This window comes from Dictyoglomus sp. (genome assembly GCF_049968615.1).
Classification (GTDB): domain Bacteria; phylum Dictyoglomota; class Dictyoglomia; order Dictyoglomales; family Dictyoglomaceae; genus Dictyoglomus; species Dictyoglomus turgidum.
Genome location: NZ_JBMFQK010000002.1, coordinates 173,015 through 226,582, shown reverse-complemented (window position 1 = coordinate 226,582; position 53,568 = coordinate 173,015). Strand labels below are relative to the sequence as shown.

Genomic DNA, 53,568 nt, shown 5'->3' with positions numbered 1-53,568 from the left:
CAATTAGATGAAGCGATAGCAGGGGATAACATAGGGATACTATTAAGAGGGATAGACAAAGACGAAGTAGAGAGGGGGCAAGTAGTAGCGGCGCCGGGTACTATAAAGCCCCACACACATTTCAAAGCGCAGGTATATGTATTGAAGAAGGAAGAAGGAGGGAGGCATACGCCCTTTTTCAGTGGATACAAGCCGCAATTTTACTTTAGGACGACAGATGTAACAGGGGAGATAAAATTGCCAGAGGGTGTACAGATGGTGATGCCAGGGGACAACATAGAGATGGAGATAAAATTAATCAAGCCAGTAGCATTAGAGGAAGGTTTAAGGTTTGCTATAAGAGAAGGTGGAAGAACAGTTGGTGCAGGTGTCATAACTAAAATTATTGAATAATGGGGGCGATTAAGGGATATGAGTAGTTATCTGGAAAAACAAAAGATAAGAATAAAATTAAAGGCATTTGATCATAGAGTTCTTGATCTTTCTACTAAAAAGATTATTGATACAGTAAGAGGGACTGGGGCTAAGATCTCTGGTCCCATCCCTCTTCCTACTAAAGTAACGAGATATTGGGTACTTCGTTCTCCTCATGTTAATAAGAATTCAGGAGAACATTTTGAGATAAGAATACACAAAAGACTAATAGATATTATTGAACCAACAGCAAAGACAGTGGAAGCTTTAATGAATTTAGAGCTTCCAGCTGGTGTTGAAGTTGAAATTAAAACATAGAGAGGGGAAACGCTATGGCAGCTCCTACGACAAAGGCAATATTAGGAAGAAAAATTGGAATGACTCAAATATTTACTGAAAATGGTGAGATGGTCCCTGTTACTGTTATTAGAGGGGGACCTTGTCTTGTGCTTAATGTGAGAACAAAGGAAAAAGATGGGTATGATGCTATCCAATTAGGTTTTGAACGTTGTAAGGAGTCAAAGCTCAATAAACCTCAGCTTGGTATATTTAAAAAATTAGGACTTCCACCTTTTAGAATTATAAAAGAAGTAAGAGTAAAGAATCCTCTCGATTATACAAAGGGGCAGGAAATAAGAGTTGATATCTTTCAAGAAGGTGAGTTTGTAGATATTACTGGCAAAAGTAAAGGTCATGGTTTTACTGGGCACATAAAGAGATGGAATTTCTCGAGAGGAAGAATGTCACATGGTTCTAAGTTCCATAGAAGAAGAGCTTCAATTGGTGCTGGTGGTGTCCAACATGTGATGAAGGGTCAAAAGATGGCTGGTAGGTGGGGTAATGAGACCATAACCGTTCAAAATTTAAAAATTGTCAAGGTAGATAAAGAAAAGGATCTCATCCTAGTAAAAGGTGCTGTTCCTGGTCCTACTGGGAATTTGTTGATTATTAGAAAGGCTGTTAAGAAATTAAATGCCTAGGAAGGGGATAAGGATATGATACAAGTACCTGTATATAACCAAAAAGCAGAGAAAGTTGGAGAGATAGAATTAAAGGAAGAACTTTTTGGCGTGGAAAGAAGGCCTGATCTTTTTTATACCTGTGTTGTTATGCATCTTGCTAATGGAAGACAAGGGACTCATTCTACTAAAAGAAGAGGTGAGGTAAATAGAAGTGGTAGAAAAGTTTGGCCTCAAAAAGGTACAGGGCATGCAAGACAAGGAGATAGAAAAGCTACTCATTGGGTTGGTGGTGGAAGACCTTTTGGTCCAAAGCCAAGGGATTATTCTTATAAGATTCCTAAAAAGATGAGAAGACTTGCTATAAGATCTGCTTTATCTACTAAACTTAAAGAGAATAATTTAATTATTTTGGATAAAATTGAATTACCTCAACCTAAAACTAAGGAGTTAGTGAATATTTTAAATAATTTTGGTTTAGCTGATTCAAAGGTACTTATAGGCGTTCCAACTAAGGATGAGAACTTAAAAAAAGCGGCAATGAATCTTGAAAGAGTTAAGACAATGATAGCGTCAGTTTTAAATGTATATGATTTGCTAAAATATGATTATCTTATACTTACTGTTGATGCGATACCAGTCTTAGAGGAGGCATTTTTGAAATGAGAGATCCTTATACTATAATTTTAAAACCTATATTAACAGAAAAGAGCCTTAATCTTGCCAAACAAAACAAATATGTGTTTGAGGTTGATAGAAATGCAAATAAAATAGAAATAGGAAAAGCTGTAGAAGAAATATTTAAAGTAAAGGTAAAAAGTGTAGCAGTTATTAATGAAAAACCTAAAAAGAGAAGATTAGGAATCTCTCAAGGATTCACTTCTACTAAAAAGAAAGCTATAGTTACCTTGGAGCCGGGTCATAAAATAGAGCTTATCAGTGGAGTATAGGAGGTAGAAAGATATGGGTCTTAAAAAGTTTAAACCAATTACGCCCGGATTAAGACATTTAATATTGCCTGATTTCTCTGAAATAACAAAAGAAGAACCAGAGAAATCGTTATTAAGGCCACTTAAGAAAAGTGGTGGTAGGAATAATTTTGGACATGTAACCACTAGATTTAGAGGTGGTGGGCATAAAAGACTTTATAGAATTATTGATTTTAGAAGAGATAAAGATAATATTCCTGCTAAAGTTGCAAGTATAGAGTATGATCCTAATCGTACTGCAAGAATCGCTTTACTACATTATGCTGATGGCGAGAAGAGATATATTATTGCTCCAGAGGGGTTAAAGGTTGGAGATATTGTCATGTCTGGAGAAAATGTGGATATTAAAGTTGGGAATAATTTGCCCTTAAAGAATATACCTGATGGTACGCTAATCCATAATTTAGAGCTTTATCCTGGAAGGGGTGGGCAATTGGTAAGGGCTGCGGGAACAGCAGCTCAGATTCTCGGTAAGGAAGGCAAGTGGGCTTATGTGAGGCTTCCTTCGGGTGAAATAAGGTTATTTGACTTAAATTGTAGAGCTACTATTGGTCAAGTGAGTAACGTGGATCACCAAAATGTTTCCTTAGGAAAAGCAGGAAGGAGTAGATGGTTGGGTAGGAGACCTCATGTTAGAGGTTCTGCAATGAATGCTGTGGATCATCCTCACGGTGGCGGTGAGGGTAAGGCTCCTATAGGGCATCCAAGTCCTCTAACTCCATGGGGCAAACCTACCCTTGGATATAAGACAAGAAAGAAGAGAAAACCCTCAGACAGATTTATAATTCAAAGAGCAAATGATAAAAAAGAGAAGTAAAAGGGGAGGAGCACATGGGTCGTTCACTTAAGAAAGGTCCTTATGTAGATCCTAAGCTACTTAAAAAGATTAGAGAGCTAAATGAAAAAGGAGAAAAGAAGATAATTAAAACCTGGTCAAGAAGATCAGTTATAGTACCAGAAATGGTAGGACATACTATTGCTGTATATAATGGTAGAAAGCATATACCTGTTTATATTACAGAGAATATGATAGGACATAGGCTCGGTGAATTTGCACCAACCAGGACATTTACAGGACACAGAATACCAACAGCTCGTATTACGGCTATTAAATAGGGAGGTTAGATTTTTATGATTGAAGTAAAAGCAGAAAGTAAATATTTAAGAGTCTCTCCCTATAAAGCAAGGAGAGTTATTGATCTTGTAAGAGGGAAAATGGTAGAAGAAGCAGAAGCAATATTAGAAAATCTTCCTCATAAATCTGCTCGTTTAATATTGAAATGTCTTAGATCTGCAAAGGCTAATGCAGAACATAATTATGGTTTAAGAGCTGATAGACTCTATATATCTAAAGCCTTTGTAAATGAGGGTCCTAGGTGGAAAAGATTAAATCCTAGGGCAAGAGGAAGAGCTGATATTATACAAATTAGAAATAGCCATATAGTCATTTATGTAAAGGAGAAGGAGGAAGAATAAAATGGGCCAGAAAACACATCCTTATGGATTTAGGTTGGGTATAACTAAGGATTGGAAAAGTCACTGGTATGCTGAAAGGTCTGATTATTCCTCCCTACTACATGAGGACTGGGCTATAAGGAATTACATTAAGAAAAACTACTACCAAGCTGGAATTTCATTGATAGAAATTGAAAGAAAAGCAGCTAATAGAGTGGATATTACTATACATACTGCAAGACCTGGAATGTTGATCGGACGTGGAGGAAGCGAGATAGAAAATATAAGAAAGAATTTGGTTAAATTAACAAACAAGAGTGTATTTGTTAATGTTCAAGAGGTCAAGAATCCAGAGTTAGATGCTCAACTTGTTGCGGAAAATATCGCTACTCAAATTGAAAAGAGAATTAATTATAAGAGGGCTATGAAACAGGCAATAAATAGGGCATTAAGAGCTGGAGCCAAAGGCGTAAAGGTTATGTGCAGCGGTAGATTGAATGGTGCTGAAATTGCACGCTCTGAATGGTTTAGGGAAGGGAGAATACCTTTACAAACCTTGACTGCGGATATTGATTATGGTTTTGCAGAAGCCTTTACTATATCGGGTGTAATAGGGGTTAAAGTTTGGATATATAAAGGCGATGTTCCAGAGTTACATAAAGAACCTATTCAAGAGCTTCCTGAAAAGGCTGTACCAAAGAAGATAGAGGATGAAGATCTTTACGAGAAAGATGAGGTGAACTACGATGTTGATGCCTAAAAGAGTAAAATATAGAAAGCAACATCGTGGGAGAATGAAAGGAAAAGCCTCACGGGGAAATCGTGTGGTTTTTGGGGATTATGGTATTCAAGCTTTGGCTCCTGCTTGGATTACCAGTGAACAAATAGAGGCTGTAAGAAGAACTTTAACAAGACATGCAGGGAAAAATGGTAGAGTTTGGATTAGGATTTTTCCTGATAAATCGGTAACTGCAAGACCAGCTGAAAGTAGAATGGGCGGAGGAAAAGGAGATGTAAAAGGATGGGTAGCAGTGGTAAAACCAGGAACCATACTATTTGAGATTGGAGGAGTATCTAAAGAGGTTGCTATGGAAGCCATTAGAATTGCTGGTAGTAAACTTCCTATTAAAACTAGGCTTGTAACAAGAGAAATAGGTGGTGAGTGATATGGCAAGAAGAACTTCTGAGCTAAGAGAAAAAACTGATTCAGAACTTCTGGAAGAACTTAAAAATTTAAGAGCGGAGCTTTTTAATTTGAGGCTTCAGCAGACAACAGGAGGACTTACTAATCCCCATAGAATAAAAGCAGTTAGAAAGGATATTGCTCGTATCCTTACTATTCTTCGTGAGAGAGAGTTAAAAAAATCTTAAATTTAAGGAGAGATGTTCATGAGAAGTAATAGGAAAGAGATGATAGGAAAAGTAGTAAGTGCAAAAATGCAAAAAACTATTGTGGTTTTGGTAGAGCAAACCTATACTCATCCTTTATATAAAAAGACTGTAACGAGAAGAAAAAAATATAAGGCTCATGATGAACATCAAGAAGCTAGAGAAGGAGATATTGTTCTTATCAGAGAGACAAGACCTCTCTCTAAGGAGAAGAGGTGGAGATTAGTCAGAATCATAAAGAGGGGAGAAATAGCTCCAACTATTTCTGAAGAAGAAAACTTGGAAAATAATGAAACTACAGTTGGGGTAGGTGATATAAATGATAATGCCTCAAACTAGGTTAGTTGTTGCAGATAATACTGGTGCAAAAGAAATAATGTGTTTTAGAATACTTGGGAAAAAGAAAGTTGCCCAAGTAGGGGATATTATTGTTGCTAGTGTTAAGGAAGCAGTTCCACGTTCTAACATAAAAAAAGGTGATGTGGTTTATGCTGTGGTTATAAGAACGAAGAGAACTATTAAGAGGAAGGATGGTTCTTGTGTGAGATTTGATGATAATGCTGCAGTGATTATAGATAAAGAAGGAAATCCAAGAGGGACAAGAGTCTTTGGTCCTGTTGCAAGGGAGCTCAGAGACAAGAACTTTATGAAGATTATTTCTTTAGCAACAGAAGTTATATAGAGGTGAAGTAATATGGATATCAAAAAGGGAGATCTAGTATTAGTTATTTCTGGTAAAGATAAAGGGAAAAGAGGAAGGGTTATTTCTGTTCTTCCTTCAGAAGAGAAGGTTGTAGTAGAAGGAGTGAACATTGTTAAAAAACATACAAGACCTACAGCAAAAATGAGACAAGGTGGAATTATAGAAAAACCAGCTCCTCTATATAGATGTAAAGTAATGTTAATATGTCCACATTGTAATCAACCTACAAGAGTTAAACACACTTTTCTTGAAGATGGAAGAAAAGTAAGGGTCTGTTCTAAATGTAAGGAAATCATTGATCGGGTCTAATTGAAGGAGGAAGATTAGTATGGAGGTTTTAAGAGAGAAATATATTAAAGAAGTAGTCCCTGCAATGATGAGGAAGTTTGGATATAAAAATCCAATGGCTGTACCTAAGATAGAGAAAATTGTAGTTAATATTGGCGTGAGCGAGGCTGTCCAAAATCCTGGAGCAATAGAGGCTGCGGCAAGAGATTTAGCAATAATTACAGGGCAGAAACCTATTGTAAGAAAAGCACGTAAATCTATCGCTAATTTCCATTTAAGAAAGGGAATGCCTATTGGATTAAAAGTTACTTTAAGAGGAGAAAGAATGTACGCCTTTTTATATAAGTTAATAAATCTTGCTCTTCCCAGGGTAAGGGATTTCTCTGGAGTTTCTCCTAATTCCTTTGATGGGAGAGGAAACTATTCTTTAGGTTTAAAAGAACAGTTGGTTTTTCCAGAGATTGAATATGATAAGATTGATAGGATTAGAGGTATGGATATTACTATAGTTACTACTGCTAAAACTGACGAAGAAGCTAAGGAGCTTTTAGCTCTTTTAGGAATGCCCTTTAAAAAATAAAATAATGAAAAGCGAGGGAGGTTATTGTGGCAAAGAAATCTCAAATAGTAAAGTGGCTCAAGCCTAAGAAATATAAAGTAAGAGAGTATAATAGATGTAGAATTTGTGGAAGACCAAGAGGTTATATTAGAAAATTTGGGTTGTGCCGTTTATGTTTTAGGGAGTTGGCTCTAAAAGGTGAAATACCAGGTGTAAGGAAAGCAAGTTGGTAAGGAGGGTTGCTATGACTGTAACAGATCCTATTGCTGATATGCTGGTTAGAATAAAGAATGCTAATATGCGAAGGCATCCTACTGTAGATGTTCCTTACTCTAAAATGAAGGAAAAGATCATAGAAATTCTTTTAAGAGAAGGGTATATTGCTAAATATGAGGTTATTGGAGAAATACCTCAAAAATACATAAGAGTTTATCTAAAATATAAAGGTAAAACTCCTGTAATTCAAGATGTTAAAAGAGTAAGTAAACCGGGAAGAAGATATTATGTGAATAAAGAAGAAATTCCAAGGGTGTTAGGTGGACTTGGAATTGCTATTTTATCTACCTCTAAAGGTATAATGACGGATAAAGAGGCAAGGCTTTTAGGTATTGGCGGAGAACTTATTTGTATGGTATGGTAGAAGGAGGAATAAATTATGTCTAGGATAGGAAGAAAGCCAGTTCCGATACCACAAAATGTACAAGTTGAAATAAAAGACGGAAATTGTGTGTCAGTAAAGGGACCCTTAGGACAGATTGAAAAAACTTTTAGTCCTTTACTGACTATTAAAAAAGTTGATAACCAAATAGTTGTAGAAAGGCCTAACGATGAGAAATTTGTGAAAGCTTTGCATGGTCTAACAAGAGCATTAATTAATAACATGGTATTAGGTGTGACTCAAGGATTTGAAAAAAGATTGGAATTACAAGGAACAGGGTATAGGGCAAGAGTTCAAGGTAATAAACTTGTTTTGGAAGTAGGTTTTTCTCATCCTGTAGAGTTAGAAATTCCTACAGGGTTAACAGTGTCGGTTCAAGATAATACTAAAATTAGTGTTAAGGGAATTGACAAGGAACTTGTAGGACAGTTTGCAGCTATTGTTAGGAGTGTAAGGCCTGCAGAACCTTATAAAGGCAAAGGAATAAGATATGAAGGCGAGAAGATAAGGCAAAAAGCTGGTAAAGCAGGTAAAAAATAGGAGGTTTGACAGGGTATGATTATAAAAAGATCTAGGAAAGAGCTTAGAAGAATAAGACATTTAAGAATCAGAAAAAAAATAACAGGTACTCCAGAAAGGCCCAGGTTAGCAGTTTATAAAAGTTTAAGATATATATATGCTCAGATTATTGATGATACAAAAGGGCATACTTTAGTTGCAGCTTCGTCTTTAGAAAAGGAATTGAGGAGTCAGTTGAAATCTACTAAAAATATAGAAGCAGCAAAATTGGTAGGTGAGGTTATAGCTAAGAGAGCTTTAGAAAAAGGCATTAAAAGGGTTGTATTTGATAGAGGTGGATTTTTATATCATGGGAAGGTAAAAGCTCTTGCCGATAGTGCAAGGGCTGCAGGACTTGAATTCTAAAAAAGGAGGGAAAACCTTGAAAGAGTTAGAACCGGTATTAAAAGAAAGGGTTATTGAGATAAGAAGGGTAGCAAAAGTAGTTGCTGGAGGTAAGAACTTAAGATTTAGGGCTCTAGTAGTGGTAGGAGACGAACAAGGAACAGTTGGGGTTGGAATAGCAAAAGCTGCGGAGGTTCCTGATGCTATTAGAAAAGCTATAAGAAAAGCAAAAAAGAATGCTGTTAAGGTTTCTATAAGTAAGGGTACTATTCCTCATGAGGTTGTAGGCAAATTAGGTGCTTCTAAAATACTACTTAAGCCTGCAGCTCCTGGTACAGGTGTGATAGCAGGAGGAGCAGCAAGGGCTGTATTAGAACTTGCTGGAATCAAAAATGTTTTAGCAAAGGCTCTCGGTTCTACTACTGCTGTAAATCTTGCTCAGGCAACTTTTGAGGCTCTTAAAAAGTTGAGATCTCTCCCTGAAGTAGCTGAGATGAGAGATAAGAGAATTAATGAAATAATCGGCTTAAAGACTGAGAGTAAGGGAAATGAGGAGGGAGAAAATTGAAACTGTTTGAATTAAAACCTAAATTAGGTTCCAGAAAGAAGCCTAAGAGAGTTGGCTGTGGTTATGCAGCCTCTGGAAAGTATGCTGGAAGAGGAATGAGTGGACAAAATGCGAGAACAGGAGATGGTGTAAGACCTGGTTTTGAGGGTGGCCAAACTCCTCTTACAAGACGTCTTCCAAAGATGGAAGGTATCCCAAGAGCTCCCAGAAGAAAATATACTGTAGTGAAATTGTCTACTTTAGAGAAAAAATTTGAGGCAAATGAAGTAGTTGATCCTAATATTCTTTTAGAAAGAAAAATTATAAAAGAAATAGGATTTGGGGTAAAAATTCTTGGAGATGGTGAATTGACAAAACCTCTTGTTGTAAAAGCACATGCTTTTTCTGAAAAAGCCCGTGAGAAGATTGAAAGTGTGGGCGGAAAAGCTGAGGTGATTGAATAGTGTTTGATACTTTGGTTAGAGCTTTTAGAATACCTGATTTAAGAAAAAAAATATTATTTACTCTTTTTATTTTTGCCGTTTATCGATTGGGAGCTCATATTCCGGTTCCAGGAGTAGATAGAGTAGCATTGGCTAACCTCTTTAGGAGCCAAGGAGCTTTGGGCTTTTTGGATCTATTTACAGGGGGAGCCCTTTCTCGTTTTTCAATTTTTTCCATGGGAATTATTCCATTTATTAATGCTTCCATTATGATGGAGCTTTTAACTGCGGTGTTTCCCTCCTTAGCTGAATTAAAAAAGGAAGAAGATGGGAGAAAGAAATTAACAAGATATGCAAGAAATTTATCAGTTCTTCTTGCTGCTATAGAAGCTTTTGGCTTAACTATATTTATGCATAATTTCAAAGTAATCCCTAGCTTGAGCCCACTTTACGTCATAAGTAGCGTAATAACTCTTACTGCTGGAAGTACTTTTATTATGTGGCTTGGAGAGCAAATATCCCAATATGGTATAGGAAATGGAGTTTCACTTTTAATATTGACATCCATAGTTGCCCGTTTTCCTACAGATCTTGCTAGGACCTTTGCGCTGCTCAGTAGGGGTGAAATTGGAATACTTAACGTAATAGCATTCTTTGCTTTATTAATCCTTATAATAATTGGAGTTGTCTGGGAGGAAAGCGCAGAGAGGAGAATTCCAGTTCAGTATTCTCGTAGAATAGTAGGGAGAAGAGTTTATGGAGGGCAGAGCACTTATCTTCCTTTAAAGCTGAATCAAGCTGGAGTTATACCAATAATCTTTGCAATAACCATCTTAATGGTACCTCAAACTTTTATCCCTGTAGCTAAGGTTAGTTGGCTGAAAGCAATTCTTGGTATCTTTTCTCCTAATTCTGTTTTATATCCCATAATATATTTTCTGTTAGTTTTGGGGTTTACTTATTTTTATTCCTCTATAGTTTTTGACCCTGCAGATCTTGCAGAGAATTTTAAAAAGTATGGAGGATTTATTCCTGGAGTTAGGCCCGGAAAGCCTACTGAAGAATATCTTGCAAAGACTTTAAATCGTTTAAACTTTTTTGGTGGTGTCTTTCTTGGTATTATTGCATTGCTTCCTACTTTTATTGAAAGGCTAACTGGAGTAACGGAGTTTCAGCTTGGTGGAACAAGTATATTGATTATGGTCGGAGTAATCCTTGAGACTATAAAAACCTTAGAAGCTCAAATGATAATGAAAAGTTATGAGGGGTTTTTAAGATGATGAAAGCAATAATTTTCTTAGGACCTCCAGGTGCGGGTAAAGGTACTCATGCTAAAGAAGTAAGTCAGATTTTGAACATTCCTCATATCTCTACAGGTGATATTTTTAGAGAACATGTTAAAAATCAAACTGATTTGGGAATTAAAGTAAAAAGCTATTTAGATGCTGGAAAGTTAGTTCCTGATGAGGTGGTTTGGGAAGTAGTAAAAGATAGAATAGATAAAGAGGATTGTAAAAATGGTTTTATTTTAGATGGATTTCCAAGAACGATTCTGCAGGCAGAGATGTTAGAAAAGTATTTAAAGGAGAAAAATGCAGACATAAAAGTAATTTATCTTGATGCTCCTGATGAGTTAGTAATTAGAAGGCTTTCTGCAAGAAGAGTCTGTAAAAATTGTGGAGCAATATACAATTTAATATCCATGCCTCCTAAGAAAGATGGTATTTGTGATATATGTGGGGGAGAATTATATCAACGAAGCGATGATAAACCCGAAGTTATAAAACAAAGATTAGAAACTTATTATAAAGAAACGCAACCCTTAATTGATTATTACAAGAATAAGGATATTATGTATACTATTAATGCCGAAAAAGAGAGAGAAGAAGTACTAAAAGAAATTCTAAAGGTGATTAACGAATGAATATTTTGCTTAAGAATAAGGAAGATATTGAAATAATGAAAGCAGGAGGAAAGATATTAGCAAAAATATTAAAAGATATGGAAAAGGAATTAAAAGAAGGAATGACTACATATGACTTAGCAAGGATTGCAGAAAAACTGATGAAGAATTATGATGTTAAACCTGCCTTTAAAGGATATAGAGGTTATCCTGAAGTTATTTGTGTTTCTATAAATGAAGAGGTAGTTCATGGCATACCAAGTAAAAATAAATATATAAAATCGGGAGACATTGTTAGCATAGACATAGGTATAGAATATGAGGGGTTTTTTTTAGACGCAGCTAAGACTTATCCTATAGGCGAAGTATCTCCTTTAGGATTGAGATTGATTCAAGTTACGGAAGAAGCACTATGGAGAGGTATTACAAAGGCACAAGTAGGTAATAGGCTTTCTGATATTTCCTGGGCAATTCAGGAGTATGTAGAGAAGAACGGGTTTAATGTGATTAGAGATTTTGTTGGACATGGTATAGGTAGAAGTTTACATGAGCCTCCTAATGTATTAAACTATGGTCCTCCTGGAATGGGGCCTATATTAAAAGAGGGACTTGTTATTGCTATTGAGCCTATGGTAGTGACAGGAAGTTATGAGGTAAAAATCCTTGAAAACGGATGGACTGCAGTTACTAAAGATGGTGGATTGGCAGCTCATTTTGAGCATACTGTAGCAATAACTCCAAGTGGACCTCTTGTATTAACAATGGAGTAGAAGATTGGAGGGCCATATGGATAAAAAGGATAGAGAGGTAATTGAGGTGACTGGTACGGTAAAAGAGGCCTTGCCAAATGCAACTTTTAAAGTACAATTAGATAATGGTTTAGAGATTTTGGCTTATATATCTGGTAAGATGAGAATGAATTTTATAAGGGTAATGCCTGGTGATAGAGTAAAAGTAGAATTATCCATATATGACCTTTCTAAGGGCAGAATCATATACAGATATACTAATAAGGAGGGTAATAAGGATGAAGGTTAGATCCTCAGTAAAAAAGATATGTGAAAAATGTAAAATAGTAAGAAGAGGCGGTAGAGTCTTTGTAATATGTGAGAATCCAAGACATAAGCAGAAACAAGGATAGGAGGTGTTTAGTAAATGGCACGTATTGCAGGAGTAGACTTACCAAGTAATAAAAAAGTGGAGATTGCTTTAACATACATATACGGTATTGGACGTACCACAAGTAAGAAGATTCTTCAAGCTACTGGGGTGGATCCAAACAAGAGAGTTAAGGATCTTACTGAAGAAGAAATAAGTAAATTGAGGGAAGAAATTGAGAATAACTATAAAGTGGAAGGAGATCTAAGGCAAGAAGTGGCAGCAAATATTAGAAGGCTTATTGAAATAGGTTGTTATAGAGGTATAAGGCATAAGAGAGGACTTCCAGTTAGGGGACAGAGAACTCGTTGTAATGCCCGTACTAGGAAGGGCCCAAGGAAGACTGTGGGGGCTAAGAGAAAGGAAAAATAAAAATTAAGGTTTAGGAGGGAAATAGGATAAATGGCTAAAAAGAAGAGAACAAGAGGTCCTAAGAAGGAAAAAAGAATAGTTCCTGTTGGAGTTGCACATATCAATTCTACTTTCAATAATACTATAGTAACCATTACTGATCCTGAGGGAAATGTGTTAACATGGGGAAGTGGTGGGACAGCAGGTTTTAAAGGTACAAAGAAGGGTACTCCTTTTGCTGCTCAACTTGCTGCGGAAATGGCAGCGAAAAAAGCTATTTCAGAGTATGGAATGAAGAAAGTTGATGTTTTAGTAAAAGGGCCGGGACCTGGAAGAGAAACAGCTATTAGAGCTTTACAAGCTGCTGGATTGGAGATTTCTCTTATTAAAGATGTTACACCTATTCCTCATAATGGGTGTCGCCCACCACGTAGAAGAAGAGTGTAGTTTGAAAAGGAGGAGAGACGATGGCAAGATATACAGGACCAGATTGTCGTTTATGTAGAAGAGAAGGTATGAAGTTATTTTTAAAAGGGACAAAATGTTTTTCCGAAAAGTGTCCCTTTGAAAGAAGACCATTTTCACCTGGTCAACATGGTAGAGCTCAAAGAAAATTAACTGAGTACGGATTAAGGTTAAGAGAAAAACAAAGAGCAAAAAGAATATACGGAGTATTAGAAAGACAATTTAGGCGATACTTTGAGATAGCCTCTAAAGGTAGAGGTGTTACGGGAGAAAGGTTATTGCAACTTTTGGAAACAAGACTTGATAATGTAGTGTACAGGCTGGGTTGGGCTTTATCTCGAGCTCAAGCAAGGCAGATTGTGTCTCATGGTAAAATTGCTGTGAATGGTAAAAGAGTTAACATACCCTCTTATAATTTAAAGCCAGGAGATGTGGTAGAGCTCCTTGATAAAGATTTAATTCCTGTACAAGAAGCCATATCAGTTTTTGGAAATAAGAGTGTTCCAGCCTGGTTAGAATTGGATAGGGAAAACCTTAGAGGAAAAGTTTTGAGATTACCAAAGAGAGAAGAAATAGATACTCCTGTCCAAGAACAGCTTATTGTAGAGTTCTACTCCAGATAATTTTTGGTGGCCTTTGGGCAGGGTAAGGAGGTAGATAATTTGTTAGAGGAAAATGTAAGGGTTATTATTGAAAAGAGATCAGATGAATATGGGCGTTTTGTAATAGAGCCCTTAGAGAGAGGATATGGGTGGACCATAGGAAACTCTCTAAGGAGAATACTACTTTCTTCTATTGAAGGAGCAGCTGTGGTTTCGGTTAAGATTGAGGGAGTAAGACATGAGCTTGAGGTATTACCAGGCTTAAAAGAAGAGATTTTAGAAATTTTAATGAATCTAAAAAAGCTTGTAGTTAAAATAGAAGATAACAATTCTCATATTTTGGAACTTGATGTGAGAGGGCCTAAAGTAGTAACAGCAGGTGACTTTATAGTTCCAGCAAATGTTAAAATACTTAATCCAGATCTTGTAATTGCAACTTTGGTGGATGATATTCCATTTCATATGGAAGTAGAGGTAAGAAAAGGTAAAGGATATGTCAGTGCAGAGGAGAATAAAGATCAAAGTTATCCCATTGGAGTATTAGTATTAGATTCCATATTTTCTCCTGTAAAAAAGGTAAGTTATACTGTAGAGAAAACAAGGGTTGGTCGAAGAACAGACTTGGATAGATTAATAATAGAGATATGGACTAATAAGTCTGTAACCCCTGAAGAGGCTTTTAGAGAAGCTTCAAGAATATTAATGGAGTATTTTAAACTTTTAAGTGAAAGGGAGTTTCAACTTCCTCATGAGGAAGTAGGACAAGAGATTACATCCTTAGAAGAGGAAAAGAAAGGATTAACCCTTGAAGATTTGGGACTTTCTACAAGAGCTTATAATTCTTTGAGGCATGCAGGTATACACACTATTGAGGATCTTTTATCAAAAAGTAGAGAGGATTTAATGAAAATCAAAAATTTTGGGCAAAAATCCCTTCAGGAATTGGAAGAGAAATTAAGAGAAAAGGGACTGAGTTTGAGAGATGGTGGAAATCCTGATACGGAGAAAGGAGAGGGCTTAGAATGAGACACCGTAAAGCATATAGAAAATTAAGTAAACCAACTCCCCAAAGAAAAGCTTTATTTAAAGCTCTTTTGATATCATTATTTAAACATGGAAAGATAGTGACCACTTTACCGAGAGCAAAAGAAGTCACGAGAATTGCAGAAAAGCTTCTTACTATTGCTAAAGAAGATTCTGTTCATCATAGAAGATTAGTATATGCATGGCTTCAAGATAGGGAGTTAGTTAGGAAAGTTTTTGTAGAGATTGCTCCTAAATATAAGGATAGAAATGGTGGTTATATCAGAATATTAAAACTGGGTATGAGAAGAGGAGACGCAGCAGAGCAGGCAGTTATTGAATTCGTATAATGATAAAAGTTGAAAATTTATCTTATATTTATCAACCCGGCACCTCACAGGAGAAGGTAGCTCTTAAGAATATTAATTTAGAGATACCTTCTCCTTCTTTTTTTTGTATTGTAGGAGCTAATGGTTCAGGCAAGTCTACCTTCGCAAGGCTTCTTAATGGACTTTATACTCCAACTTCTGGTGATGTAATAGTAGATGGAATGAATACAAAGGATGAGAAAAGAATATGGGAAATAAGAAAAAACGTAGGTTTAGTTTTTCAAAATCCAGATAATCAGATAATAGGAATGACTGTGGAAGAAGATATAGCTTTTGGTTGTGAGAATTTAGGACTTCCCCCAGAAGAGATTGAAGAAAGGATTAATTTTGCTTTAAAAGCGGTAGGAATGGAAGAATATAGAAAGTATCCACCTTACTTACTTTCGGGAGGACAAAAACAACGGGTTGCTATAGCAGGAATTTTAGCTATGATGCCTAAGTACATTGTTCTTGACGAACCCACTACGATGCTTGATCCTAAGGGTAGAAAAGAGATAATAAATATAATAAGAAGGCTTTACGAAGAGGAAAAGAAAACCATAATTTTGATAACCCATCATATGGAGGAGGTAATTTGGGCAGAAAAGATTGTGGTCTTTTTTAATGGGGAGATTGTAGATTTAGGAACTCCAAGGGAGATATTTTCTAAAGATGAAAAATTAAATGAATGGGGATTGAATTTGCCTATAACTACAAGAATATCAAAGTGTCTTTTAGAGAGAGGCTTTAATATACCACATCCTATCTTAACTCCCGAGGAATTATCTCTATGGCTTTAATTAGTTTGAAGAGTGTATCTTACACATACTTAAAGGATACTCCTTTAGAGAAAGAAGCTCTTCTTAATGTTTCTTTAAATGTTGAACATGGAGAAAGAATAGGAATTCTTGGGAAGACGGGTTCGGGAAAGTCTACTTTAATTCAACTTATAGGAGGTCTTATTTATCCAACATCGGGAGAAGTGTATGTAAAAGATAAGGAGATCAGAAAATGGAATTCAAAAGAGCTATGTAAAATCGTGGGAGTAGTATTTCAATATCCCGAATATCAATTTTTTGCTGAAACAGTATTTGAAGAAGTAGCTTTTGGACCTAAAAATGTTGGTATTTCTGAAGAAAAAATTGAGGATTGTGTGAAGTCTGCTCTTATCTCAGTAGGTTTATCTTATGAAGAAATCAAAGATAGATCTCCCTTTCATCTCTCTGGGGGAGAGAAAAGAAGGTTAGCTATTGCAAGTATATTGGCCATGGATCCTGAAGTTCTCATTTTGGATGAGCCTACAGCAAATCTCGATCCAAGAGGTAAATTGCAGATAATGAACTATATAGATAGATGGGTGGATAAAAAACAAAAGACTCTTATCATAGTATCTCACGATCTTGATGAGGTTATGAGATTGGTGAGAAGAGTTATAGTTTTGAAAGCAGGAGAAATAATTTTTGATGGTCCCTCTGAAAGATTATTTATGACCTATGATAAATTAGAAGAGGCGGAATTGGACTTGCCTGAGATAGTTAGGCTTGTAAAAATACTCCAAGAAAAAGGATATCCTATAGAAGGCGCTTTTACTGTTCAGGAGATTGTAGAGAGAATACTTGCTTATAAGGGATATAAGAGTTTATGGAAGTGTTAAAAACTTTTCCTATTGGGCAATATATACCTGCAAATTCCATACTTCATGGTTTGGATGCTAAGGCTAAAATTATAGCATCTTTTTGGCTTATCGTATTTATATTTCTAATAAGATTAAACCTCTCTTATTTGTTTTTCTTTCTTCTTATTATGTTAGGGATCTTTCTTTCTTCTCTACCTTTAAAGTATTTTCTTAGGTCTCTGAAACCTGTTTATTTTCTTGTTTTATTTACTTTTATTATTCATTTCTTTTTTGGGGAAGAAGGAGGAAGGGTTTTTTGGAGATTTGGAATTATACACATTACGGAATTAGGAATTAAAATGGCTATTTTTATGTCTTTGAGGCTCATATTTATAGTTATGATAACTTCTCTGCTTACTTTAACCACATCAGTGTTGGAACTGGCTCAAGCTTTAGAAGATCTTCTGAAGCCTCTAAAGTATTTCAAATTTCCTGTGCATGAGTTTTCTATGATGATGACTATAGCTATTAGATTTGTACCAACCCTTTTAGATGAGACAGATAAAATAATAAAAGCCCAAAAAGCAAGAGGAGCAGAATTTGGTAAAGGTAATATTGTAAATCAGGCTAAGAGTTTACTTCCCGTAATAATTCCTCTCTTTGTAAATGCTTTTAGAAGAGCAAATGAGCTTGCTGAAGCTATGGAATCAAGGTGTTATAGAGGGGGAGAGGGAAGAACAAGGTATAGAAGGACTTATTGGACGCTGAAGGAGACTTCTTTTATATTTTTCATAGGAATCTATTCTGCTCTTTTACTTATATTTTTTTGATAATGACTAACTGGAAGCTTGAGATCTCATACATTGGTAAAGATTTTTATGGATTTCAAAAACAACCTGGAAAGCGAACTATACAAGGGGAGTTAGAAAAAGTATTGAGTTTCTTATTTGATGAAGAAATAAGGGTAATAGGTGCAGGAAGAACCGATACGGGAGTTCACGCTTTGGGTCAGGTGGTTAATTTTAAGAGCAGGGGACATAAAGGTTTTTCCTGTGATAAGCTTCATAAAGTTTTAAATAGATTACTGCCTGAGGATATAAAGATAAAAAAGGTTGAAATTGTAGATGATAGTTTTCATGCTAGATATTCTGCAAAAAGAAGATGGTACATTTATGTGGTTTACAATAATGATGAAAGAGATTTGTTTTTAAAAGACTACTCCTGGTGGATAAGTAGAGAAATTAATAGAGAATTATTGATTTTTTCTGCAAATCTATTTAAAGGAGTTCACGATTTTAAAAATTTTTGTGTAACAGAGGATGAAGATCAAACGGTTATTGAAGTCTATGAATCTTTTTGGTATTTTAAGAAAGATCTGTTAATATATTTTATATCAGCCCCATTTTTTTTGAGAAAAATGGTAAGATTTATAGTAGGTAGCATGGTAGAAATAGCTTTAGGAAGAAAAAGTTTAATTGAGTTAGAAGATTATTTAAAGGAAGAAAGAAAAGAAAGGTTTTCAGTTCCTGCCCCTCCTTGGGGACTTTATCTTTTTAGAGTAGATTATTGACATTGTAAATAAAATTATATTAAAATGCTACGGGAAAGGAGGAAAAAGAAAAATGAAAACTTTTATGGCAAAAAAAGAAGAGATAAAAAGAGAGTGGTATGTAGTAGATGCAAAGGGAAAGGTGCTTGGTAGATTGGCTTCTGAAATAGCAAAAATATTAAGAGGAAAGCATAAACCAATTTATACGCCCCATGTAGATACAGGCGATTTTGTGATTGTTGTAAATGCGAAAGATGTGGTGTTGACTGGAAAGAAAGAGGATCAAAAAATATATTTCTTCCATTCAGGATATCCAGGTGGACATAGACTTATTACTGCAAGAGATATGAGAGCTAAAAGCCCTGAAAAGATGATTTACCTTGCTGTTAAAGGGATGCTTCCGAAGGGTCCCCTTGGTAGAAAAATGTTAAAAAAATTGAAGATCTATGCTGGACCTGAACATCCTCATCAAGCTCAGAAACCAAAAGAATTGAACATATAGTGGGAGGGATAAATGTTGGAATTTACTTCTCAAGATGTAAAAGTGATACATGAAGTTGGTGGAAGAAAGACTTCAAGGGTAAAAGTATGGTTGCGTTTTCCTGGAGAGGGTAAGATTATTGTTAATGATAAGCCTTTAGAGGAATATTTTGGAGGAAGAATATTTTTCCATAAAATAGCGAAGAAACCTCTAGAACTGACAGGGATGTTAAATCAGGTAGATGTGATAGCTCAAGCAATTGGTGGAGGAGTGAGTGCTCAAGCACAGGCTCTTGCTCATGGGATTTCAAAAGCTCTTGTAGCATTAAAGGAAGATTGGAAGGCTCTTCTTAAGAAAGAGGGTTTGTTGAAGAGAGATCCAAGAGAAAAAGAAAGAAAGAAATATGGTTTGAAGAGAGCAAGAAGAGCACCACAATATTCAAAGCGATAATGGATTTTTATGGATTTAAGAGAATATATTGTGGGGCTTGCTCGTAAAGCCATAGAAACTTATTTAAAGGAGGGGAGAGTAATAACTCCACCTCCTGATATACCTGATTATCTAAAGAGAAAAGCAGGAACTTTTGTATCTTTGCACAGGAAATCAACAGGTGAGTTAAGAGGATGTATAGGTACTATAATACCTACTACTTCTAATATTGCTGAAGAAATTATAAGAAATGCTATAAGTGCAGCTACTGAAGATCCCAGATTTCCACCCCTTGATTTAGATGAACTTGACGATATAGAAATTTCAGTTGACGTTCTTTCACCTTTAGAAGAAATAAAAGATATTAAAGATCTTGATCCCAAAAAATATGGTGTAGTAGTAGAGAAGGGATGGAGAAGAGGAGTTCTTCTTCCTGATCTAGAAGGAGTGGACACTATAGAGGAGCAACTTTCTATTGCTTTGGCAAAAGCAGGAATTTCTCCTTCTGAAAATTTTAAAGTTTATAGATTTTCGGTGGATAGATTTAAGGAATGATTAATGAGAGAGGCTTTATATTATCAAAAATTAGAGAATCAGATAGTTCAATGTTTATTATGTCCTCATCATTGTATTATTCCCTTAGGAAAAAGGGGAATTTGTGGTGTAAGAGAAAATATTGAAGGAACTTTGTATTCTTTAGTTTATGGTAAGGCAAGCTCTATTGCCTTAGACCCTATTGAAAAAAAACCCCTTTATCATTTTTATCCAGGATCTGCTATTCTTTCCATAGGTACTGTAGGTTGTAATTTTAAGTGTCCTTTTTGTCAAAATTGGACCATATCTCAAGTTGGACCTGAAGATATTTTTCTTGAAGACGTTGATAAAGAATTGCTTTTGAAACTAGCCAAAAAAAATGGTTCTATTGGTATCTCATACACTTATAATGAGCCCTTTATTTGGTATGAATTTGTTTTAGAGGTAGCAAAGCATTTTAAGGAACATAATCTTAAGAATGTTTTTGTGACTAATGGTTTTATAGAAGTAGAACCTTTTTTGGAAATAGCTCCGTATATTGATGCTATGAATATTGACCTAAAATCAATAAGAGAGGAATTTTATAATAAGTTATGCAAGGGAAGCCTCAAAGGCGTAAAAAGAATAATAGAGTTTGCATATGAGAAGGGAATACATATAGAACTAACCAATTTAATTATCCCTGGTTATAATGACAATAAAGAAGAAATTGTAGCTTTAATTGATTATGTAGCAAGTATAAGCCCTAATATCCCTCTACATTTTACAAGATATTTTCCTGCATATAAATTCACAGTTCCTCCAACTCCCATAGAGATATTAAAATTTGCTTACAGTGAGGCAAGAAAAAGGTTACATTATGTTTACTTAGGAAATATATGGGATACAGAAGGAAGCACTACTTTTTGTCCTAACTGTGGTAATGAGCTTATTGTAAGAGAAGGATATTTTATTAGAAAAAATCTTTTAAAGAATTCTAATAAGTGTCCCTATTGTGGTACTTCTATCCCAGTACACACAGGGGGAGTTTAAATGAGAGAGGTATTAAGAAACAAAAAATTGAGAAACTATCTTATCCTCTTTTTGACATTATTAATATTTTTAGCTTATAGTTACTATGATTGGTTAAAAGATTCTCCATGGAGAGAAAAATGGAAGAATTTAGAGAAATATGTAGGAAAAGAAGTTACTTTGAAAGGAGAGGCTGTAAGCCCTTATGGAATATGGGGTAGTATATATTCTGCTTATTCTTTAACTTTTGAAAACTTTCAAATTACTGTGCTGAGTACTACAGGAATTCCAGCAGAAGGAGAAAATTTGATTGTTACAGGAGAAATTAAGAAAAATTTCGAAGTGGTTGGTTTTTGGCAAGGAAAGGAAGTAAGAGAAAGTTATCCTATGGTGTTAATTGAGAAAGAAAGGAGAGAAATAAGGTGAGAAGATTTTTTGGAACTGACGGAATAAGGGGAGTGGTAAATGAAGATCTTACTCCTGAACTTGCTTACAAGCTAAGTAGGGCAATAGTTGGATATTTTGGTAATGTTAAGGGAAAAAAAGTTATTATTGGGAGTGATACAAGAAATTCTAAAGACATGTTGAAATCTGCTCTTGTTGCTGGTTTTACTTCGGGTGGAATGAATGTGTTAGATGTTGGTGTTATTTCGACTCCTGCTTTGTCTTATTTGGTTAAAAATCAGGATGAGGTTTTATTAGGGGTTATGATTTCTGCTTCTCATAATCCGGTAGAGTATAATGGGATAAAAATATTTAAAAACGATGGATTTAAACTTGATGATGATGTTGAGGCAGAGATAGAAAATTACCTTTTAAAGGAGGATAACTATTATAGAGCTAATCCGCGGGAGATTGGAGTAATTTATGATTTTTCTCATATAAAAGAAAAGTATAAAAACTATCTTAGAGAGATAATTAATGGAAACTTTGAGGGATATAAAGTTATGTTAGATTGTGCTTTTGGTTCTCTTTCAGAAATAGCACCTGAAGTTTTTAGAGAGTTAGGAGCAGAAGTTGTGGCTTATAATACCAAATATAATGGGTTAAACATTAATGAGAATTGTGGAGCAGTTTATCCTGAAACTAGTAAGAAGCTTTTCTTAAACTCGGGGGCTCATATAGGTTTTACTTATGATGGGGATGGAGATAGGGTAATTGCTTTTTCCGAGAACGGAGAGATAATAGATGGTGATATAATGCTGGGTATTTTGGCAAAATATCTTAAAGAAAAAGGGCTTCTTAAGGGAGATAAAATTGTAGGAACAATTATGACTAACTTGGGACTTGAAGAGTATTTAAAGAATATAAATGTGGAACTTATTAGGACTAAAGTTGGGGACAGATATGTGCTGGATGAGATTTTAAAATATGGTTTAAATCTTGGAGGTGAAACCTCTGGTCATATAATTCTTTTTGATTATATGTCTACAGGAGATGGTTTGTTGACCTCTTTATTTCTGCTTAAGATATTAAAGGAAAAGGGAGTAAAGCTTTCTGAGTTAGCTAAAGATATAAAGATCTTTCCTCAAGTACATGAAAAAGTCTCTGTAAAAGGACTTAATATTACAGAAGATATGGAGAAAAGATTTATAGAAATAACCGAGGAGGTGATAAATGGAAAAAATATAAGATATATAGTGAGGAAATCGGGTACTGAGCCAGTTGTTAGGATAACTTTAGAAGGAGATGTCCCTAAGGAATACCTAAATGAGTTAGTTTTAGAAATTAAAAGTAGAATAATTGATCTTCTTTCAAATTTTTAAGCGCCAGGACTTACTCCTTTAGGGAGTAAGTTGACGAGGTGGAGGTTTATCGAGGTTTTCGGCGGGTGCCTCCAGGTAGTTGCTACCTACCTTAAGGAGACTCACAAAACTGGTGGGTGACCACCAGGACAAAAGGTCTCCAAGTAGCATTAGGGACTATCTCCTTCTCCAAAAGAGAAAAGGAGGAGGAGAAAATGTGTGGTATTTTTGGTTATATAGGAAATAAAAACTGTATTCCTTTTATTATTTCAGGATTAGAGAAATTAGAGTATAGAGGCTATGATTCAGCAGGGATGGCTTATATAAGGAATGATAGTGTTTTGGAAATTAAGAAAGTAGTAGGGAAAGTTCAAAATTTAAAAGAGATATTGGATTTCAGTGATTTTTCAAAAGTAGGTATAGGTCATACTAGATGGGCAACCCATGGAGGAATATCTGTGGAAAATGCTCATCCACATACTGATTGTAAGGGAAACATTGTGGTGGTTCACAACGGGATTATAGAGAACTATAAGGAGTTGAAGGAGCTACTAATAAATAAGGGACATGTTTTTAAAAGCCAAACCGATACAGAAGTAATTCCTCATCTTCTAGAGGAGATGGTGGATAAAGAAGAGATAGGGTTAGAAGAAGCTGTAAAAGAGCTTTTTAAAAAATTAGAAGGGGCTTTTGCTTTATTGATCATGGATAAAAGAAATCCCAATATTTTATATGCTCTAAGAAAGCAGAGTCCTCTTATAGTTGGATTTGGAATAGGGGAAAACTTTATTGCCTCAGATATTCCTGCTTTAGGTGATTATACCGATAGATTTTACTATCTAAAAGACAATCAGATGGCGAAAATTTCTGCTAATGAGATAAAAGTATATGATATGGGAGTAGGCAAATATATAGGCGTAGAGCCCATAAGAATACCTCAGGATAGAATAAGGGCAGAAAAGAACGGATATCCTCACTTTATGTTAAAAGAGATTTTTGAGCAACCGTTAGTAGTAAGAAGAATTCTTTCTACAGTAAATAAGAATAGAGATGAGCTTCAGATAGAAGATATAAAAAGTATAGATATTTCTTGGGAAAAGATTAAAAAAGTTTTTATTGTGGCTTGTGGAACTTCTTACCATGCTGGATATTATGCTAAATTTTTGTGGGAAGAAGAGTTGCCATATTTTATAGAAGTTGAACTTGCTTCTCAGATGCATCATCGAAATTTGAGAGTTCCTGATGAGACTTTGTTTATAACTATAAGTCAATCAGGAGAAACAGCAGATGTGATCTCTACACTAAGGAAAGTAAAAGAAAAAGGCTTTAAGGTATTGTCCTTAGTTAACAACCCTCAAAGTACAGTGGCTAGAGAAAGTGATTACTTTATTAACCTGAGGGCTGGAATAGAAATTGGAGTTGCTGCTACAAAAACTTTTATGGCTGAGCTTGTTTATCTGGGACTTCTTAAAGAATATGTTAAAAACAAACTTTATAAGGTAAAAATTGATTTAGATAAGTGGAATATGCTACCTACATATTTGGAAAATTACCTTTCTAATATAAAAGATCAAGTGTTTGAGACAGCAAAGAAGTATTATCAAAAGAAGAACTTCCTGTATCTCGCAAGAGGAAGAAATTTCCCTCTTGCCCTCGAAGGAGCATTAAAATTGAAAGAAATTTCTTATATTCACGCAGAAGGTATTCCAGCGGGTGAGATGAAACATGGACCGATAGCATTATTAGATCCTGAAACACCAGTTTTTGGTATAGCGTACAAGGATGATGCTTATTCGAAAATGATAAACAATCTTGAGGAAGCAAAAGCAAGAAGAGCACCTATAATTGCTATTGGAAATGAAAAGGATAAAAAATTGGAAAACCTTGTAGATGATTTAATTCCTGTTCCCAATATTGATCCTTTTTATTACCCTTATATGGGAGTAATGGTACTTCAACTTTTTGCTTACTATGTAGCTGATCTTCTTGGAAGGGAAATAGATCAACCAAGAAATTTAGCCAAATCAGTGACAGTGGAATAGAAAATATGGAAAATATTAGTCTTGAAGTTGGACTTGATATTATAGAGATAGAAAGAATTAAAAATGCTTGCGAGAAACATAGAAATTTTAAAGAGAGAATATATTCTCACGAAGAACTAAAACAATTGGGCAATAAAAAGGATATTTATGCCTCCTTAGCTGCACGTTTTGCAGCTAAGGAGGCTTTTATTAAGGCTCTTGGTGGAAAATATGAGGGGTGGCGTTGGAAGGACGTAGAGATACTTTATGGACTAAATGGAAAGCCGGAGATTAGACTTAAAAATAAAGCGTTAGAGATGGCTCTTCAGAAGGGTGTTAAAGAGATTAAGGTGAGTCTATCTCATACTCATAAATATGCTGTTGCTATTGTGATACTTGTGAGGTGAGAAGTATGAAAGATTCTCCTATAGAACTTTTAAGGGAAAAAGTAGCTGATTTAAGAAAATTAATTAGTAAAATCTTAGTTCCAACCCAATCTGAAAGTAAGAGATATGCTGAAGACTTTATTTTGAAGAGGCAAGAAATTCAGGAATTAGTAGAGGATATTAGAAGGTTAGGTATATCTATAGAAGCCGAACTTGTGGAACTTAGTGAAATTGACGGAGAAGTGAAAAAGAATTTGGACAGTATCTACAAGTTGTTAAAAAATTCTGATCTGAAATCTAAAGGCAATACCTATCCTAGGGATTATTGGTGGTGGCATATATGGGATATAGTTGAGAAAAAAAGAAAAAGGAAGATTAAAAGGATAACAATTTATTCTTTACTGACAGTTTTAATCCTTATAGGGGTAGTAATTTTGTCAAATTATTTTAAGCCTTCCTCTCAAGAGATTATAGAAACTATGGATAGCAGTTATAAGTATTTATCTGAAGGCAAAGTAGATATGGCTCAGAGAGTTCTTGAAGAGAAAATAGAAAAGTATAATAATAGTCCTGATTTATGGCTTTCCTTGGGTATTGTTCTTGAGCATAAAGATGTTAAAAAAGCAAAGGAAGCTTTTGATAAGTCATTGAAGTTATATAAGACTAAAAAAGATTTTCTAATAAACAGAGCTATTCAATATAAGAAATTAGGATTTTACGAAAAAGCTGAAAGAGATTTGGAAGAAGTCTTAAGTATGGATAAAGATAATTCTCAGGCTCTTTACATTTTAGCTACCATATTTGAGGAGAAAAAACAGATTGGAGAAGCTATAAAAATTTATAAAAGAATAGAAGAACTAGGTGATAAAGCAGATCCTCAAATACTGGTTATGAGTAAAATGAGGCTTATTACCCTTTTACAAAGCTTAAATCTACCTTCTGATTCAAAATAAAAATTTGAAAAATCTTTTATTTTGTGCTATATTCATAATCAAAAGCGCCCTGCCGTGTGCGTGGTGTTTGCTGTGGTCCTGGCTCAACACCTCATTTCGGGAGGCCGATCTCCTGTTTTGGGATTGCGGCTCTTGAAGAGCTACATAACCAAGCAGGGTAGGCCTCAACTTTTGGGATGGGGCACAAGGACTCACACACCACGGCACGGCGGGGCTTTTTGATATTTCATAAAACCTTGCAAGGAGAGGTTATAACTTATGAGAAGTAGTGACATAAGGAAAAAATTTATAGATTATTTTGTAAGTAAGGACCATCTACATTTGCCCAGTGCCTCATTAGTGCCATCCGATGATCCAACTCTTCTTTTTACCACTGCTGGAATGGTACCTTTTAAACCATATTTCTTAGGTCAGGGCATACCTCCCAAAAGGAGAATTACTACTGTTCAAAAATGTTTTCGAACCACTGATATAGAAAGGGTCGGTATAACTCCAAGACATCTTACATTTTTGGAGATGCTTGGAAATTTTTCCTTTGGAGACTATTTTAAGAGGGAGGCAATCGGTTTTGCATATGAATTTTTAACTAAAGAACTTGGAATTCCTATATCCAAATTATGGATTTCAGTTTACGAAGAAGATGATGAGGCTTATGATATTTGGAATAAAGAGATAGGAATTCCTAAGGAAAGAATTGTAAGATTAGGAAAAGAAGATAATTTCTGGGGTCCCCCAGGACCCACTGGACCTTGTGGTCCTTGTTCCGAGATTTATTATGATTTTGGACCTAAAAGTAAAGATGAAGAGGATTGTAAGCCTGGAGACCCCTGTGATAGATTTATGGAAATATGGAATTTAGTATTTATGGCATATTATATGGATGAAGAAGGAAAACTTTCTCCTCTTCCTCAGAAAAATATTGATACAGGTATGGGGCTTGAGCGAATCACCACAGTGGTGGAAGGGGTAAGTAATGTTTTTGAAACGGATCTATTTGTTCCTATTATTGAGGAAATCAGGAAGATTGTAAAGGATTCGGATTCTGTTACGGAAAGATTAATTTCTGATCACATTAGAGGAATTACGTTTTTAATGGGAGACGGTGTAGTACCGACCAACGAAGGCAGAGGTTATGTTTTAAGAAGACTTATAAGGAGGTCATTAAGGAGGGCATATAAACATGGTATAGTGAAACCTTTCTTATACAAGTTAGTCCCTATTGTGGTGGATATAATGAAAGATGCTTATCCTGATTTAATAGAAAAAAAAGATTATATTCAAAAAGTACTCATAAAGGAAGAGGATCAATTTTTAAGGACCTTAGAGCAAGGTCTGTCCCTCTTAGAAGACTACTTTAGAAAAGCTCCAAGTAAAACGGTAGGTGGGGAGTTTGCTTTTAAACTTTATGATACTTATGGTTTTCCTATTGAGTTAACAAAAGAGATAGCAGAGGAAGAAGGATTCGTCGTAGATGTAGACGGTTTTAACAAATATATGGAGGAGCAAAGAGAAAAAGCAAGAGCCTCTATGGAGGCGAAGCTTGAAGAAAGTTTTATTTCTCTTTCCGATGATGAGGTCTATCTTATGAGAACTCTCCCTAAATCTGAGTTTGTTGGATATGAAGTTTTGGAAAGTGAAAGTAAGGTACTCTTCTTCATTGGAGGAAAACATGGGAAAAAGATTTCCAATGGAGAAGAAGTGTACTTTTTAATGGATAAAACCCCCTTTTATCCCGAAGGAGGAGGTCAAGTCTCTGATACAGGTAAGGTTTATAATTCGGAAGTTGAAGTAATGGTTTTGGAGGTCAAAAGATTAGGAGAAGATTTCATTATTCATAGAGGAAAGGTTTTAAAAGGAGAGTTTGAAGAAGGCCAAATAGTTAGGGCAGAAGTTGATAAGGAGAAAAGATATCACACTATGAGACATCATACCGCAACTCATCTTCTCCATGCAGCACTAAGGGAATATTTAGGTACCCATGTTATGCAGTCGGGATCCTTAGTGTCTCCCGAATTTTTAAGATTTGATTTTACCCATCATTCTCCCCTAACCTATGAAGATTTAAAGATAATAGAAAGAAAAGTAAATGAAAATATTTTAGCAAACCATAAGGTAGAGAAATTCTGGACTAATTTAGAAGAAGCAAAAAGGATGGGAGCTATTGCTCTGTTTACGGAAAAATACCAAAAAAATGTGAGAATTATTAAAATTAATAATGTAAGTATGGAACTTTGTGGTGGTACTCATGTGGATTGTACTGGAGAAATAGGAAGTTTTTACATAGTGAAAGAAGAAGGAATAGGAAGTGGGATAAGGAGAATTTTTGCTGTCTGTGGGTTAAAGGCTTGGGAGTTTCAAAAGAGAAGAGAAGAAATTCTAAATAAAATCTCTTTCGTACTTAAGTCTTCTCCCGATGAGATTTATGTGAAACTGGAAAAGTTAATTGATGAAATGAAAGAAAAAGAAAAGAAGATAAAAGATCTTGAAGAAAGAATAATTGAGAAAGAGTTGGAAGTTTTGGCTAATAAGATTGAAAATTGGGGTGAGTTTTCCTTTATTTGTACTTATGTAGATATGGAGAATGAAGCCATAAAAAAGCTTGGCGATCACTTAAAGAGTAAAAATGATAATCTAATTATGGTTTTCTTTAAGCCCTCAGATAATAAGCTTTTAGGAACAATTATGGTGAGCAAAAAAGTAAATTTGAAGGGAATAACTGCTAAAAAGATTGTGGAAATAATTGGAGAAAGATTTAATGGTAAAGGAGGAGGAAAGGATACCTTAGCCCAGATTAGTTTACCTAAGACTGATATAGAGGACATAAAGAGAGCCTTAAAAGAGACACTTTTGAAATGAGAGTCCTTGCTATTGATTGGGGAGAAAAATATATAGGGCTTGCTATATCGGATCCTTTAAGGATAATTGCTCAGGGATTAGATGTTTGGGAAATTAAAGATGAAGAAGATTTTGTAAATAGATTAAAAAAGTTGATAGAGGAATACAATGTTAGTGAAATAGTCTTAGGATATCCTATAAGTCTGAGAGGACATGAAAATGAGAAGACAAAAAAAATAGAGTATGTTGCAGAGAGAATAAAAACTGTCGTAAATCTGCCTATAAAATTTGTGGATGAAAGATTTACTACTATGGAGGCTGAAAGAGTTCTTTTAGAGGGTGACATAAAAAGAAGAGATCGAAAACTTTTGAAAAATAAACAGGCAGCAGTAATAATTTTACAGAAGTATCTTGATTCTTTATCTCTTGACACAAAAATATAAATAAGATTATAATTCTCTAAGGCATGGGCGCGTAGCTCAGTGGGAGAGCACTATCTTGACGCGGTAGGGGTCGGTGGTTCAATCCCACCCGCGCCCACCATAAATTAAGGGCAAAGAAGAGGAGAGTAGCCTTTTTCTTGACTTCCAGAGAGGAAAGCCTAAGGCTGAGAGGCTTTCTAAGTCGAGAAAAGGTGAACACCACCTTGGAGCTCCATGCTGAAATTCCTAAGTGGAAGAGTAAGCATTGGCGGTTGATCCCGTTATAGATCAAGAGAAAGTCCCTTTGGGGACTTATTAAGGTGGAACCGCGGGAACTCCCGTCCTTTACTGGGCGGGAGTTTTTTTATTTTTTTAAAATATCAGCTAAGGGAGGAGATAAAAAATGGGTTGGAAGATGCAATATAAAGATAAAGTATGGGAAAAAGAAGGAAACCTTTTGGAAGTGATCAAAAAGGAGGGACTTGAAGGTAGAGTTTTTGGGGCTAAAATTAATGGGGTTTTTTCGGATTTAAATGTCTATCCTCCAGATGGGAGTTTAGTAGAACTCCTTGATTGGGAGAATGAAGAAGGAAGAAACATATATAGGCATACATCTGCCCACATTCTTGCGCATGCTGTAAAAGAGTTATTTCCTGAGGTAAAACTTGGAATTGGTCCTGCAATTGAGGATGGGTTTTACTATGATTTTTACAGAAAGGAACCTTTTTCTCAAGAAGATCTTGAAAAGATTGAAAATAAAATGAAGGAGATAATAAATCGCAATTTACCTATTGAAAGAATTGAAGTTACCAGGGAAGAGGCTATAAAGATTCTAAGGGATTTGAAAGAGGATTTTAAATTAGAACTTCTTGAAGAGATACCAGAGGGAGAAAAAATATCCTTTTATAAACAAGGTAGTTTTATGGATCTTTGTAGAGGACCTCATTTACCATCCACAAGTTGGGTAAAAGCTTTTAAACTGTTAAGTGTTTCTGGTGCTTATTGGAGAGGTGATGAGAAAAATCCTATGTTTCAAAGAATATATGGAACCTCTTTTCCCTCAGAAGAGGAGTTAAAAAAATATTTAGAGGAAAGAGAGGAGGCTCAAAGAAGAGATCACAGAAAATTAGGGAGGGAACTTGAGATATTTAACACTTTTGAAGAGGCAGGTCCAGGATTGATATTTTATCCTCCTAAAGGGGCTATGTTAAGACTTATAATTGAGGAGTTTGAAAGAAAAGAGCATTTAAAAAGAGGCTATCTTCCAGTAATAACTCCTCATTTAATGCAGGCAGAGTTATGGAAAAGATCTGGACATTGGGATAATTACCGAGAGAACATGTTTTTCTTACAGGTGGAGGATAAGGATTATGCGGTAAAGCCTATGAATTGTCCTGGGCATATTTTGATTTACAATTCCAAGGTGAGAAGCTATAGAGATTTACCATTAAGATTTTTTGAGATGGGTACGGTTTATAGGTATGAAAGATCAGGAGTACTTTATGGTCTTGAAAGAGCTAGAGGTTTTACTCAAGATGATGCTCATATATTTTGTACTCAAGAGCAGTTAGAAGATGAAATAAAGGGGGTTTTAGATTTTGTATTCTATATGTTAGATAGTTTTGGTTTAAAAGAGTATGTGGTAACCCTCTCTACGAAACCTGAAAAGTATATAGGCTCAGATGAGATTTGGGAAAAAGCGACTCAAGCTTTAAAGAATGCTTTAGAAAGTACTGGTATTGAATATAGAATTGCCGAAGGAGAAGGTGCTTTTTATGGTCCAAAGATTGATGTAGGATTAAAAGGACTTCTTGGGAAGATGTGGCAAGGACCTACTATACAGGTAGATTTTAATTTACCTGAGAGGTTTGATCTCACATATGATGCCCCTGATGGAACAAAAAGAAGGCCTGTTATGATTCATAGAGCTATACTTGGGTCTTATGAAAGATTTATAGGTATTCTTGTTGAGCATTATGGCGGAAGATTTCCTTTATGGCTTGCTCCAGAGCAAGTAAGGATACTTCCTATATCTGAGAGACATAATGAATATGCCGAATATGTATTACGTAATCTAAGAAATAATGATATAAGGGCAGAAATTGATAAAGATCAGGCTAAGTTGAATTACAAATTAAGAAAAGCTATAGCTGAAAAAGTACCATACATATTTATTGTGGGGGATAAAGAAAAGGAGGAAAATAAGGTAAGTGTAAGGGTGCATAATAAGGACTTGGGAATGTTTGACCTAGCTTATGTGGTAACCAAACTTCTTGAAGAGATAAGAAGCAAAAAAGTATTTAGCGGGGGTTTTGACTAATGATAAAGATATTGTTAACTTTTTGGTTTTTCCTTCTTGGAAGTGCTGTGGGAAGTTTTCTTAATGTAGTGATATATAGGCTTCCTCGAAGAGAGTCTATAGTTTTTCCTCCTTCTCATTGTCCCTTTTGTGGACATAAGTTGTCTGCAAAAGATCTTATTCCTATATTAAGCTATATTCTCCTTAAAGGTAAGTGTAGGTACTGTGGAGCAAAGATTTCGTCAAGATATCCCATAGTAGAATTTCTTACTGCTATTTTTTATGCATTAGTATTCTGGCTATATGGGTTTTCTTTTTCTACTTTAAAACTTCTTATTTTGTTTTCTATGCTTCTTCCTGTTTTTTTCATTGATCTTGAACATATGTTAATACCTGATGTGATTACTATTCCTGGAACAGGAGTAGGATTAATTATTTCTTTGTTTGAAGGAAGGTTAGCTCAAGGTATTTTAGGAAGTTTAATTTTTGGTGGAATTCTCTTACTGATTTATGTGATAGCCTTGTTGATATTAAAAGAGGAAGGTATGGGACAAGGTGACATAAAACTCGGTTTTATGCTGGGAAGTTTTCTTGGAATAAAATTATCCCTTCTTTCTTTATTTCTGAGTTATTTTATAGGTGGTTTATTCTCTCTACTGATAATATTGATAAAAGGTAAAGATTTAAAAACAGCCATTCCCTTTGGTCCCTTCCTAATAATTGGAGCATTAATATCACTATTCTTTGGTAAAACATTAATTAACCTATATCTTTCTCTTTTTTAAATGTATAATGTATAATAGAGGCTTTACTCTAATTGAGTTGCTTCTGACTTTTGTAATTTTGGGTATTATTGCAACTATTACTTTGAATTTTAGCCTTGCCATAATTGATGAGAGAAAAATGCTACAAAAGTCTTATGAGATAATGCAATGTCTTGTTGAGGTCAGGGATGGTGCTTTTACAAAAGAGGAAGATTATCCTGATTTAGTTTGTTTTTACCCATTCTCTGATTTAATTTTAGTAAAAACTTTTGATAGAGTTAAAAACATGTATAAAGTTATAAAAAAAATTGATTTATCACAGGAAAATATAGATTTAACATCGGCAGTTTTTGGTACTAACAATTATGTTTACTTTAACAAGTTAGGCATTCCTTCTTCTGGAGGAACTATTGCAATTTCATATAAAAGTGTGAGAAAATACATTATAGTAACTCCTGCAACAGGGAGGATATATGTAAGTAATGAAATGCCAAAAAGTTGGGACTGAAAGGGGCTTTAGTTTATTAGAGGCTCTTGTAGTGGGTGTATTACTTTTAATAAGTATCATAGGCATACTTCAAATGTATTCTGTTACTTTTTATAATGCACCTAAGGTAGATAATTTAATGATGGCGAATTATATATTAACAAAGGAAGTGGAAATAGTTTTAGCCCAAACATATACCACATTGGATAATTTTCTTTCATCTAATTATCCTAAAATTGTAAACTATGGAAATGTAAATTATACTATAACGTATACTTTATTAGACAATATTAACTGGGGAAAATATATTAGAATAATCAACTCTTGGAGGGAAGGAAAAGAAAATAAAAATTTGAGTATTGAGTTATTTAAGGCGAAATTATGAGAAAAGGTTATACCTTAGTTGAGCTTTTAATAAGTATTTCTATAGTGCTAATAGTAATAGCATTGGTAGTTAATTTTCTTATTACTGGTTCTTTAGGATATCAGTTTATCAATAAAAAAGTTCAATATCAGAGAAATGCAAGGCTTGTGGCTGAAAGAATGATAAGAGAAGTAAAAAAAGCTTCTCTAATTGATAGTGCTTCGGATGGAAGTAATTTGATTTTTAGTTACACCTATTATGACTTTTCAACAAACCCTATAAGTTCAACTTTGTCTACAGTTAAATATTATGTAGATTCTAATGGGATTTTAAGAAGACAGGTAAAACAGGGGAGTTTATGGGTAGGTAATAACCCTTTGACGGAAAGCGATTTTAAAATTTTGACTCCCATTTTTTATTATTATAATTCAGCAAGACGATTGGTATCTCCCCAAAATGCAGAATTAATTGAAATAGTTTTAAAATTTGATGGGGATAAGAACAATATACCAGACTATACTTTGACCTTTAATATTTTCTTACCAGTAAGGAGTGTCTATTATGTTAAATAAAGAGAAGGGACAATTAATTTTTGCTGTGCTGATTGTCCTTTTTGTGTTTTTACTTGGGATGATTATTATACAACTTATGCCCTCCGAATACGCCATAACTAAAAGAACAGTAGAGAGTAATCAAGCTTTCTATCTTGCCCAATCAGGGCTTCAGCAAGCTATATATTTTATCAATAATAATCCTGATTTAGCTTTCCTTGAGTTGTCTTTAAGAAAATCAGGTCAGAGTAATCTTTTATCTTATACTTTAACATATACTTATGGAGGTAATAAAAAGGAAAATATAAATTTAAATAGTATATCCTTAGGTGAATATTCTGTTAATGTAACCTATTCTCTTTCTAATATGTCCTCAGGAGGTATTATTGTTAGTTTTCCCATATATAAGATTGTAAGTATCGGATATATTCCTTCAATTGCTAATCCAAGGGTTGTAAGAAGTATAGAGGTATATGGAAATAATACAGATATCTCTTTAGACCCTTTTAAATTTGCGGTTTATGCAGGGAAATCTGTTAGTTTTTCTGGAAAATCTGCAGTAATTGAAGGTGAAAGACTCCCTGATGGTTCTTTTGATACTGCTATATATTCCAATGGTCCTGTGGATTTAATAAACCCTCCTTTGATTAATGGTACTTATTCTCCAATTCTTGGAAAAGATGTTATAGCTAATGACAGTACTCTAACTATGCCTGTTTTAAATGATAGTTATCTTAAAAGTATTTCTCAGTCTCAAGGATTATATAGGTCTGGCAATAACATAGACATAGGTGATATTGTAAGTTATGCCAAATCTAATCCCAACTGGTATAATTCAGCTACAAAAACGTGGCTTACCTGGTCTCTTGTAATATATATAGAAGGCTCTGCTAAAATGGCAGGAAATGTGGAATTTCAAGGGATGGTTATAGTAAAAGGTAATGTTAAGATTACGGGAACAGGAAATAAGATAAGAGGCATTTTATATGCAGCTGAAGTAGACACTGCAGTTCAAGATTTATCTATTTATGGTGATCCCATAATTGAGGGAACCAGTATAGGTGAGGACGTAAGTATAGGAGGAAACAGTACTGTAAGACATAATAAACAATATATTGAAAACATATTTAAAACTCATGGTATAACGAACATTGTAAAAGCTGTAAAAACTAAGTTAAAAATTCTTGCTTGGCAAGAAAGATAGAGTATTGTATTTTTCTTAAGTTTGTATTAAAATAAAATCCAATCAGGGAGAGGTTGAAAGAAAGGAAAAATGGGGATGAGTTTATTTTCTTCTGAGGTTCCAATTCTAAGTATTGAATTTGGTAATCCGTTAAGGGTCATTTTTGGGGGGAAGAGGAAAGATAAGAAGGTTGTAATTAAAAATTTTGCAGTAGAAACTCTTCCACCAGAAATTATTCAAGGTGGTCAATTAAACAATTCAGATTATCTTTTAGAAGTGCTCAAGAGTATTTTAAAGAGGTTTAAATTAAAATCGGGAAAAACTTTAATATCCATACCAGCCCAAAATGTAATTGTGAGGTTCTTTAATTTTCCTTACATGCCTGAAGAAGAACTTAGGGAGTCAATAAAGTGGGAGCTTGAAAGATATGTTCCTCTTTCACCTGAGGATATAAATTATGATATACAGGTTGTATCTTTGGTAGAGAGAGGAGATATAAAAGAAAGTAGAGTGATGCTTGTGGCGGTTCCTAAGGAAGTTTTAAGTCCTTATCTTGATGTGGTTAAAAAACTGAATCTTGATCCTGATTTAGTAGATGTTAGTGTTTTTTCAGCGGTGAGAACAGTGATTATGAATAGAAAAGACATTCCTAAGGGAAATACTATATACCTCTATACTCATGATAATGTGGCAGAATTTGTGGTGGCAAAAGAGAATCAGCCTTTATTTTTCAGAAGCACTGTTATGGAGGAATGGAATCCACAAGAAGAAGTAGATGATTTGACCAAGTCTTTTATGCTTGAGGATTTTGTTAGAAAGATACAGGAGGCGGTAAATTTCTTCTATATGCAATTTCCTGAAGAACACATAGATCAAGCCATAGTTACAGGGAGTAATGCTAAAAATAAGGACTTTATAGATCTTTTAGAGGCAATTCTCAATGTTAATACTGAAGTTTCTCCAGGTTCTTCGGTTAATATAAATGATTTATTAGTGTTGAATTTAAAAAAGCAGGATAAAGAGTTTTTAGGTGATATTTACTCCTGGGTTGTTCCCATCGGATTATTCTTCTGGGAGAGGTTATGAACCATGTTTAGGATCAATTTACTGCCAAAAGAGGTTAAGAAAAAAGAGCCTATAAGATTACCTTTTCTGGGCATATTAATTACAGTAGTAGGTTTAATTCTACTTCTTGGAGAAGTTATACTCTATTTTAATCTTTCTTCAGAGGTTGCTAATTTGAGAAATGAAAATACGTCCTTGGAGTTTCAAATTAATGATCTTAAATCTAAGATCAATGAGCTTCAAAGGTTGCAGAGTATAAAGACCCAGTATGAGGAAAAGTTGAGGCTTGTAGATGAGATATCCAAAAGAGAAATATCTTGGCTTGATCTTTTTGAAACTTTGAATAGGATAACTCCTAAAAATTTATGGGTTAAGAGCTTTAATTTAGATTCCTCTGATAATATTAATATTGAAGGCTTCGCACTAAATTATAAAGAGATCGCTATATTTTTGGATCAACTTGATAAGAGTGATCTTGTGAAAAATGTTTCTTTGGGTTTTGCTCAAAAAGTAGGAGAACCACCTTTGGTTTCTATAAATTTTAGAATTGTGGCTCAATATAAGAGGGATGAGCAATGAAGATAAGTATAAACAAATGGGTTATAATTGGTATTATAATCTTTATAATCGCAATTGGTTTCTATTTTGTTTTCTACAAGGCTTTAGAGAATGAAAAAGTGGCTCTTACAGAGAGCATTGAAACTAACAGACAAATGCTTTTAAAATACCAACTTAGTTATAAGAAAAGTTTAGAGGAGTGGGAGAAATTTAAAGATTCTCTCCAAAGATTTGCCGAAATTCAACAAAAACTTCCTACTAAAGAAGATTTGCCAACTCTTTTAGCTTTTATTGAATCCATAGCTAAGAATTCTAAGCTCTCTATTAATAGCTTTAAACCATTACCTCCTGCGACTAAACAGGAAACTACAACTCAACAACAGGGAAAACAACCTCAACAAGAGCAAAAATCAACTTATGAGGAGAGATCTTATAGTCTTGATCTTCAGGGAAATTATGGTGGGTTTCTATTATTCTTGGCAAAATTAAAAACTGCACCGAGATTGATTCTTATGAAAGATCTAAAGATAGATCCTGTGGATGTAAGTGCAAAAGAGTTGAAATTTTCTTTTATTCTTTCAACTTTTATAACTAAATAGGTGGGAAAGAAAAATGGATTTAAAAAGTTTGTTTAATAATCCAAAACAAAGAATGATGTTTTTAGTTATTCTTCTTGTTTTAGTTGGTCTTATTGGAGGATATTACGTCATCACCAATTATATATTACCACCATCGGAAGAAACTGTGGTGACAACTCCTAAGCGAGTGAGAACTACTCAGGAAACTTATACTTTAGCTCAAGTGCTTGAGACATTAACCCAACAAACTGCAGTAGTATTTACTTATTCAACAGTAGAGCTCGGTAGGAGTAATCCATTTATTCCTGTTATTGATCTTACTCCTAAAAAACCCTCGCTGGTTCAATCTTCACCAGCTGCCTCCAGCAGTGTTAATATTTCTGTGACTCCTAAGGTGTCTTCAGAACCAATTAAAACATGGTACAGTGGTTTTAAGTTAACGGGAATTGTAAGGGGGAGAGATCGAAGTTATGCTATTATTGAAGAGGGAGAGAGAGGATATGTATTGAGGGAAGGAGATCTTTTAAGAAGTGACATTTATGTTTCTAAAATTAATGATAATTCGGTGATTTTAAAGAGGGGTAATGCTTACGCCACATTAAAATTGGGAGGTGAATGATTTGATATTTAAAAAGGGAAAGGACTTGGTTTTTTATTGTGTTATTTTAGTTTTTCTTTTTACACTATTATATGCTCAAACAGGAAATCTTAGCTTAGTAGGAGTACAAGTAGATGAAGTAGGTGCAAGTTTCAACATTGGATTTTATTTTTCTCCTGCAAGTTCGGCTCCTAAATTTGATATACAACAGAAAGACAATAAATTAGTTATTACTTTTTTTAATACAAATATTAAGATGCCCTCTAAATCTATAGATATAAATAAGGCTTTTCTTACTAATATTGAACTTGTTCAAAGTGGGAGTAATGCCGTTGCCAATATAAATTTCGTAGGTATTATACCTACTTATGTCTATAATTCAGGGTTAGGAACTTTAAAATTGGTATTAAATCCTTCAACATCCACCGTTTCAGCCATATCCTCTACTGAACCGAGCACTAAAACAGCCGAAGTAAATCTATTAAGTGTAAATATTGATAAAAATTATAGGCCAAATTTAATTATTTTGAATTTTTCTGATAATGTGCCTGAATATAAAGTATCTTTGCTTAAAAATCCTTTAAGACTTGTCATTGATGTTAATAACACAATAAATAAAGCGGCAACAAAAAGTATTTCTGTAAATTCAAGTCCAATTCTTGATGTCAGAGTCTCTCAGTTTACTATTAAACCTTATGTTACAAGAATAGTAGTAGACTTAAAAACATCCTATCCTCAATTGTTAGTTAAAGATTATCAAAATAAATTATACATTGGGACTTCTGAGGTATTGGCGAAAGTAGTGCCTGCTTCTCAAAAGGTAGTAGCAGAAATACCTAAAACCGAAGAGGCGCCAAAGGTAACAGAGGTTAAAACTACTACCATGGAAGAAAAACCTATAGAGAAGCCCCAGGAGACAGTAAGTAAACCCGTAGAGGTAAAGGATAAATTTCAACAGAGGATATCAGTCTCTTTTGATAGGGCAGAGATAAGGGATGTATTAAAAGCAATGGGACAACTTGTAGGATTGAATATTATTACCGATATAGGAGTACAGGGAAGGATAAGTGTTTACCTTAAAGATATTCCTTTTAAAGATGCTTTTTATGCCTTACTCGCTTCCTCAGATTTAGGGTATATTCAGCAAGGTGAGATAATCATTGTAGCTAATCTTGATAAGCTACAAAAAATAGAAAGTAGAGATTTGATGACAAAAGTTTATCAATTGAAGTATTTTGAAAGTCAAAAAGCGAAAGACATTTTAAGTAAAATCTCTAAGACTGCGATCTTTGATTCTGACGATTCAAGAAATTGGCTTATAGTTTCTGCCCCACCGTCAGAATTTGCAAAAATAGAGAATACAATTAAAACCTTGGATATCCCGTCAGAAAGTATAGCAGGAGCTAAAAATTTAGGAAAAGTTATATTAGAAAAAAGTGAAGATACCTATCTTGTGACTTTAACTGCAAAGGGCGACGATATAAAAGATATTCTTCAAGAAATAGTTCAAAAGTCCGGTAAGAATATTATCTTTTCAAAAGATGTCTCGGGAGGGGTTTATTTAACCCTTAACAGAGTTCCTCTTGATAGGGCTGTCGATTTGATAGTAAGGAGTGCTGGATATATTTATGAGGTTAGAGAGGGAGGAGTAATATTGGTGAGTGCTCCTAAGGCTGAGGGAGTTCCTTCACCTATAATTGAGATTAAAGAGCTTGTTAAGGTTGAAAAAATTGGGGATGTATTTTATGTTACTGCAAGTCTTAAGAAGTCAGATATTAGAGATGTTTTGCAGGAAATTGCAAGTAAAACAGATTTGAATTTTATTATAGATCCTAAGGTTTCTGGTACAGTAGATCTGTTTGTTAATAAAGTACCTCTTGATGAGGTTTTGACCATAATTCAGAGACTTGCTAATTTTGATATGGAAAAAGTTGGCAAGACTTATTATATAAAACCTAAGGAAGTACAGACAGCAACAGTTCCTCAAATAATAAGTACTAAGTTATATGTGTTGAGATATATAACTCTCCAAGATATTTTGAGGGTAGGAGGGAGTTTAGTAAAGAACTTAAGTTTGAGCTATGATGATAAGACTAAGCTGCTAATTGCGCAAGGTAAGGAAGATGACTTGAAGGTATTGGATGACCTAATAAGTAGGATAGATGTAGAGAAGAAGGAAGCGGTAGTTGCGAAGGAGCTGCTTACAGTAGAGAGGGAAGGGGATAAGGTATATGTGAGTTGTGATTTAAGGAGTGCAGATATAAGGGAAGTATTGAGGGAACTTGGGAAGAAGGCAGATATAAACTTTGTAATAGATCAGAAGGTGACAGGGCAGATTGATCTCTATCTAAATAGGGTGGAACTTCCTGAGGTATTGAACATAATTCAAAGGGTAGGGAAGTTAAGCATAACTACTGAAGATAAAGTGACTTATGTGAAGCCATATGAAGAGAAGGTAACAGTACCTGTAGAGGTAGCAAAGACCAAGATATATGCATTAAAATACATTACCTTATCTGATATAGAGAGGGTAGGAGGGAGTTTAGTAAAGAACTTAAGTTTGAGCTATGATGATAAGACTAAGCTGCTAATTGCGCAAGGTAAGGAAGATGACTTGAAGGTATTGGATGACCTAATAAGTAGGATAGATGTAGAGAAGAAGGAAGCGGTAGTTGCGAAGGAGCTGCTTACAGTAGAGAGGGAAGGGGATAAGGTATATGTGAGTTGTGATTTAAGGAGTGCAGATATAAGGGAAGTATTGAGGGAACTTGGGAAGAAGGCAGATATAAACTTTGTAATAGATCAGAAGGTGACAGGGCAGATTGATCTCTATCTAAATAGGGTGGAACTTCCTGAGACTCTTGAGATATTAAGTAGAATCACTAATATTTCCTTTGAGAAAGTTGGTTCCGCAACCTTTGTCAAACCCTTAAATACAACTGTAACTACAGCAAAAGAGGGCACTCCTACTGTTACAAAAGAATACAAGCTAAAGTATATATCCTTGGATACTTTAAAATCTGTAGTATCAGGAATAGCAAAGGATGTAAGCTTCTATTATGATCAAACCTCAGGTCTTTTGTTGGTACAAGGGCCAGCAGATCAAGTTTCCTCTGTAGAAAGTATGATAGCGAAGCTTGATAAGCCTACTCCTCAAGTAAAAATTGATGTACAGGTAATTGAAGTATCAAGAGAAAATGTTAAGGATATTGGTATAGAGTGGAGTACAGGTAGTATTTCTACTGGATTACAAATTACAGCTAACCTGGGGTGGCAGGATCTCAGGGTAAGTATTGTGAATCCAGGACAAATTAGTGCTAACATTAGGGCATTAGAAACTCAAAATAAAGCTAGAATACTTGCTCAACCCAGTATGACTACTTTAAGTGGTAAGGCTACAAGGATCATGATTGGTGATAGAGTTCCATTAATCTCCTATGATGCTCAAGGTAATAGACAAGTAAGTTTTGTGGATGTAGGTATCATCTTAAATGTCACTCCTACAGTAAATGCTGATGGAACCATAACAGCTAATATAAATCCTCAGGTTAGTACAATTCAAGGCTATGTAAGTGATGTGCCTATAATTTCTACTCGTGAGGCTCAGACAATTGTCAATCTCAAAAATGGTGAAACTCTTGCTCTTGGAGGTTTGTTGAGACAAGAGGAAATAGATAGTATGTCAAAAGTACCACTTCTTGGAGATATACCTATACTAGGAGAACTGTTTAAGGCAAGAAAGACTCAGAAAGTGGAAAGAGAGCTTATTATACTAATTACACCAAAACTTATTGAGCAATAAGAGCTATGATAGAGAAAATCCAGGAGAGATTAAAGAAAGAAGATATAGATGCTATATGGATAAGCAATATAATAAATATTAGATATCTCACTGGTTTTACTGGATCTACAGCAGATTTGCTTGTTCTCAAGGAGGGGGGGTATATATTAGTAGACTCAAGATACTGGGAACAAGTAAATCACGAAGTTAGAAAAGTCAAACCAATATTAGTAGATGGAGACCTTAACTTATTTACTTTTCTGAAGGAATTGGAGAATAAAGATGGTTTAAAAAAAATTGGATTTGAAAGCTCAAATGTGGTTTATAGTACTTGGGTAAAATTAAGGGAGCTCCTTCAAAATATTGAATTAATTCCTTTAAGCCATTGGGTTGAAGAATTACGTATGGTTAAAACAGAAGATGAGATAGAAAAAATAAAGAAAGCATTAATGATAGCAGAACAAGCTTTTGAAAAGATACTACCTTTAATAAAGGTGGGAATAACGGAAAAAGATATTGCTATTGAGTTGGAATATCAAATGGCTAAATTAGGAAGTGAGAGACCTGCTTTTGATACTATAGTGGCTTCAGGTGAAAGAGGGGCTTTACCACATGGAAAAGCGAGTAATAAAAAGCTTATGGGTAATGAATTTATAGTTTTTGATTTTGGGGCAGTTTATGAAGGCTATCATTCTGATATTACTCGTACTATTTACTTTGGTAATCCTGGTGAAGAAGAAATTTTAATTTACAATATAGTTTTAGAAGCTCAAAAGAAAGCAGAAGAGGTTATTGAAGAGGGTATTCAATGTAATTTTGTAGATAAGGTTGCTCGTGATATAATTCAGGAGAATGGTTTTGGAAATTATTTTGGACATGGTTTGGGTCATGGTGTTGGACTTGAGATTCATGAGTTGCCAAGAGTCTCTCCGAAGAGTGAAACGGTTCTTAAAAAAGGAATGGTTATTACGGTGGAACCAGGAATTTATATACCTGGAAAATTTGGTATAAGGGTGGAGGATATGGTAGTAGTAGATAGCCATTGCTCAAAAATATTAAATAAACTTACTAACGATTTAATAATTATTTAAAGTAAAGGAGGTAAAAAGATAGATGATTTCTGTAAATGATTTTTATCCTGGATTAACTATTGAATTAGAAGGAGAAATATATATAGTTCTTGAATATCAACATGTTCATATGGCTCAAGGACAAGCAACGGTTAGAGTGAAGCTTAAAAATCTAAAAACAGGCAACGTAATAAGGAAAACTTTTAAATCTGATGAATATGTCCCTCAAGCTTTCATCAATAAGAGAGAGGCAGAATACTTATATAAACAGGGTGATGAATATTATTTCATTGATAATGAGAGTTTCGAGCAATATATTCTTACAGAAGAGCAATTAGGAGATGCCATAAAATATTTAAAAGAAGGGAATACAGTTAGTGTGTTATTTTACGAAGGAAATCCTATTGGAATCGAATTACCAACTACTGTGGTTTTAGAAGTTGTGGAAACAGATCCAGGTTTGAGAGGAGATACAGTCTCGGGCGGATCTAAACCTGCAAAACTTGAAACGGGTCTTGTAATTCAAGTTCCTTTATTCATACAGATAGGCGATAAGGTTGTTGTAGATACCAGATATGCTAAATATGTGGAGAGGGCATAGTAATATGAGAGAATGGAATTTAGAAGATTTAAAAGAGATTATAAATCTGTTCTCAAAGAGTAACCTATCAGAGTTAATAATAGAAAATGGGGAAAATAAATTAATATTGAAAAGAGGAGATAATGTAGTAAATATAATTTCAGATCAAGAAATCAAAAAAGAGCAAGAAACAAAGGGAATCTCTACCAGAGAGGAAGAAGGAGTATATATTACAGCTCCTCTTGTAGGAGTCTTTTATAGGTCTCCAGCTCCTGGAGCGCCTCCTTTTGTAGAAGAAGGAGATCTTGTTGAACCAGGACAGACAGTATGTATAATAGAAGCAATGAAATTAATGAATGAGATTAAGAGTCATGTAAGGGGAAGAGTAAAAAAGGTATTGGTAGAAAATGGTCAAGCAGTAGAATTTGGGCAAAAACTATTTTTAATAGAAACCGAAAGCAATGTTTAAGAAAATACTTATTGCTAATCGTGGCGAAATTGCGGTAAGAGTAATAAGAGCTTGCAGAGAATTGGGAATAAAAACAGTTGCGATCTATTCTGAAGCAGATAAAGAATCTCTTCATGTATATATGGCTGATGAAGCAATATGTATTGGCCCCCCACCAGCATCTCAAAGTTATTTAAATATACCTAATATAATAAGTGCAGCTTTGGTGACTAATGCAGAAGCTATACATCCTGGATATGGGTTTTTAGCAGAATCTGCAAGATTTGCTGAGATATGTCAGGATCATGGTATAGTTTTTATAGGACCTAAAAAAGAAGTAATAGAAAGCTTAGGAGACAAAGCCAGAGCCAAAAAGCTAATGAAGGAAGCAGGAGTTCCTCTACTCCCTGGATCTGAGGGGCTAATTGAAGATGAAAAACAAGCTTTAAAGGTTGCAAAAGAAATAGGCTTTCCTGTTTTAATCAAGGCTACCGCAGGCGGCGGCGGGAAAGGAATGAGAGTATCCTATAGTCCTGAAGAGCTTGTGAAAAATATTCGACTTGCTAAAATGGAGGCAGAGAAGAACTTTGGAAATCCTGGAGTTTACATAGAGAAATTTATTGAAGAGCCAAGACATGTAGAGATTCAGATTTTAGGAGATCAGTATGGAAATATTATCTCTTTGGGCGAAAGAGACTGTACAATTCAAAGAAGATATCAAAAACTAATTGAAGAATCTCCGTCTCCTGTGGTCAATAATAGAATAAGAGAAGCTATGAGTAGAGCTGCTATAAGGGGAGCCTATAAAGTGGGTTATGTGGGACCTGGAACTTTTGAGTTTTTATTAGACAAGGATGGAAAGTTCTACTTTATGGAAGTGAATACCAGAATTCAAGTAGAGCATACTGTTACTGAGATGGTGACTGGTATTGATCTTGTAAAATGGCAGATTTTGATTGCTGCTGGAGAAAAGCTTGATTTGAAGGATGTAACCTTAAGAGGGCATGCTATCGAGTGTAGAATTAATGCAGAAGATCCCGATAATAATTTCTCACCTTCCATAGGAAAAATTGAAAAATATATACCACCGGGTGGTCCTTTTGTGAGGATAGATACTCATATTTATGAAGGGTATGAGATGGTACCCTTTTATGATTCTTTACTTGCTAAGGTTATCACATGGGGTAAGGATAGAGAAGAGGCTATAATAAGAATGAGACGAGCCTTGAATGAGTTTATTGTGAGAGGACTTAAAACTACTATACCACTTCATCTTAAGATTTTAGAAAACAGCTCTTTTATTAAAGGTGATTATTCTACTAATTTCCTTGCAAGGAGGATTTTAGTTGAAGATTAAATTTGATAAAATAGTATAGGTGAATATTATGAAAGAAGAATTATCTTATGGTTCTGTTAATATCTCAAAGGAAGTAATTGCAATTATTGCAGGGATAGCAGCTCAAGAAATTGAGGGAGTTGCTCAAGTTGGGGAAAGTATAGCGTCTTTTGTAAAACTTGTTTCGGGAATACCTATAGGTAGGGGATTAAAAGTAGAATTGATAGACAAAGACGTTTATATAAGGATTCCTGTCTATGTTAAACAAAATGTATTTTTTCCTGACGTAGCAAGAGATATTCAAACTCATGTTAAGGAAGTTGTTGAAAGTATGACAGGACTTAATGTTCGTGAAGTTAATGTCATAATTAAAGGGGTAATTTTAGGTAAAAAGCGTGAGGAGGAAAAGGTTAAATGAGAATAAATAAGTCTGAAAGAATAACAACTTTTTTACTTCTCTTTATTTCTGCTTTAATATATGTCATTCTTATCCTTGCCTTATTAAAATGGTCTCCTGCTTTGAGCTTTTTAGGTTGGGCATCTCATCAAGGATTTCTTTTTGTCTTAATTTTCTTAATTGTTTTATTTGTTGTGTCTTTCAGCATGAGCTTTTTCTATCTTTTATTTAGAGAAAAAACCACTATTAGTTTGGGGAATACCTCAGGGCTTGGAGAGATAAGTATATCTCTAAATGGTATTAAAAATGCTATAAGAGAGATTGCTGCATATTTTTCTGAGATTCAGGAAATTAGACCCGAGATAGAAAATCTAAGGGGAAAGATTATATTAACTTTGAGAATAAAAGTTCCCTCTGGTAGTGATATAACAAGAGTGGTGAATGAGTTGCAGCATAGGGTGAAGGTTTATTTTGAAAATGTCTTAACTTTAAATCTTGAAAATATTAATATAATTATTGAAGATGTAGTGCCTGCAAAGAAGGGTAAATAGGATGAATTTCAAAATTCCAAACTTAAGAGAGTATAGATATAGAATAATCTTTTCTTTTGTATTTCTGATTATTGGAATTTTGATTCTTTTAATTGGATTTTGGAAGACTCTTTTTCTTGTTTTCTGTTTTTTAGTTGGGTATTTGGTAGGACTGGCAATTGATAAGAACTTTATTTTAGAGGTTATTGAGAAGATAAAAGAAATATTTTATATAGGAAGGGAATAAGGAATGAGTAAGGAAAGAACAAGGTGTCGTGAAAAAGTTTTAGAATTTCTTTTTCAAAAAGACTTGGGACAGGAGATTGAAGTAGATTTCAGTGATTTTTCTCCTCAGGGGCAGGTTTTTGCATATAAGTTGTACGATGGTGCTCTTTACTATAAAGATTTGGCTGATGAAATAATTAGTAAATTCAGTAAAAATTGGAAGCTTGAGAGAATTGGAACCATTGAAAAGAACATTTTGAGAATGGCAATTGCGGAGATGTTTACTTTTTCTGACATTCCTCAGGGAGTAACTGTGAATGAGGCGGTGGAACTTGCTAAAAAATATGTGAGTCCAGAAGCAGGAAGATTTATAAATGGCATTTTGAGAAACATTGTTAGAAATTGGGATGAGGTAAAAAAATTAAAAGAGGGTTTTGTGGATGTTACTTCAGAAAATTGAGTCTCCAAAGGATCTTAAAAAACTCTCTATAGGGGAATTAAAAAAGCTTTCCTCTGAAATAAGAGAAATTATTATAAATACTGTAGAAAATAATGGTGGACATTTAGCATCCAATTTGGGTACAGTAGAACTAACCTTAGCACTTCATTATGTCTTTGATGCTCCTAAGGATAAAATTATATGGGATGTAGGACATCAAGCCTATACTCATAAATTAATAACAGGAAGAGCAAAAGATTTTCATACTCTACGTCAATATGGAGGAATTAGTGGATACATTGCTCCTTGGGAAAGTGAATATGACCATTTTGCTGTGGGGCATGCGGGCACATCTCTTTCTGCTGCTTTGGGTTTTGCAAAGGCAAGAGATTTAAAGGGAGAAAAATATAAAGTTGTGGCTGTAATAGGAGATGGAGCATTGACATCAGGTATGGCATTAGAGGCGTTGAACCAAATTGGTTATTTAAATACTGATCTTATTGTGATTTTAAATGATAATGAGCATTCTATATCTCCTAATGTGGGGGCTATGGCTTTATATTTAGCAAAGCTTCGTAAACATCCCCTATATAGATTTTTTAAACAGACGACTCAAAATTTATTAAAAAATTCATCCATAGGAAAAGGTTTATTGGCTTTTGATTTAAAGTTAGAGAGGAGCTTAAAAAGTTTGCTTCTTGAGAATCCTATGTTTGAATATTTAGGATTTAAATATTTTGGTCCCTTTGATGGACATGATATTCCTTTACTCATCTCAGTTTTTAAGGGAATAAAGGATAATTTGTCTTGTCCTGTGTTGATCCATGTTACCACTAAGAAGGGTATTGGACATAAAGATGCAGAGGCAACTCCATCTAAATTTCATAGTATGGGCTCGAAATCTGAAAAAGAGAAAAAGGTACCAACTTATACGGAAGTGTTTGGTAAAACTTTAGTAGAGCTTGGAGGAATGTATCCTGAGGTTGTGGCAATAACAGCTGCTATGCCTGAAGGGACAGGACTCTCTTATTTTGCACAAAGGTTTCCTGAAAGGTTTTTTGATGTAGGAATTGCAGAACAACACGCAGTAACTTTTGCAGCAGGTCTTGCAAAAAACGGCTTAAAACCTGTAGTTGCTATATATTCAACTTTCCTACAAAGATCTTTTGATCAAATAATACACGATGTATGTCTACAAAAGTTACCTATAACATTTGTTTTGGATAGGGCAGGTATAGTAAGCGATGATGGTCCCACTCATCAGGGGATTTTTGATCTCTCATATTTGCGTTTAATTCCTAATATGGTTATCGCTGCTCCAAAAGATGAATCAGAACTTAGAGATCTCTTGTATACTGCAATCAATTATCCCGGACCCTTTGCTATAAGGTATCCCAAAGGTAAAGGAGTAGGAGTTGAATTAAAAAATAGATTTGAAAAAATTGAAATTGGAAAAAGTGAAATAGTGAAACAAGGAAGGGATGTATTGATTCTTGCTATTGGTTCAATGGTTTATCCTGCTGTTGAAGCTGGGAATATTTTGAGATCAGAAGGTATTTATCCTACGGTAGTTAATGTTAGATTTCTAAAGCCCTTAGACATATTAACTTTAGAGGAGCTAATTTTATCTCATAATACTATAATAACTGTTGAAGAAAATGTGATTACAGGAGGACTTTTTGGGGCTATAGCAGAACTAATTAACATCTTAAAAATTAATAAAAAAGTTATTCCTATTGGACTTCCTGATAAATTTATTGAGCAAGGAAATGTACAACTCTTAAGAGACATATATGGCCTTAATGAATACAAAATAGCTGAAAAAATCATAAGTGTTTTGGAAGATATTAAGGTGTAAGGCTTGAAGGAAAAGGAAAGATTAGATGTATTATTAGTAAAAAGGGGCTTTTTTGAGAGTAGGGAAAAGGCGAGAGCTGCTGTTATAGCTGGCATAGTGAAAGTAAATGGTAACGTTGTAATTAAACCTGATTTAAAAATTCCTATCGACTCTCTGATTGAAATAAAAGAAAATATACCCTATGTTAGTAAGGGCGGTTTTAAATTAAAGAAAGCAATTGATACTTTTGAAGTTGATGTCAAAGGAAAGATTGCAGTAGATATAGGAGCAAGCACGGGGGGATTTACGGATTGTCTTCTTCAAGAGGGAGCTTTAAGGGTATATGCTGTCGATGTAGGAAAAGGACAACTTCATGAGAAATTGAGAAGAGATTCAAGAGTAATATTGAAAGAAGGGATAAATGCGAGGTATTTGAAAGAAGGCGATATTCCAGAAAAGGTAGATATTGTGACTATTGATGTTTCTTTCATATCTGTTTTAAAGATATTTCCATCTATAAAAAGTTTTTTGCATGGTGAAAGTATAATTATACCCCTAATAAAACCTCAATTTGAAGCCTCTCCTAAGGAAGTAAGCAGAGGAGGAATAGTAAAAAATATTGACGTACATATAAAAATATTAGAGAATATTAAAGAAACTTTAAAAGAGCAAGGTTTTTACATGCAAAAATTAACTTATTATTTGAGCAAAGAAGGTAAAGGAAATATTGAGTACCCCTCATTATTTACTTTAAAACCAGAGCGAGAAATAGAAGAAGTTGAGATAGAAAAAGTAGTTCAGGAGGCATTTTCAAATTGGAAATTAAGCTCCAAAAAATAGGAGTTTTTTATAATCCCAAAAAAAGAGAGGCAAAAAAGGGAATAGATATATTAAAGGATTGGGCTGGAAGAAGAGGAATAGAGGTTATTCCAGAGGGGTCTAATGTGGATCTTGGAGTAGCAATTGGAGGAGATGGAACTGTTCTTTATACTCTTCAAAAGCTTTCCATATATAACATACCTGTAGTCGGTATTAATACAGGAAGACTCGGATTCTTGACTACTGTGGAGTTTAAGGATATTGATGTACTTCTTGATTCCATAGAAAAGGGGAATTTTTTTATTGAAAAGCATCCAGTGATAAAGCTTACTATTGATCAAAATGTATTCTATGCATTCAATGAGGTGGTTTTTTTAAAATCAGAAAATACCCCTCTAATTTCTATAAATTTTATCTTTAACAATGGTTCCATATTAACTCCCCCGGCGGATGGAGTAATTGTAGCCACTTCAGCAGGATCTACCGCTTATGCTCTTTCGGCTGGTGGTGCAATTATTTTCCCTGAGTTAGAAGTTACAGAGGTGATTCCTATATGTGCTCATTCTTTATCTTCAAGGCCGTTGGTTTTAGATCTGAATAATATTAATATACAAGTAAAATTTCAGAGGAAGTCAACCCAAGTTGAGATATGGATTGATGGTAAGGAAATTGATATTGTAAGTAATAAGAATGAAATTACCATTAGTAAAGCAGATTTTTATGGAAGATTAATTTTCCTGCCTGGATGGGATTTTGTAAATAGACTTAAAAAGAAACTACATTGGAGGTAGAGAAGAATGTTATTAGCGTTAAGAGTAAAAGATTTTGCAATCATAGATGAGATTACCTTGGATTTTCATGATGGTCTGAATGTTATAACGGGTGAGACAGGTGCTGGAAAATCTCTTTTGGTAGATGCTCTTGCTTTTCTTTTAGGAGAGAGAGCCTCGACGGATATTATTAGGTCAGGAAGTAATAGGAGTGTAGTTGAAGCCATGTTTACCATGAATGAAGAGGTAGAAAGATTACTTGATGAATGGGAAATTCCAAAAGAAAAAGATGGTACTCTTTTAGTTTCTAGAGAGCTAAATAAGAGTGGAAGAAGCAAATGTAGAGTTAATGGTGAACTTGTTACAGTAGGAATGTTGGAAAGACTTCTTTCAAATATTGTTGAAATTCATGGACAACATGAACATCAGAAAATACTTCATAGGGATTTTCAACTTGAGGTTTTTGATAGGCTTGGTGGAGAAGAATTATTAGATCAAAAGAATAAGGTGAAGGAGTTGTTTCTGAAGCTGAGAAATCTCTATTCTGAAAGGGACGAGATATATGGTAAGGAAAAAGAAAGACAACAAAGGATTGATCTTTTATCTTTTCAGATAGAGGAAATTGAGAAAGCAAATTTAAGAATAGGTGAAGAAGAAGAATTATTAGAGGAAAGACAGAAATTGCAAAATTACGAAAAAGTAAGAGTAGGCATAGAAGAAGCTATTAAGTTTTTATATGAAAATCCAGATGGGATGTCAGCTTTTGAACAATTAGGAGAAGGTTTAGATATTATTAGATCTCTTTCCTCTATGGATGAAAATGTGGGAAATATTGTTAGTCTACTTGAAAATGCAAAGGTTTACCTTGGAGAAGCGGTGGACAATCTCATTAGATATAAAGATAGTATGAGTTTTGATCCATCCACAATTGAGGAAATTGAAGAGAGACTATATCGAATCTCACAACTCAAGAGAAAATATGGGAAAAATATTGAGGAGATATTGAATTATAAAGAAAAAGCAAAAGAAGAACTTGATATGCTCTCTAATATGGAGGCGCGATTGGAAAATATTGAGGCTGAAATAAGTGCTGTTGAAGAGAAACTTCTCTATGAAAGCGAAAAACTCTCTGAGATGAGAAGGAATATGGTAGAAGATTTTGTTAAGAGAGTGGAAGAAGAGCTTTCCGAGCTTGGAATGGAACATGCAAAATTTGCTGTTGAATTTATGGAGCCGTCTTCGGGATTGAATATAAATGGAGTAAAAATAAGTGAAAAAGGTAGGGAAGTGATAGAGTTTATGTTGTCTTCCAATCCTGGAGAGTTATTTAAGCCATTAAGGCATGTAGCATCTGGAGGAGAATTATCCAGGGTCATGTTGGCTTTGAAGACTATTTTGAATGAGGTGGATAACACTCCTGTGCTTGTTTTTGATGAAATTGATGCTGGAATAGGGGGAGAGACTGCTTATCTTCTTGCACAAAAGTTGTGGAATATATCAAAAAAGAGACAAATTTTCTGTGTGACCCATCTGCCTCAGATAGCTGCTTGGGCAGATTATCATTTCCATGTAGAAAAAAAGGTAGTGAATGATCAGACTCGAATTAGAGTTTCCATGCTTGAGGATAAATCAAGAATTATTGAACTTTCAAGGATGCTTGGCGGAAGTATAGTTTCTGATGTTAGTCAACAGCATGCAAAGGAATTATTAGTTAAAGCATCAGAACTTAAGAGTAGAGGAGCTTTAAATGATAGAGGAGGTGAAAATTGAATTGGAAGAAAAAATAATAGAAGAGAGTGAAAAATATAAAGGAAGGATAATTACAGTTAAGGAGTACAGAGTTGTACTTATAAACGGGAAAGAGACTAAGAGAGAAGTAGTGCATCATCCTGGAGCTGTGGCAATTTTGCCAATTTTAGAAGATGGATCTTTATTTTTTGTGAAGCAATATCGCTTACCAGCAAAAAAAATTCTTCTTGAGATTCCGGCTGGAAAATTAGATCAAGGAGAAAATCCTGAGGAATGTGCTTATCGGGAATTGGAAGAGGAGATAGGTTATGTTCCTGGAAATTTAAGGCTTATTCATACCTTTTATCCATCTCCAGGAATAAGCAATGAGATTTTATATCTTTTTGAGGCAACCAACTTAAGAAAAACAAAGAATAACCCTGACGAAGACGAGTTTTTAGAGGTTATAACTTTAAATAAAGAAGAGGTTAAAAGGTATCTTTTTGAAAATAGGTTTGAAGACTCTAAAACCTTAATTGGAGTTTATTATTATTTATACTCAAGGGGGAGTTAAATTATGATAATTGGAATTCCTAAGGAAATTAAACCTGAAGAGAATAGGGTAGCTATTGTTCCTGGAGGAGTGGAGACTTTAGTTAAAAGAGGGCATAAAGTTCTTATAGAAAAAGGAGCAGGACTTGGAAGTGGTTTTTCAGACGAGGAATTTGCTAAAGCCGGAGCTGTGATTGTGGAAAGACATGAAGATGTTTTTTATGAGGCAGAACTCATATTGAAAGTTAAGGAGCCATTACCTGAAGAGTACAATCTTCTTTCTGAAGGCAAAATTCTTTTTACTTACTTGCATCTTGCAGCGTCACAAGATTTAACTATAAACCTTTTAAAAAGAAAAATTATTGGTATAGCTTATGAGACTGTTCAAACTGACGATGGTTTTTTACCTCTTTTAGCTCCCATGAGTGAAATAGCTGGGAGGATGGCTCCTCAAGAGGGTGCTAAGTATTTAGAAAAAACCTTTGGAGGAAGAGGAATTTTACTTGGAGGAGTTCCTGGAGTTCCTCCAGCAAATGTGGTGATAATTGGAGCTGGAAATGTAGGATTTAATTCAGCAAGAATTGCTTATGGAATGGGTGCTTCAGTTACAGTTCTTGATATAAATCCCAGGAAATTACGATTTATTGATGATTACTTTCAGGGTAAAGTTATAACTATGTTTGCTGACGAATACAATGTAAGAATGGCTATTGAATATGCTGATCTTGTTATTGGAGCAGTTTTGGTTCCAGGTGCAAAGGCCCCTAAGATTATTACAAGAGAGCTTCTTAAAAACATGAAAAATGGTTCGGTACTTGTGGATGTGGCTATAGATCAGGGTGGTTGTGCGGAGACTTCTCGTCCTACCACTCACAGAGATCCCATATATGAGGAGGAAGGAGTAATACATTATACCGTAGCAAATATGCCTGGTGCTGTACCAAGAACTTCTACAAGAGCTTTGACTTTAAATACCTTGCCTTATGTGATAGAAATTGCGGATAAAGGATGGAAAAGAGCAGTAATGGAGAATAGAAGTTTATCAAGGGGAGTTAATATAGCATATGGAAATATAACTCATGAAGAAGTAGCAAAGGCTTTTGATCTCCCATATGTACCTTTAGAAGAGGTTATTAAAGGGGGAGCCTAATCATGGGCTCCCTTATGTTTTGTTTTTTAGTTGGTTTATTATTTCTTCTATATTATTTTTGTTAAAAATATAAATTTTACCACAGAATTCACACTTAACCTCAATAGATTTTTCCTTTTCAATTAGTTCTTCTAATTCTTTAATCCCCAATGCTATAAGAGTATTTTCTGCCCTCTCTCTATTACATCTACAGGAATATTTTAAGTCCTCCCTTGAGAATTGTTCATAGTCAATATTTTTGAAAATTTTACTCATTATTTCCTCAGGGGTTTTACCTTCAAGAATCATTTTGCTTGGAGGA

The 53,568-nt window shown here is 34.6% G+C and carries 71 protein-coding genes, 1 tRNA gene, 1 other RNA gene, 1 pseudogene and 1 other annotated feature (1 of these 75 running past the window's edge); of the genes and pseudogenes, 73 read left to right on the top strand and 1 reads right to left on the bottom strand.

Annotation, left to right across the window (positions count from 1 at the left end; genetic code table 11):
• The 73 genes and pseudogenes from tuf to ald form a co-directional block, all read left to right on the top strand.
• A pseudogene (gene tuf, locus ACP5QL_RS03415) lies at window positions 1-393 on the top strand (elongation factor Tu); the annotation flags it as partial.
• An 18-nt stretch (window positions 394-411) separates the two neighbouring features.
• Window positions 412-732: a 30S ribosomal protein S10 gene (gene rpsJ / locus ACP5QL_RS03410; RefSeq protein ID WP_012583344.1), complete on the top strand. Its 321-nt coding sequence runs from the start codon at window positions 412-414 to the stop codon at window positions 730-732.
• A 14-nt stretch (window positions 733-746) separates the two neighbouring features.
• Window positions 747-1,394 (top strand): 50S ribosomal protein L3, encoded by a 648-nt coding sequence (gene rplC, locus ACP5QL_RS03405; protein WP_012583345.1) that lies wholly within the window; start codon window positions 747-749, stop codon window positions 1,392-1,394.
• A gap of 15 nt (window positions 1,395-1,409) precedes the next feature.
• A complete protein-coding gene (gene rplD / locus ACP5QL_RS03400; protein WP_272995065.1) occupies window positions 1,410-2,039 on the top strand; it encodes a 50S ribosomal protein L4 in 630 nt (209 codons plus the stop codon).
• Entirely contained in the window at window positions 2,036-2,323 is a 288-nt protein-coding gene (rplW, locus tag ACP5QL_RS03395) for a 50S ribosomal protein L23 (protein ID WP_012583347.1), read from the top strand. Before rplD ends, rplW begins: the two co-directional genes overlap by 4 nt.
• Before the next feature lie 13 nt (window positions 2,324-2,336).
• Entirely contained in the window at window positions 2,337-3,179 is an 843-nt protein-coding gene (rplB, locus tag ACP5QL_RS03390) for a 50S ribosomal protein L2 (protein ID WP_012583348.1), read from the top strand.
• Window positions 3,180-3,193: 14 nt separating this feature from the next.
• Complete coding sequence (gene rpsS / locus ACP5QL_RS03385) at window positions 3,194-3,478, top strand: 30S ribosomal protein S19 (RefSeq protein ID WP_012583349.1); 285 nt, start codon at window positions 3,194-3,196, stop codon at window positions 3,476-3,478.
• 15 nt (window positions 3,479-3,493) lie between these two features.
• Window positions 3,494-3,838: a 50S ribosomal protein L22 gene (gene rplV, locus ACP5QL_RS03380; RefSeq protein ID WP_012583350.1), complete on the top strand. Its 345-nt coding sequence runs from the start codon at window positions 3,494-3,496 to the stop codon at window positions 3,836-3,838.
• A 1-nt stretch (window position 3,839) separates the two neighbouring features.
• Window positions 3,840-4,577 carry a 30S ribosomal protein S3 gene (gene rpsC, locus ACP5QL_RS03375; RefSeq protein ID WP_012583351.1) on the top strand — a complete coding sequence of 246 codons (738 nt, stop codon included), beginning with the start codon at window positions 3,840-3,842 and terminating at the stop codon, window positions 4,575-4,577.
• Complete coding sequence (gene rplP, locus ACP5QL_RS03370; protein WP_272995069.1) at window positions 4,564-4,983, top strand: 50S ribosomal protein L16; 420 nt, start codon at window positions 4,564-4,566, stop codon at window positions 4,981-4,983. The genes rpsC and rplP overlap by 14 nt, the downstream gene beginning before the upstream one ends.
• Window position 4,984: 1 nt before the next feature.
• Entirely contained in the window at window positions 4,985-5,188 is a 204-nt protein-coding gene (rpmC, locus tag ACP5QL_RS03365) for a 50S ribosomal protein L29 (protein WP_012583353.1), read from the top strand.
• Between the two features lie 18 nt (window positions 5,189-5,206).
• Window positions 5,207-5,545 carry a 30S ribosomal protein S17 gene (gene rpsQ / locus ACP5QL_RS03360; protein ID WP_012583354.1) on the top strand — a complete coding sequence of 113 codons (339 nt, stop codon included), beginning with the start codon at window positions 5,207-5,209 and terminating at the stop codon, window positions 5,543-5,545.
• Window positions 5,526-5,888, top strand: a complete 363-nt coding sequence (gene rplN / locus ACP5QL_RS03355; RefSeq protein WP_012583355.1) for a 50S ribosomal protein L14 — start codon at window positions 5,526-5,528, stop codon at window positions 5,886-5,888. The genes rpsQ and rplN overlap by 20 nt, the downstream gene beginning before the upstream one ends.
• A gap of 12 nt (window positions 5,889-5,900) precedes the next feature.
• The gene (gene rplX, locus ACP5QL_RS03350; protein WP_012583356.1) at window positions 5,901-6,218 is read left to right on the top strand and encodes a 50S ribosomal protein L24; all 318 of its coding nucleotides are present in this window, start codon (window positions 5,901-5,903) and stop codon (window positions 6,216-6,218) included.
• Between the two features lie 19 nt (window positions 6,219-6,237).
• Window positions 6,238-6,777: a 50S ribosomal protein L5 gene (gene rplE, locus ACP5QL_RS03345; RefSeq protein ID WP_012583357.1), complete on the top strand. Its 540-nt coding sequence runs from the start codon at window positions 6,238-6,240 to the stop codon at window positions 6,775-6,777.
• Between the two features lie 26 nt (window positions 6,778-6,803).
• Window positions 6,804-6,989: a type Z 30S ribosomal protein S14 gene (locus tag ACP5QL_RS03340; RefSeq protein ID WP_012583358.1), complete on the top strand. Its 186-nt coding sequence runs from the start codon at window positions 6,804-6,806 to the stop codon at window positions 6,987-6,989.
• Between the two features lie 11 nt (window positions 6,990-7,000).
• Window positions 7,001-7,396, top strand: a complete 396-nt coding sequence (gene rpsH / locus ACP5QL_RS03335; RefSeq protein ID WP_012583359.1) for a 30S ribosomal protein S8 — start codon at window positions 7,001-7,003, stop codon at window positions 7,394-7,396.
• Between the two features lie 15 nt (window positions 7,397-7,411).
• Window positions 7,412-7,954 (top strand): 50S ribosomal protein L6, encoded by a 543-nt coding sequence (gene rplF / locus ACP5QL_RS03330; protein WP_012583360.1) that lies wholly within the window; start codon window positions 7,412-7,414, stop codon window positions 7,952-7,954.
• A gap of 15 nt (window positions 7,955-7,969) precedes the next feature.
• On the top strand, window positions 7,970-8,338 hold the full coding sequence (gene rplR, locus ACP5QL_RS03325; RefSeq protein ID WP_012583361.1) for a 50S ribosomal protein L18: 369 nt from the start codon (window positions 7,970-7,972) through the stop codon (window positions 8,336-8,338).
• 16 nt (window positions 8,339-8,354) lie between these two features.
• Entirely contained in the window at window positions 8,355-8,885 is a 531-nt protein-coding gene (gene rpsE, locus ACP5QL_RS03320) for a 30S ribosomal protein S5 (RefSeq protein ID WP_012583362.1), read from the top strand.
• Window positions 8,882-9,328 carry a 50S ribosomal protein L15 gene (gene rplO / locus ACP5QL_RS03315; protein ID WP_272995075.1) on the top strand — a complete coding sequence of 149 codons (447 nt, stop codon included), beginning with the start codon at window positions 8,882-8,884 and terminating at the stop codon, window positions 9,326-9,328. The genes rpsE and rplO overlap by 4 nt, the downstream gene beginning before the upstream one ends.
• Window positions 9,328-10,587 carry a preprotein translocase subunit SecY gene (gene secY, locus ACP5QL_RS03310; RefSeq protein WP_012583364.1) on the top strand — a complete coding sequence of 420 codons (1,260 nt, stop codon included), beginning with the start codon at window positions 9,328-9,330 and terminating at the stop codon, window positions 10,585-10,587. Before rplO ends, secY begins: the two co-directional genes overlap by 1 nt.
• Window positions 10,584-11,231 carry an adenylate kinase gene (locus ACP5QL_RS03305; RefSeq protein ID WP_012583365.1) on the top strand — a complete coding sequence of 216 codons (648 nt, stop codon included), beginning with the start codon at window positions 10,584-10,586 and terminating at the stop codon, window positions 11,229-11,231. The genes secY and ACP5QL_RS03305 overlap by 4 nt, the downstream gene beginning before the upstream one ends.
• On the top strand, window positions 11,228-11,980 hold the full coding sequence (gene map, locus ACP5QL_RS03300; RefSeq protein WP_272995077.1) for a type I methionyl aminopeptidase: 753 nt from the start codon (window positions 11,228-11,230) through the stop codon (window positions 11,978-11,980). The genes ACP5QL_RS03305 and map overlap by 4 nt, the downstream gene beginning before the upstream one ends.
• A gap of 16 nt (window positions 11,981-11,996) precedes the next feature.
• Window positions 11,997-12,248 carry a translation initiation factor IF-1 gene (infA, locus tag ACP5QL_RS03295; protein ID WP_012583367.1) on the top strand — a complete coding sequence of 84 codons (252 nt, stop codon included), beginning with the start codon at window positions 11,997-11,999 and terminating at the stop codon, window positions 12,246-12,248.
• Entirely contained in the window at window positions 12,238-12,351 is a 114-nt protein-coding gene (gene rpmJ, locus ACP5QL_RS03290; RefSeq protein ID WP_012548601.1) for a 50S ribosomal protein L36, read from the top strand. Before infA ends, rpmJ begins: the two co-directional genes overlap by 11 nt.
• A 14-nt stretch (window positions 12,352-12,365) precedes the next feature.
• A complete protein-coding gene (rpsM, locus tag ACP5QL_RS03285; RefSeq protein ID WP_012583368.1) occupies window positions 12,366-12,740 on the top strand; it encodes a 30S ribosomal protein S13 in 375 nt (124 codons plus the stop codon).
• 30 nt (window positions 12,741-12,770) lie between these two features.
• Complete coding sequence (gene rpsK, locus ACP5QL_RS03280) at window positions 12,771-13,166, top strand: 30S ribosomal protein S11 (protein ID WP_012583369.1); 396 nt, start codon at window positions 12,771-12,773, stop codon at window positions 13,164-13,166.
• A 20-nt stretch (window positions 13,167-13,186) separates the two neighbouring features.
• Window positions 13,187-13,807, top strand: coding sequence for a 30S ribosomal protein S4 (gene rpsD / locus ACP5QL_RS03275; protein ID WP_428125374.1), 621 nt, complete (start codon window positions 13,187-13,189; stop codon window positions 13,805-13,807).
• A gap of 39 nt (window positions 13,808-13,846) precedes the next feature.
• Window positions 13,847-14,812 (top strand): DNA-directed RNA polymerase subunit alpha, encoded by a 966-nt coding sequence (locus tag ACP5QL_RS03270; protein WP_012583371.1) that lies wholly within the window; start codon window positions 13,847-13,849, stop codon window positions 14,810-14,812.
• Complete coding sequence (gene rplQ / locus ACP5QL_RS03265; protein ID WP_012583372.1) at window positions 14,809-15,159, top strand: 50S ribosomal protein L17; 351 nt, start codon at window positions 14,809-14,811, stop codon at window positions 15,157-15,159. Before ACP5QL_RS03270 ends, rplQ begins: the two co-directional genes overlap by 4 nt.
• Complete coding sequence (locus tag ACP5QL_RS03260; protein ID WP_012583373.1) at window positions 15,159-15,977, top strand: energy-coupling factor transporter ATPase; 819 nt, start codon at window positions 15,159-15,161, stop codon at window positions 15,975-15,977. The genes rplQ and ACP5QL_RS03260 overlap by 1 nt, the downstream gene beginning before the upstream one ends.
• Complete coding sequence (locus ACP5QL_RS03255; protein WP_272995086.1) at window positions 15,968-16,831, top strand: energy-coupling factor transporter ATPase; 864 nt, start codon at window positions 15,968-15,970, stop codon at window positions 16,829-16,831. Before ACP5QL_RS03260 ends, ACP5QL_RS03255 begins: the two co-directional genes overlap by 10 nt.
• Complete coding sequence (locus ACP5QL_RS03250) at window positions 16,819-17,622, top strand: energy-coupling factor transporter transmembrane component T family protein (protein ID WP_012583375.1); 804 nt, start codon at window positions 16,819-16,821, stop codon at window positions 17,620-17,622. Before ACP5QL_RS03255 ends, ACP5QL_RS03250 begins: the two co-directional genes overlap by 13 nt.
• A gap of 2 nt (window positions 17,623-17,624) precedes the next feature.
• Window positions 17,625-18,362, top strand: a complete 738-nt coding sequence (gene truA / locus ACP5QL_RS03245; RefSeq protein WP_012583376.1) for a tRNA pseudouridine(38-40) synthase TruA — start codon at window positions 17,625-17,627, stop codon at window positions 18,360-18,362.
• 52 nt (window positions 18,363-18,414) lie between these two features.
• Entirely contained in the window at window positions 18,415-18,843 is a 429-nt protein-coding gene (gene rplM / locus ACP5QL_RS03240) for a 50S ribosomal protein L13 (RefSeq protein WP_012583377.1), read from the top strand.
• 12 nt (window positions 18,844-18,855) lie between these two features.
• Window positions 18,856-19,272 carry a 30S ribosomal protein S9 gene (rpsI, locus tag ACP5QL_RS03235; protein ID WP_272995089.1) on the top strand — a complete coding sequence of 139 codons (417 nt, stop codon included), beginning with the start codon at window positions 18,856-18,858 and terminating at the stop codon, window positions 19,270-19,272.
• 9 nt (window positions 19,273-19,281) lie between these two features.
• A complete protein-coding gene (gene amrA, locus ACP5QL_RS03230; RefSeq protein ID WP_012583379.1) occupies window positions 19,282-19,806 on the top strand; it encodes an AmmeMemoRadiSam system protein A in 525 nt (174 codons plus the stop codon).
• Between the two features lie 3 nt (window positions 19,807-19,809).
• The gene (amrS, locus tag ACP5QL_RS03225; protein WP_012583380.1) at window positions 19,810-20,817 is read left to right on the top strand and encodes an AmmeMemoRadiSam system radical SAM enzyme; all 1,008 of its coding nucleotides are present in this window, start codon (window positions 19,810-19,812) and stop codon (window positions 20,815-20,817) included.
• Window positions 20,818-21,222, top strand: a complete 405-nt coding sequence (locus tag ACP5QL_RS03220) for a hypothetical protein (RefSeq protein WP_012583381.1) — start codon at window positions 20,818-20,820, stop codon at window positions 21,220-21,222.
• On the top strand, window positions 21,219-22,562 hold the full coding sequence (glmM, locus tag ACP5QL_RS03215) for a phosphoglucosamine mutase (protein ID WP_012583382.1): 1,344 nt from the start codon (window positions 21,219-21,221) through the stop codon (window positions 22,560-22,562). Before ACP5QL_RS03220 ends, glmM begins: the two co-directional genes overlap by 4 nt.
• 194 nt (window positions 22,563-22,756) lie before the next feature.
• The gene (gene glmS / locus ACP5QL_RS03210; protein WP_012583383.1) at window positions 22,757-24,583 is read left to right on the top strand and encodes a glutamine--fructose-6-phosphate transaminase (isomerizing); all 1,827 of its coding nucleotides are present in this window, start codon (window positions 22,757-22,759) and stop codon (window positions 24,581-24,583) included.
• A 5-nt stretch (window positions 24,584-24,588) separates the two neighbouring features.
• Window positions 24,589-24,969 carry a holo-ACP synthase gene (gene acpS / locus ACP5QL_RS03205; protein ID WP_272994909.1) on the top strand — a complete coding sequence of 127 codons (381 nt, stop codon included), beginning with the start codon at window positions 24,589-24,591 and terminating at the stop codon, window positions 24,967-24,969.
• 5 nt (window positions 24,970-24,974) lie between these two features.
• Complete coding sequence (locus ACP5QL_RS03200) at window positions 24,975-25,901, top strand: tetratricopeptide repeat protein (RefSeq protein WP_273333434.1); 927 nt, start codon at window positions 24,975-24,977, stop codon at window positions 25,899-25,901.
• A gap of 43 nt (window positions 25,902-25,944) precedes the next feature.
• Window positions 25,945-26,120: non-coding RNA, 6S RNA (ssrS, locus tag ACP5QL_RS03195), on the top strand.
• Between the two features lie 39 nt (window positions 26,121-26,159).
• Entirely contained in the window at window positions 26,160-28,757 is a 2,598-nt protein-coding gene (alaS, locus tag ACP5QL_RS03190) for an alanine--tRNA ligase (protein WP_428125362.1), read from the top strand.
• On the top strand, window positions 28,754-29,179 hold the full coding sequence (gene ruvX, locus ACP5QL_RS03185) for a Holliday junction resolvase RuvX (RefSeq protein WP_273333438.1): 426 nt from the start codon (window positions 28,754-28,756) through the stop codon (window positions 29,177-29,179). The genes alaS and ruvX overlap by 4 nt, the downstream gene beginning before the upstream one ends.
• 25 nt (window positions 29,180-29,204) lie before the next feature.
• Window positions 29,205-29,279 (top strand) — tRNA-Val (locus tag ACP5QL_RS03180).
• A 4-nt stretch (window positions 29,280-29,283) separates the two neighbouring features.
• Window positions 29,284-29,507, top strand: a binding site (T-box leader).
• A 54-nt stretch (window positions 29,508-29,561) separates the two neighbouring features.
• Window positions 29,562-31,478: a threonine--tRNA ligase gene (gene thrS / locus ACP5QL_RS03175; protein ID WP_272994913.1), complete on the top strand. Its 1,917-nt coding sequence runs from the start codon at window positions 29,562-29,564 to the stop codon at window positions 31,476-31,478.
• Window positions 31,478-32,242 carry a prepilin peptidase gene (locus tag ACP5QL_RS03170; RefSeq protein WP_272994915.1) on the top strand — a complete coding sequence of 255 codons (765 nt, stop codon included), beginning with the start codon at window positions 31,478-31,480 and terminating at the stop codon, window positions 32,240-32,242. Before thrS ends, ACP5QL_RS03170 begins: the two co-directional genes overlap by 1 nt.
• Before the next feature lie 7 nt (window positions 32,243-32,249).
• The gene (locus tag ACP5QL_RS03165) at window positions 32,250-32,729 is read left to right on the top strand and encodes a type II secretion system protein (RefSeq protein ID WP_272994917.1); all 480 of its coding nucleotides are present in this window, start codon (window positions 32,250-32,252) and stop codon (window positions 32,727-32,729) included.
• The gene (locus ACP5QL_RS03160) at window positions 32,704-33,093 is read left to right on the top strand and encodes a hypothetical protein (protein WP_012583391.1); all 390 of its coding nucleotides are present in this window, start codon (window positions 32,704-32,706) and stop codon (window positions 33,091-33,093) included. Before ACP5QL_RS03165 ends, ACP5QL_RS03160 begins: the two co-directional genes overlap by 26 nt.
• Window positions 33,090-33,644, top strand: coding sequence for a prepilin-type N-terminal cleavage/methylation domain-containing protein (locus tag ACP5QL_RS03155; protein WP_012583392.1), 555 nt, complete (start codon window positions 33,090-33,092; stop codon window positions 33,642-33,644). Before ACP5QL_RS03160 ends, ACP5QL_RS03155 begins: the two co-directional genes overlap by 4 nt.
• Window positions 33,634-34,827, top strand: coding sequence for a hypothetical protein (locus ACP5QL_RS03150; RefSeq protein ID WP_428125350.1), 1,194 nt, complete (start codon window positions 33,634-33,636; stop codon window positions 34,825-34,827). Before ACP5QL_RS03155 ends, ACP5QL_RS03150 begins: the two co-directional genes overlap by 11 nt.
• Window positions 34,828-34,902: 75 nt before the next feature.
• The gene (gene pilM / locus ACP5QL_RS03145; protein ID WP_272994920.1) at window positions 34,903-35,892 is read left to right on the top strand and encodes a type IV pilus biogenesis protein PilM; all 990 of its coding nucleotides are present in this window, start codon (window positions 34,903-34,905) and stop codon (window positions 35,890-35,892) included.
• Between the two features lie 3 nt (window positions 35,893-35,895).
• Complete coding sequence (locus tag ACP5QL_RS03140) at window positions 35,896-36,450, top strand: PilN domain-containing protein (RefSeq protein WP_428125347.1); 555 nt, start codon at window positions 35,896-35,898, stop codon at window positions 36,448-36,450.
• Window positions 36,447-37,028 (top strand): type 4a pilus biogenesis protein PilO, encoded by a 582-nt coding sequence (locus ACP5QL_RS03135; protein WP_012583396.1) that lies wholly within the window; start codon window positions 36,447-36,449, stop codon window positions 37,026-37,028. Before ACP5QL_RS03140 ends, ACP5QL_RS03135 begins: the two co-directional genes overlap by 4 nt.
• Window positions 37,029-37,041: 13 nt before the next feature.
• Window positions 37,042-37,626 (top strand): hypothetical protein, encoded by a 585-nt coding sequence (locus ACP5QL_RS03130; RefSeq protein ID WP_012583397.1) that lies wholly within the window; start codon window positions 37,042-37,044, stop codon window positions 37,624-37,626.
• Window position 37,627: 1 nt separating this feature from the next.
• The gene (locus ACP5QL_RS03125; RefSeq protein ID WP_428125344.1) at window positions 37,628-41,407 is read left to right on the top strand and encodes a secretin N-terminal domain-containing protein; all 3,780 of its coding nucleotides are present in this window, start codon (window positions 37,628-37,630) and stop codon (window positions 41,405-41,407) included.
• 5 nt (window positions 41,408-41,412) lie between these two features.
• Window positions 41,413-42,477, top strand: a complete 1,065-nt coding sequence (locus tag ACP5QL_RS03120) for a M24 family metallopeptidase (protein WP_012583399.1) — start codon at window positions 41,413-41,415, stop codon at window positions 42,475-42,477.
• A 22-nt stretch (window positions 42,478-42,499) separates the two neighbouring features.
• A complete protein-coding gene (gene efp, locus ACP5QL_RS03115; RefSeq protein WP_012583400.1) occupies window positions 42,500-43,057 on the top strand; it encodes an elongation factor P in 558 nt (185 codons plus the stop codon).
• Between the two features lie 4 nt (window positions 43,058-43,061).
• Window positions 43,062-43,505 (top strand): acetyl-CoA carboxylase biotin carboxyl carrier protein, encoded by a 444-nt coding sequence (gene accB, locus ACP5QL_RS03110; RefSeq protein WP_012583401.1) that lies wholly within the window; start codon window positions 43,062-43,064, stop codon window positions 43,503-43,505.
• A complete protein-coding gene (gene accC / locus ACP5QL_RS03105; protein WP_273333449.1) occupies window positions 43,498-44,841 on the top strand; it encodes an acetyl-CoA carboxylase biotin carboxylase subunit in 1,344 nt (447 codons plus the stop codon). Before accB ends, accC begins: the two co-directional genes overlap by 8 nt.
• Before the next feature lie 28 nt (window positions 44,842-44,869).
• The gene (locus ACP5QL_RS03100) at window positions 44,870-45,238 is read left to right on the top strand and encodes an Asp23/Gls24 family envelope stress response protein (protein WP_428125340.1); all 369 of its coding nucleotides are present in this window, start codon (window positions 44,870-44,872) and stop codon (window positions 45,236-45,238) included.
• Window positions 45,235-45,768, top strand: a complete 534-nt coding sequence (locus ACP5QL_RS03095) for an alkaline shock response membrane anchor protein AmaP (protein ID WP_012583404.1) — start codon at window positions 45,235-45,237, stop codon at window positions 45,766-45,768. Before ACP5QL_RS03100 ends, ACP5QL_RS03095 begins: the two co-directional genes overlap by 4 nt.
• A gap of 1 nt (window position 45,769) precedes the next feature.
• Window positions 45,770-45,994 (top strand): DUF2273 domain-containing protein, encoded by a 225-nt coding sequence (locus tag ACP5QL_RS03090; RefSeq protein WP_012583405.1) that lies wholly within the window; start codon window positions 45,770-45,772, stop codon window positions 45,992-45,994.
• 3 nt (window positions 45,995-45,997) lie between these two features.
• Window positions 45,998-46,432, top strand: a complete 435-nt coding sequence (nusB, locus tag ACP5QL_RS03085) for a transcription antitermination factor NusB (RefSeq protein WP_012583406.1) — start codon at window positions 45,998-46,000, stop codon at window positions 46,430-46,432.
• Window positions 46,413-48,269 carry a 1-deoxy-D-xylulose-5-phosphate synthase gene (dxs, locus tag ACP5QL_RS03080; RefSeq protein WP_428125337.1) on the top strand — a complete coding sequence of 619 codons (1,857 nt, stop codon included), beginning with the start codon at window positions 46,413-46,415 and terminating at the stop codon, window positions 48,267-48,269. Before nusB ends, dxs begins: the two co-directional genes overlap by 20 nt.
• Before the next feature lie 3 nt (window positions 48,270-48,272).
• Entirely contained in the window at window positions 48,273-49,088 is an 816-nt protein-coding gene (locus ACP5QL_RS03075) for a TlyA family rRNA (cytidine-2'-O)-methyltransferase (protein ID WP_012583408.1), read from the top strand.
• Window positions 49,064-49,858, top strand: a complete 795-nt coding sequence (locus tag ACP5QL_RS03070; RefSeq protein WP_272994927.1) for an NAD(+)/NADH kinase — start codon at window positions 49,064-49,066, stop codon at window positions 49,856-49,858. The genes ACP5QL_RS03075 and ACP5QL_RS03070 overlap by 25 nt, the downstream gene beginning before the upstream one ends.
• A gap of 6 nt (window positions 49,859-49,864) precedes the next feature.
• Entirely contained in the window at window positions 49,865-51,607 is a 1,743-nt protein-coding gene (gene recN / locus ACP5QL_RS03065) for a DNA repair protein RecN (RefSeq protein WP_428125333.1), read from the top strand.
• Between the two features lies 1 nt (window position 51,608).
• Window positions 51,609-52,139 carry an NUDIX hydrolase gene (locus tag ACP5QL_RS03060; RefSeq protein ID WP_164931010.1) on the top strand — a complete coding sequence of 177 codons (531 nt, stop codon included), beginning with the start codon at window positions 51,609-51,611 and terminating at the stop codon, window positions 52,137-52,139.
• A gap of 3 nt (window positions 52,140-52,142) precedes the next feature.
• On the top strand, window positions 52,143-53,267 hold the full coding sequence (gene ald / locus ACP5QL_RS03055; RefSeq protein WP_272994932.1) for an alanine dehydrogenase: 1,125 nt from the start codon (window positions 52,143-52,145) through the stop codon (window positions 53,265-53,267).
• Window positions 53,268-53,279: 12 nt separating this feature from the next.
• Here the strand turns inward: ald and hslO are convergent, their stop codons facing one another.
• Window positions 53,280-53,568, bottom strand: the 3' portion of a protein-coding gene (gene hslO / locus ACP5QL_RS03050) for an Hsp33 family molecular chaperone HslO (protein WP_272994934.1). The gene runs 599 nt beyond the window's last position; 289 of the gene's 888 nt are visible here — the last part of the coding sequence; its start codon lies beyond the right edge, outside the window — the gene reads right to left on this strand; the stop codon is at window positions 53,280-53,282.

Excerpts from the sequence above, each read along its gene's own strand:
- rpsJ (WP_012583344.1), top strand. The coding sequence starts at position 412 with ATGAGTAGTTATCTGGAAAAACAAAAGATAAGAATAAAATTAAAGGCA.
- rplC (WP_012583345.1), top strand. The coding sequence starts at position 747 with ATGGCAGCTCCTACGACAAAGGCAATATTAGGAAGAAAAATTGGAATG.
- rplD (WP_272995065.1), top strand. The coding sequence starts at position 1,410 with ATGATACAAGTACCTGTATATAACCAAAAAGCAGAGAAAGTTGGAGAG.
- rplW (WP_012583347.1), top strand. The coding sequence starts at position 2,036 with ATGAGAGATCCTTATACTATAATTTTAAAACCTATATTAACAGAAAAG.
- rplB (WP_012583348.1), top strand. The coding sequence starts at position 2,337 with ATGGGTCTTAAAAAGTTTAAACCAATTACGCCCGGATTAAGACATTTA.
- rpsS (WP_012583349.1), top strand. The coding sequence starts at position 3,194 with ATGGGTCGTTCACTTAAGAAAGGTCCTTATGTAGATCCTAAGCTACTT.
- rplV (WP_012583350.1), top strand. The coding sequence starts at position 3,494 with ATGATTGAAGTAAAAGCAGAAAGTAAATATTTAAGAGTCTCTCCCTAT.
- rpsC (WP_012583351.1), top strand. The coding sequence starts at position 3,840 with ATGGGCCAGAAAACACATCCTTATGGATTTAGGTTGGGTATAACTAAG.
- rplP (WP_272995069.1), top strand. The coding sequence starts at position 4,564 with ATGTTGATGCCTAAAAGAGTAAAATATAGAAAGCAACATCGTGGGAGA.
- rpmC (WP_012583353.1), top strand. The coding sequence starts at position 4,985 with ATGGCAAGAAGAACTTCTGAGCTAAGAGAAAAAACTGATTCAGAACTT.
- rpsQ (WP_012583354.1), top strand. The coding sequence starts at position 5,207 with ATGAGAAGTAATAGGAAAGAGATGATAGGAAAAGTAGTAAGTGCAAAA.
- rplN (WP_012583355.1), top strand. The coding sequence starts at position 5,526 with ATGATAATGCCTCAAACTAGGTTAGTTGTTGCAGATAATACTGGTGCA.
- rplX (WP_012583356.1), top strand. The coding sequence starts at position 5,901 with ATGGATATCAAAAAGGGAGATCTAGTATTAGTTATTTCTGGTAAAGAT.
- rplE (WP_012583357.1), top strand. The coding sequence starts at position 6,238 with ATGGAGGTTTTAAGAGAGAAATATATTAAAGAAGTAGTCCCTGCAATG.
- rpsH (WP_012583359.1), top strand. The coding sequence starts at position 7,001 with ATGACTGTAACAGATCCTATTGCTGATATGCTGGTTAGAATAAAGAAT.
- rplF (WP_012583360.1), top strand. The coding sequence starts at position 7,412 with ATGTCTAGGATAGGAAGAAAGCCAGTTCCGATACCACAAAATGTACAA.
- rplR (WP_012583361.1), top strand. The coding sequence starts at position 7,970 with ATGATTATAAAAAGATCTAGGAAAGAGCTTAGAAGAATAAGACATTTA.
- ACP5QL_RS03305 (WP_012583365.1), top strand. The coding sequence starts at position 10,584 with ATGATGAAAGCAATAATTTTCTTAGGACCTCCAGGTGCGGGTAAAGGT.
- map (WP_272995077.1), top strand. The coding sequence starts at position 11,228 with ATGAATATTTTGCTTAAGAATAAGGAAGATATTGAAATAATGAAAGCA.
- infA (WP_012583367.1), top strand. The coding sequence starts at position 11,997 with ATGGATAAAAAGGATAGAGAGGTAATTGAGGTGACTGGTACGGTAAAA.
- rpmJ (WP_012548601.1), top strand. The coding sequence starts at position 12,238 with ATGAAGGTTAGATCCTCAGTAAAAAAGATATGTGAAAAATGTAAAATA.
- rpsM (WP_012583368.1), top strand. The coding sequence starts at position 12,366 with ATGGCACGTATTGCAGGAGTAGACTTACCAAGTAATAAAAAAGTGGAG.
- rpsK (WP_012583369.1), top strand. The coding sequence starts at position 12,771 with ATGGCTAAAAAGAAGAGAACAAGAGGTCCTAAGAAGGAAAAAAGAATA.
- rpsD (WP_428125374.1), top strand. The coding sequence starts at position 13,187 with ATGGCAAGATATACAGGACCAGATTGTCGTTTATGTAGAAGAGAAGGT.
- rplQ (WP_012583372.1), top strand. The coding sequence starts at position 14,809 with ATGAGACACCGTAAAGCATATAGAAAATTAAGTAAACCAACTCCCCAA.
- ACP5QL_RS03260 (WP_012583373.1), top strand. The coding sequence starts at position 15,159 with ATGATAAAAGTTGAAAATTTATCTTATATTTATCAACCCGGCACCTCA.
- ACP5QL_RS03255 (WP_272995086.1), top strand. The coding sequence starts at position 15,968 with ATGGCTTTAATTAGTTTGAAGAGTGTATCTTACACATACTTAAAGGAT.
- ACP5QL_RS03250 (WP_012583375.1), top strand. The coding sequence starts at position 16,819 with ATGGAAGTGTTAAAAACTTTTCCTATTGGGCAATATATACCTGCAAAT.
- truA (WP_012583376.1), top strand. The coding sequence starts at position 17,625 with ATGACTAACTGGAAGCTTGAGATCTCATACATTGGTAAAGATTTTTAT.
- rplM (WP_012583377.1), top strand. The coding sequence starts at position 18,415 with ATGAAAACTTTTATGGCAAAAAAAGAAGAGATAAAAAGAGAGTGGTAT.
- rpsI (WP_272995089.1), top strand. The coding sequence starts at position 18,856 with ATGTTGGAATTTACTTCTCAAGATGTAAAAGTGATACATGAAGTTGGT.
- amrA (WP_012583379.1), top strand. The coding sequence starts at position 19,282 with ATGGATTTAAGAGAATATATTGTGGGGCTTGCTCGTAAAGCCATAGAA.
- amrS (WP_012583380.1), top strand. The coding sequence starts at position 19,810 with ATGAGAGAGGCTTTATATTATCAAAAATTAGAGAATCAGATAGTTCAA.
- ACP5QL_RS03220 (WP_012583381.1), top strand. The coding sequence starts at position 20,818 with ATGAGAGAGGTATTAAGAAACAAAAAATTGAGAAACTATCTTATCCTC.
- glmS (WP_012583383.1), top strand. The coding sequence starts at position 22,757 with ATGTGTGGTATTTTTGGTTATATAGGAAATAAAAACTGTATTCCTTTT.
- acpS (WP_272994909.1), top strand. The coding sequence starts at position 24,589 with ATGGAAAATATTAGTCTTGAAGTTGGACTTGATATTATAGAGATAGAA.
- ACP5QL_RS03200 (WP_273333434.1), top strand. The coding sequence starts at position 24,975 with ATGAAAGATTCTCCTATAGAACTTTTAAGGGAAAAAGTAGCTGATTTA.
- alaS (WP_428125362.1), top strand. The coding sequence starts at position 26,160 with ATGAGAAGTAGTGACATAAGGAAAAAATTTATAGATTATTTTGTAAGT.
- ruvX (WP_273333438.1), top strand. The coding sequence starts at position 28,754 with ATGAGAGTCCTTGCTATTGATTGGGGAGAAAAATATATAGGGCTTGCT.
- thrS (WP_272994913.1), top strand. The coding sequence starts at position 29,562 with ATGGGTTGGAAGATGCAATATAAAGATAAAGTATGGGAAAAAGAAGGA.
- ACP5QL_RS03170 (WP_272994915.1), top strand. The coding sequence starts at position 31,478 with ATGATAAAGATATTGTTAACTTTTTGGTTTTTCCTTCTTGGAAGTGCT.
- ACP5QL_RS03165 (WP_272994917.1), top strand. The coding sequence starts at position 32,250 with ATGTATAATAGAGGCTTTACTCTAATTGAGTTGCTTCTGACTTTTGTA.
- ACP5QL_RS03160 (WP_012583391.1), top strand. The coding sequence starts at position 32,704 with ATGAAATGCCAAAAAGTTGGGACTGAAAGGGGCTTTAGTTTATTAGAG.
- ACP5QL_RS03155 (WP_012583392.1), top strand. The coding sequence starts at position 33,090 with ATGAGAAAAGGTTATACCTTAGTTGAGCTTTTAATAAGTATTTCTATA.
- ACP5QL_RS03150 (WP_428125350.1), top strand. The coding sequence starts at position 33,634 with ATGTTAAATAAAGAGAAGGGACAATTAATTTTTGCTGTGCTGATTGTC.
- pilM (WP_272994920.1), top strand. The coding sequence starts at position 34,903 with ATGAGTTTATTTTCTTCTGAGGTTCCAATTCTAAGTATTGAATTTGGT.
- ACP5QL_RS03140 (WP_428125347.1), top strand. The coding sequence starts at position 35,896 with ATGTTTAGGATCAATTTACTGCCAAAAGAGGTTAAGAAAAAAGAGCCT.
- ACP5QL_RS03135 (WP_012583396.1), top strand. The coding sequence starts at position 36,447 with ATGAAGATAAGTATAAACAAATGGGTTATAATTGGTATTATAATCTTT.
- ACP5QL_RS03130 (WP_012583397.1), top strand. The coding sequence starts at position 37,042 with ATGGATTTAAAAAGTTTGTTTAATAATCCAAAACAAAGAATGATGTTT.
- ACP5QL_RS03120 (WP_012583399.1), top strand. The coding sequence starts at position 41,413 with ATGATAGAGAAAATCCAGGAGAGATTAAAGAAAGAAGATATAGATGCT.
- efp (WP_012583400.1), top strand. The coding sequence starts at position 42,500 with ATGATTTCTGTAAATGATTTTTATCCTGGATTAACTATTGAATTAGAA.
- accB (WP_012583401.1), top strand. The coding sequence starts at position 43,062 with ATGAGAGAATGGAATTTAGAAGATTTAAAAGAGATTATAAATCTGTTC.
- accC (WP_273333449.1), top strand. The coding sequence starts at position 43,498 with ATGTTTAAGAAAATACTTATTGCTAATCGTGGCGAAATTGCGGTAAGA.
- ACP5QL_RS03100 (WP_428125340.1), top strand. The coding sequence starts at position 44,870 with ATGAAAGAAGAATTATCTTATGGTTCTGTTAATATCTCAAAGGAAGTA.
- ACP5QL_RS03095 (WP_012583404.1), top strand. The coding sequence starts at position 45,235 with ATGAGAATAAATAAGTCTGAAAGAATAACAACTTTTTTACTTCTCTTT.
- ACP5QL_RS03090 (WP_012583405.1), top strand. The coding sequence starts at position 45,770 with ATGAATTTCAAAATTCCAAACTTAAGAGAGTATAGATATAGAATAATC.
- nusB (WP_012583406.1), top strand. The coding sequence starts at position 45,998 with ATGAGTAAGGAAAGAACAAGGTGTCGTGAAAAAGTTTTAGAATTTCTT.
- dxs (WP_428125337.1), top strand. The coding sequence starts at position 46,413 with ATGTTACTTCAGAAAATTGAGTCTCCAAAGGATCTTAAAAAACTCTCT.
- recN (WP_428125333.1), top strand. The coding sequence starts at position 49,865 with ATGTTATTAGCGTTAAGAGTAAAAGATTTTGCAATCATAGATGAGATT.
- ald (WP_272994932.1), top strand. The coding sequence starts at position 52,143 with ATGATAATTGGAATTCCTAAGGAAATTAAACCTGAAGAGAATAGGGTA.